The following is a 53,702-nucleotide window of genomic DNA, read 5'->3' as shown; positions in this document are numbered from 1 at the left end:
CTTGGGTTCAGGGAAATGAAACAGTACTTGCTCAAAAATGAATTAACGTTACGTAGCAAAACCCCAGAGCTAGTAAAACAAGAGTTATGGGGCGTATTGCTCGCATACAATTTAGTACGATATATGATGACTAAGATGGCTTACAGCCTGAAAGGGATATGGCCTTATCAACTCAGTTACAGCAATGCTTCTGGCTATATCATCAAGGAGTTAATGATGTTGCCTCACACCTCAGCAGGAAAAGTACCGAGCGTAATAAATAAACTTATTGCAATGGCTGAAACCTTTGTGCTGCCAGAGCGAAGAGAAAGACATTATCCAAGATGTGTGAAAAAGAGACCCAGTCGGTACCCTGAACGAAAGCCCCAAAAAATGCCTGTCAGCTCTTAACTGACAGGCATTAAGCTACTCAGCTTGCTTTTTTTCTAAATCGAACTGTTAGAATTTATAACTTACCCCAAATGTAATACGACGGTCAGTTAAACCTTGATAACAAAGTAAAGCCCCTTCATTGACACATGACTGGCTAACTTCTGACTCAGTTAAATTCACCGCTTCAACAGCTAAATTAAGTTGTTCTGTCACATCATAGCTAACACTCGCATTTAATTGTCCACGATCTTCTTGAACAACCGGGAAACCCCATGGATAGCTTGATGTACTACCAAAGTCTTCTGAACGATAACCTTCACGCCACGTGTAGCGGGCACGAGCTGAAAACCCATATTTTTCATAATATAAAGTAAAATTATACGCGTTTTCAGAAAGATCAATTAATGGCTGCTTAGCAGAAACGGTAATATCTTCAATACCCGTTGTTAATGCGAAAATGGCATTAGCTCTACTCGTAGCCGTATCTATAGCCTCTCCTCCAGAAGACTTTTGATAGGTATAGTTAGCCATGACGCCAAAGCCTGAAGCCCAACCTAAATCATTCTCAAACTCTGACAAGTCATATTGAAATGCCAGTTCTACACCTTGCTGAGTTCGCGTATCTGAATCATTAATCGTAGTTTGTGTTGGCACACAAAGCCCAACCCCTGGTTCCGGGCCAAATACATTAATATCGGCGATCGGATTAAAAGTACCACCTTCTTCACAAACAGGTCCTGTGGTATCACGGTAGCCTGTAGCTGGGTCTTCATAAGGGTCAACTTGTCGAGTTACATGTAAATCTTTTCGTTTTTTATGAAAGTAGCCAACACTCACTAATGCTGAAGGGGCAAAATACCACTCAGTAGAGATGTCAAACGAAGTTACTTCCTCTGGCTCAAGACCTGGGTTGCCAATTGACACCGCGCTGTTCGGACTTGTGCTATATGAAACTGAAGTCGATAGGTCATCGTAATCTGGACGACGAATATCCTTTGACCACCCTAAACGAACAATCACATCCTCAGAGACATTCGCGCTTAGGTTAAGACGCGGTAAAATAAAATCATAATCTGCTTCAGAAACAATTTGCGATACTACTTGGTTCCCTTCATCATCGACAGTGACAGAATTACCTACAGAGGTAATATCTGTCTGTAAATATCGAACACCGATATTACCTCTAAACATTTCATACTCAAAATTAGCTTGTGCATACAAAGCATGAGTAACTTCTTCAATATCAAAAAACGCACTTACTTGTGAAGTTGGCGAGCTGATTGGTGCGCGATCAGAACCGGTAATGGCATTATTAGCCGCAATTGCATCATTTAAAACGCTTAATACGTAGTCTGGATTTGAACCTGCTAATTCAGGGTTAATAAGTAAAAAATCTTTAATGTATAGCTTGCGACCATCTGCAGCATTAAAATTATCTGGGCCAGCAACTAAAAGTTCTGCGAATAGGTCACCCGATGGGCTGTCAGCCATTTTACGAAGACCAACATTGTTGCGAATTTGGTCTGAAGTACTTGTAGATTTGTTGTAACGATAACCAAAATCAACTGATGTAACGATACCGTCGAGGTAATAAACAAAATCAGTGCGAAATGCATCTTCTTGATTTTCAGTTGTGTCACGACCTTGGTTTACATCGCGTAAGACGACATTTGCAGGGTCAAGTAACTGTGAGCTGGTTGGCGCATTCGCTTCACTTTGGGCAATACCAAAGGATAAAGCACCACCACTTAAGTCATACTCAAAGGGGGTTCCATTTTCATTAGAGTCATTTGTAGCAACATTCGGGTTAATAAAATTCAATGTTGTATTGAAACTTGGAGTCGTTGAATCTGAACGAGATGTAGATGCTTCAACGCTAACAAATAGATCATCTCCTTGCCACTGGCCGCCTAAACGGAAAATCTGACTATCAGTTTGACGTGAGTTTGTATCACTTGAGAATCGAAGATTTGGATCTGCTCCGCCATCTTCTACTGGAATAACGCCCTTTAGAGCAGCCTCAATACTACCAAGGTCTTGACCGTCTAAGGTGCCAAAATGAATCGTTTCAAATTCCGTTGGAGCAGATACATTCCTAAGATCACTCACACCAGAGGCCTGAACACGAGAGCTTTCTTGACGGCGATCTTGATCATTTACAACAGCATCAAAGAAAAATTTTGTACTATCATTTGGCGCCCATTCGAGTGTACCTGCAAAGTTTACGGTTTCGGACTCGTAATTATCGTAATCTTGGATCAAGAACTGAATTGGTAGAAAGTCAAATGATTGAGCGCTTTGAGCTCCACTCTCGGCAGCTACAGAGTTATCTCTATCTGCACGAGGTCTAAAAGCCGTGACATCCTGCTCCGCATAACTTGCACTAAAAACAGCACCAAACTCACCACCAGAAGATAGTTCCCAATTATCGCCCCATGATGCTGAGACTCTAGGCTTCATACCATCGGTAGATAAACTACTATCTTCACCTTGAACACGAATTGCAGCAAGTGTTTCATTGAGTTGTAGAGGGCGAATTGTACGTAGATTAATTGTTCCACCTACCGAGCCTTCGATGGTCTTCGCCTCCGGTGACTTAATAACTTCAACAGCAGAAATCATTGAAGCAGACACATCTTCAAAGCTAATACCCGTGCGACCAGAACCTGAGCCAACAGTAGAGACACCATTTATCTCTGTTCTATTAGCATTAGTTCCCCTAATTTGAACACCTGTACCAACACCTGCTTGGCGAGTAATTTGAACACCAGTAACATTTTCTAGTACTTCAGCTAAGTTCTGATCTGGTAATTTACCTATGTCTACGGCTTGAATGACTTCAACTAAACTGTCCGCTGAGCGCTTTTCCGCTAGTGCGTTAGTAAGTGACTGTCTAATTCCTGAGACTTCAATCACTTCAAATTCTTCTTCCGTTTTTGTTTGACTTGGTTCTTGCTGCGCAAATGCAACATTGAGTGTACTTGCTGAGAGTATCGCTAACGTAATACTAGAGAGTGTGTGTTTCATAGTGTTTCCTGTGTATTCAAACGCATGATGTAAATAATTGTTGTTGTAAAATTGCTAACTGCCCCACAAAAGGTTAACCAAATAATTACACTCACCACAAAAAAGATCAACCTTTTGGTAATAACTTTATTTAAAAAAACACATCAGAGTTATTACCAATACACAAAAAAGAAGATTGAAAAAATAAAAAACAATAAAAACAACCAATTACAAAAATACTGCGCGTTTATAGACTCACCCGTCGACTACTTAAACATTAAATTAATGTTTAGAAACACAACAAAATTGGTCAACCAATTAATTTTAAGCAAAAAAAAGAGCGGCTATCCGCTCTTTTGACTCTCACATAATCAATTAATACTTAAATGTTACTCCTGCAAATAAGCGAGGACCATAATCATTTACTTCACCAAGATTTCCTTGAGTATAGAAATCTTGCGATTTAGGCGCACCGAATAAATTGATTGCTTCAACTTTAACTTTTACATGTTTATTCACTTTATATGAAGCACGCATCTCCCAAGTACCCACAGCATCTACGTAACGTAAACGTGTACCGTTTGATGTATATGGTTGAAAATATTCACTGCGATATTTATAAATGATAGCGGTATCTAAATCACCAATCTGGTAATACACTTGGCTACTAAATACATGCTCAGAAAACCCTGGCACAGATCCCGGCGCCACAATCCCTTGTGTTAATTGCGTTGTGTTACCTTCAACATCGGTAATAAAGGTATCACCATAGTTACTGTCTTCAAACTCAAAGTCAGTATCTGCGTAGTTGTAGCCTACTTTAATTCCTATGCCGCTGTCCCAACGATAAGTAATAGATGTTTCTAAGCCATACAAATCGCTTTTATCACTAGTTGTTACTGAGTTGGTGACTGGTAAACTAAAGCGCTCACCATCAATAATAAACTCTTCAAGAACGGTTTGCTGTTGAAAGCCTCCCTGAAATTGCTTGTAGTAAAAACCAAATGCAAATATCGCATCTTCATTTGGGTACCACTCAATTGCTGCATCATAGTTCCATGACATCAACGGTTGTAAATTAGGATTTCCCGAACCATTAACACCTATTATTAAATCTGATAATGAGGTTGGTGCGTCATCATCATCAGTTTGGAATGTACGGCTATATCCCATGTCTGAAGGATCAGCACGGGACATCCCACGGTAAATGCCACCACGAATTAAAATATCTTCGTTATAGTCAACAACTAGATTAAAGCTAGGCAGTAGTTCTGTATAACCGCCTCCTCCAGATACCTGCTCTAAGGCATCACCCGATGCAAGGGTTAAGGTACCATCTGGGTTAGTAACAATTTCAAACTCATTTCTAAATCCTAACGATGTTACGTCAGTATCAACAAACCGAACACCCACATTACCGCGAATAAACTTACCAAACATTTCAGTATCATAATTTGCCATCAGATAAACTGAGGTCGTTTTTTCGGTTACATCTTTGGTGCCTGCATTGATGTACTCAACTTCGGGGTAAGCATAGTCGTCTCCTGCAAGTGCCTGAGCAAAACACACATTATCATAGGTTGCCCAAGATGAGCCGCTAGCAATTGCATTACCGTCACTATCCAGCTGAGTAATTAAATCACCATCTGAAACACCCGATAAAAAGCCTGATTCAGGGAAAGCAATTTGACAACTTTCAAGAATATCAATTGCAGATTGCTCCGAAGAAAGCGTAAATTCACTTCTTGAACCATTACCTTGGTTACCACCAAATTGGATAAAGTTCATTTCAGAGGCTCTAACTCCCCCCTGAATACTTGTAAAAGCACTGTCATTCAGGGTGTAATCAAAGTCAAAACGTGCTGCAACCACTTCATTTTCTCGTACATTTTCACGATCCATTCGTGAGCGTAAGCTGTCTGTAAAGTTTGCGATATCAGTAACATCAAAGTCCGTTATGCTAAAATGCGGAATGTGCTCACCCATATCCCAAGAGAAAAAAGGTCGGCTTGAAGTACGGCCTCGGTTAGAGATCTGTAGCTCCTCACGTTGTGTTTGTGAGTACGACACATCAAATTTTAGGGTTAATCTATCGGTGGCATAGTGCTCTACATTAATGCCATAGCCTTGGTAGTTTTCTTCACGAGAAAATTGCTCCCCAGCAGACTCAATACGCTCCTCACCTTGCCAATGTAAAATGCCACCGACATTATTTGTGATCAACGAAGGCCCTGTAACTCCGGGCGTGGCACGTTTTTGTAAAAAAATAAGATCATGGCGAGCCTCAGCCTGAATACGATCAGATATCTGAGCATCAAAATTTATATCCCATGTTGACGATGGCTGAAATTGCAATGCTAAGAAGAACGCATCACGTTCATCTGATGTTTCGTTTTGTCTAAAACTACGACTACTTCCGGTCCAGGCATAGGGTGTTCCTGCACTTATTGCATTGCCTGTTTCTGGGTCAATCTGCGTATTATAACCTTGGTTTTTACTGCCACTAACCTGATCCTCACAATCACCGGCTTCGCCGCGATAAAAGCCTTCATTGGTATTATTAGGATCATTCAAACATGCCCATAAAGATGATCCTGTAGGACTAGAACTACGGTATTCGCCCTCGGGTTGGCTAATATCTTGACGCTGTAGCCCAAAAGACACCCCTAACGCTTGACCACCATCAAATTCAAACTGATCCACATAACTAAATGTGCCTCTAAAACCAACATCACTTTGCAGTGAATTATCAACATTACTTTCGTCAGGGTTATAGTTTACTTTTACCTCACCCTGCAGGCGCTGCTTACCAAAATCCAGAGGCTGTACTGTTTCTAGGGCAATTACACCAGCAACTCCGCCCTCAATCATTGAGGCATCTTGGGTTTTATAAATAGCCACTTTCTTGACTAATTCAGATGGAAACTGAGAAAAGTTAACCGAGCGGTCGCCACTGCCATTAGTTGCTTCTCGGCCATTGATATGCGTGGCACTTAGAAAGGGGCCAAGGCCACGAATGGTGATCTCTGTAGCTCCGCCATTTTCTCGGTGCGATGCTGCGCCAGTAATTGATTCAAGCGCTTCACCAATCGAAAGTGCTGGTAAATCGCCAATATCTTCAGCAGATAAACCATCTACAACAGTGGTTGCTTCACGTTTAATTGAAATTTGGTTTTGAATAGTTTTACGCGAGCCAGTCACGCTAATAATTTCAATCCCAGCTTCCTCTTCAGCCTGCTCTTGTTGTTGTGCTTGTTGAGCATAAGCTGAGAACGTAAAGGTACCAGCAACCCCAACTAGCAAGGTTGATTTAACCAACCGTGCCACAGGGTTTAGCAATAAATGCATGTGTTTTAAATTTTTATTGTGTTCATTATTCAACGACATGGTTATTCTCCATTAGTTTTTAGACTGCTTGTCGCTTTAAGTTTGTTGTCAATTTATTGTTGTTCTGCTTGCCACGTTGAGCCTGCGCCTACATCTTCTTCTTTAATCAGGTACAGTCCTTTTGCACCAGCAAGCGCTTGTGCTCCACTTACATCAGTTTCAAGTAAGCCATTGTCAGCAGTCACAAATTCAGGAACTTCTTTTGAGTTTGCAGCAGGGTCTTGATCAATAGCCCCATCGGCATCAAAATCTCCGTTGCCATTGAGTTTTCTTATATCCACCCAGTAATCATCTTCGGCATCACCTGAAGCGTAACTGTCACTAAAGCCAAAGCTATTAGAGAACACAGATTGGGTGTGATTAATTAAATCGCAGTCATACTCAAAGGAATGGTCACTGCTGCTAGCATCAAAAGGTAAAAATAGCCCTTGTGTTTCTTGGTTGTCATTCAGGCCATTGGCGATTAAATTGCCATCAAAAGTAATCTTGAAGAAGTTTTTCGTTAACCCATACAACACCGGGGCATTGTCGGCTGTGAGTTCGTCGCAATCACCTACGGGGGCTTTAGAGCCTATTTCAGTGCTAAATACAATCGGTTGTATCGAGTTTAAAACCGTATTATTTGATACATCTAGGGTAAAATCACCAGCGCTATCAAGCACCGCTTGGTTGCCAGCGTTAGGCACGCCACCTGAGGCCTGTGAAAACGGGTTTGCGGTAAAAACTATACCACCAGTTTCTTTACCGTCGGCACGGATACCTGCAATGTAGTTATTAGTCACTGAGTGCCCTAAAGGTGTTATAAGTACGCCACTGGGCCTATCGTTACTTTGTGCAATATCTGATTTGCGGATAATTACGTTATTACTTACTGTATTGAAGCCACCGTCTTCTAACGATATAGCACCATTTGGATTGATAATGGTATTGCCGTTGATACTAGCGCCTGAGGTTTGTACCCGCATAACACGGCGCCCTGTCACAAAGTCATCGATTCGATTATATTGAACTTTAAAGTTACTTAACTGCGCAGCATCTTCACCAGTGCTGCTGCCCACATTAATGACCATTAAGCTTGAATCTAAACTTGCGTTAGCCGCACTATTATTAAATAAGTTATATTGTATGATGTGATTTGTACTTGATGATGCCAGCTTAACAACAGCGCCTTTTTCAGCATTGTTACGGTTTGCAAAGGTGTTGCGCTCAATTAGTGCGTTGTTTCCTTTGACCACCAGCCAGTGGTAGGTTTCGTTATTTAAATCAGTCTGATCGCCATCCATAACATTATGTGAAAAAACAAAGTTATCCGCTTCTGAATAAATAACTGCTTGCTCTTGCGAATCACAGTACGACCCTGCTAGCGTGTCGAGATCTTTAAATGTCAGGCCTGATAATTGTACGCCATCAACATCACTGGCAACATGAATGCATACATCACCGCTGATCACTGGAGTTTGCTGTTCAACCGCACGAATTGTAACCTCTGAGGTTAGCAAAATTTCAGCTAAGTCAGCGTAGATACCGGAGTTTAAACCAATAACTGAGCCATCAACTGGGGCATTCAGTGCGGCACTTAACGCCGCTTTGTCACTCACCACCTGTGAATAAACAATAGAATCAAGCGCTGTTGATACTTGCCCTGCAAATCCATCATTATCAGTAAAAGTGGCAGAAACAGAAATAATAGCGCCTGCGTAGTCTGTTGGAGTGAACGTTTTTGCTGTTGCATCTGCAATGACTTCGCCATCGTGATACCAGCTATAGCTAACATTTGCCTCATCAATGCCATTATTATCAGCGATTTCGGCACTAAGCGTAACATCAGCAAGATAAGGAGCGGTGCCAATAATAGCGATACTGCCAGCTTGATCTACCGCTACTTCTGATACCGCAATGGTGGCCTCAGAAAGATTATCTTCACTAAAACCATGATCATCGGTATACATCACTTGAACAGTGAATGACTTCCCAAGGTGAGATTGGTTGACCGTAATGCTAGGTTGTGTTGCCTCAGTAATTACTTCTGAGTTTAAAAACCACTGGTAACTAATTTCACCAGAAATACCATCTGCATCTGTCACCTCAGCGCTGAGCACATTACCGACAGTTGGCGCTCCAACTATACTCACCACGCCTTGTTCATTAACACGTTGAACAGCTTGTGTCGGTGCTGATATTGCTGTTTCATCAAAACCTTGGTTATCTTCAAAGTTTGCTCTAACAGTAATCACTTTACCAAATTGTTGCTCGGTAAGTAAAAGGCTAGACAATAGCTCGTTTTCAATTACAACCCCATCAGCTTGCCATTCAAAAATAACAGTTTCAGGATCAAAACCGTTATCATCTGTAACAGTGGCCATCAGTGTCGAACCTATAAATGCATCACCGCTAATCGTGACTAATGATGGATATGCAAGCGCTGCCACGTTAGCTGTTTTATCTGTAATATGTGATTCGTTCACACCGCCATTGTCGGTATATTTAGCTTGTGCTGACAATTGCATGCCTATTTGCTGTTGTGTGATCAGCAACGACTCACCATTTTCACCTTCAATGAGTTGATCATCTGCATACCAGTAATAACTTACATTACTTGAGATACCATCAGGATCACTCACTGAAACTTGTAAAGTTTGCCCAACAACTGCTGAGCCAGACAGCACTACTGAGCCGATATTATTATTATTCTTATTCTCATCACCTGCATTACAGCCAACTAATGCGGCTGCAACCGAACAAAGTGTAAAGTGTCGTAAGTTCATGATGATATCATTCTCCTTGGGAGGAATTTGGCATCGCGTGTTCTTTATTACCAAAAACCAACATTGTTGTTACCAAAAAACTAACAAACTGCAATAATTGTTAACCATTTTTAGTATATAAACACAGCAAAAAAAATTTACCACCACATTTAGAAAGAATGACAAAATAAAACTTACCAAACACTAAAAATTGGTAATAACAAAAAACTTTTAAAACTTACCAAAACTTAAGTTTTTAACTATTTTTATAAACAAGGAGACACAGCAGTCATCTAGCAAACACGACATGTGATGACTTTGTAAAAAATTTAGAACATAGCAATAACGTAGGATCCAGCTAGTTTAGAGCCTACAATTTGTATAAGATTAAGAGTAGATAAATTAATGCAAGTTAGCTAAGTGATAAAAAGAGGCTTGTACAAAATCTTTTGAGTTTCCTGTGTTATTTTGGTTATAAACACCCGCTTTAAAATACATATATTGGTTATTTTTGTTATAACCACTGTCATTCATGTCCAAGTGTTTTGTTATTACAGGTTTACCTTCGCGGATCAAGGTAACAAATAACACGCTATTTTCGACCGTAATTTTATAGCTAAATTTCTCATTCAGCTTAATTCCACCTTCAGGATCATCAAGGGTATGTGAACGTGAGCCTATAAGATTTACCCAAACATCATCGCCACCATTAATTTCATGTGCAAAATACACCGATCCTCGCTCATTATTTGGCAACTTGCGGTAATACAAGCGGATCGGCTCATCATCAGTGGCATGGATCTGGCCGATAATAACGCGACCAACCTTTTTAATATCGCCCGTTGTTGATACACGATTAACCGCAAGCGTGGCCTCTAAGCTGCCCTCAATAGCCCCAGCTTCTCGCTTTACAGAGCCATGAGCAGAGCTAAACACCCAGTTATTTTTAGTTATTCCTTTTGTTTTTATACGGGTATTGCCTTGCCTAAGCATTTCACGAAGCTCAGTACGCGCATATTTAGTATTTTTAGAAGTTTTTGCCCCTTGGTTAGGGCAGGCAAACACCATTGCGCCATCTTGCGCGGTATAAAATAACGGAGCAAGTACAAAACCGTCACTGAGTGCTGACTCTAACACGGTGTCGGCTTTTTTATCTTTATTTAAATCTGTGGGTAAGGTTAAGTACCAATCGCGTAAGTCAAAATTATCACTGGGAGGTTTAGTCGGATCTAACTTGCTAAAATCACCTAGTAACACTCCTGAGGCTAATTGCAGATGAGATTGTGGAATATTCACCTGTGCGAACAATGTGAAACTTGCGAAACTTGCCCCTAATGCTAATCCGCGAATGAGTCCTAACATAACCTACTCTCTAAATTAGTTTATTCAAAAACAGTCTGATTAAACCCTTTTACTTGCTCAGGTGAGCCAATAATTACGGGTACTCGTTGATGTAAATTAGTTGGCATTATCGACATAATTCTCTGCCCTTGAGTAGTGGCTTGTCCCTGTGCATTTTCAATTAACATTGCCAATGGGTTTGCCTCATAAAGTAGTCGTATTTTACCATTCTCATTACCCACTCGGCGATCTGCTGGGTACATAAAAACGCCACCTCGCGTTAAAATCCGGTGTACATCTCCTACCATGGCTGCATTCCAACGCATAGCGCTTTTGTCAAATTGCTCATCAGCGTATAGAAGCTGGTCAAAGTAATGCTGTACCGTAGCATGCCAATAGCGATAATTAGCCATGTTTACAGCAAACTCATTACGTGTATTTGCAACCTGCATCTGCTGTTTTGTTAGCAAAAAGCCTCCATGGGTTAAATCCAAGGTATAGCAGCGAGTTGGTGCGCCCGTACTCATAACCAATAACGTCGATGCTCCATATAAAACATAACCTGCGCATACCTGACTTTCACCAACCTGTAAGAATTGCTCATCGCTATCAAAGGGAACATCATCACGTTTGCGATAAATAGTAAAAATAGTGCCAATTTGGCCATTAACATCAATATTTGAAGAGCCATCAAGGGGGTCAAAAGCAACGATATATTGGCCTTTAGCGTTACCAGCTACGGCATGATCTTCTTCTTCAGATGCAATAGCCGCAACCGATGCTTCTTCAAGTAACATGTCTTTAAGTAATTGGTTTGCGATTACATCGAGCTTCTTTTGCACCTCACCTTGGATATTTTCATCCAAGGTGGAGCCAAGTACCCCTGCCAACTCTCCCTGACTCACGCGAAAAGCAATTTCTTTACATGCCGCTAAAATAGTTCTGATCAGCATGATCAGCTCAGTCTCGACAGCATCTTTTTTTAATACGGGGATCAATCGTTGCATGGTAAGTACCTATTGATACAATTTAAATCACTAAAACACTGCAATAACCGCGTTGTCATTGCTTGCTCGCCTTGGTACAACCAAACTCTTGGATCATAATGTTTTTTGTTCGGTTTATCGTCGCCGTCTGGATTGCCAATTTGACCTTGCAGATAGGCACTATATTGGCGGTAATAATTTAACACCCCATCCCAACATGCCCATTGTGTATCAGTATCGATATTCATCTTTACCACACCATAGCCTAGCGACTCAGTAATTTTTGCTGGTTCTGAACCGCTACCGCCATGAAACACAAAGTTCAAACTGTTATGTGGCAAATTAAATTTCTTGGCTACAAACTGCTGAGATTGTTTTAAGATAAGCGGGGTCAATACTACATTACCCGGTTTATACACGCCGTGCACATTGCCAAACGAGGCGGCAATTATAAAATTAGGACTAATTTTACTGAGTCTTTCATAGGCATAAGCAACATCTTCTGGTTGGGTGTAAAGCGCTGAACTATCAAGGTGACTATTATCAACCCCATCTTCTTCGCCCCCAGTACAGCCCAGCTCGATTTCAAGTGTCATTCCTATTTTTGCCATACGAACTAAGTAACGTTCACATGTTTCGATATTTTCCTCTAAGGACTGTTCAGATAAATCAATCATATGAGAGCTAAACAAAGGTTTGCCCGTTTTTGCAAAGTAACGTTCTCCCTCATCTAGTAAGCCATCTATCCAAGGTAGTAATGATTTTGCGGCATGATCAGTGTGCAACATAACTGGCACACCATAATGCGCTGCAACACCATGCACATAGTGCGCGGCACTGACAGCACCTAAAATCGCAGCATGTTGCGGTTCCAAGCCACAGTCTTTACCACAGAAAAATTGTGCGCCCCCATTTGATAACTGAATAATAACCGGAGACTGCACCTTTTTTGCAGCTGCCAGTGTTGCATTGATTGATGATGTCCCCACCACATTCACTGCCGGTAAGGCATAGTGGTTCTCTCTAGCATCATAGTATAGTTTTGCAACATCCCTACCAACAACCACCCCTGCTTTAACTGCTGTATCTAACAACGACATTTCAGCCTCCGTTATGCTTTATTCGCTGCAATACATGCATCGGTAATCGCTTGCCAGTTTTGTTGCTCAACCCATTGTTGTTTAGCGACCCACGTGCCTCCTACTGCAATCACATTATCTAATGCTAAATATTCATCTTTATTATGCTCATTCACGCCACCTGTTGGGCAAAAGCGAACATCTTGGAACACACTCGACACAGCTTTTAAAAACGCCGGCCCTCCTGATAAAGAAGCTGGAAATAGCTTTTGCTCAGTAAAGCCGGCCTCTAATGCCAGTAAAATGTCTGCAGTATTAGACACACCGGGAACAACCGGTAAACCACAGTTTTTTAGCGCTTGAAGTAAGTTTGCTGACACAGCAGGTGTAACAATAAAATCTGCACCTGCTTTAATTGCTTGCTGTAGGATACCTTCGTTGATAACCGTCCCTGCACCAACCGTGAGTTGGGGCAATTGTTGTTTTATCGCTGAAATAGTCGCTAATGAAGCCTTCGTTCTAAGTACAACTTCAACCAGCCCTAGCCCTGCATCAGCCATTGCTTTGGCTATTTTTACCCCTTGTTCAGGTGTCTCAGCTTGAATAAGAGGCAGCAGTGTTTGCCCTGACATCAGTTCAGAAAAGCGGATCATGTTCGTTCTCTCTTTAAATTAATTGGTAAAGATCAAGTTGCTGCTAACGAGCAGTTAAAAGGTAGTTTTGAAATTAAGTACTCTGCATGGCCTTCACAAAGTGTTCTTTTGGTGTAATTGCTCCTGGCTGCTGGATCACCACAGCAGCGGCTTTTGCAGCAAGCTGTACAGCTTTATGTTCATCCATACCTGCCATTCTGGCACCTAGGTAAGCACCATTAAATGCATCGCCTGCTGATGTGGTGTCGACAACATGTGTAACTGGTGTAATTTGATGCTCAAACAATTGACCATTTATTTTTGTAAAGACAGAGCTTGGGCCATTTTTAACAACGACTTCTGAGATATTAAATTGCGCTAAATAGTCCATAACGGCTTGTGCGCTATGAAGCTCATAAAGTGTCGTTAAATCTTCAATACCTGGTAGACAAATATCAGCTAGTTCGAATGCAATAGTGTATTGCCCTTTAGTTTCTTGCTCACTCTGCCACAACCGGGCTCGATAATTGGGATCAAAAACGATTTTAACGCCCGCTTTTTTTATCCGCTGCACGATTTGCCAAAATAAATCTCGGCTTGCTGGTTCAATGACAGCCAATGAAATACCCGAGATAAACAGCATATCTGCACTGGCTAATTCTTCTTCAACACTTGGGTTAAAAAAATCCACCACTTTACGGGCTGCTGAGTCATGTCGCCAGTAGGTAAAACTGCGCTCCCCTTGCTCATCAGTTTCAATGTAGTAAATACCGGGTACTTTATTAGCATGTGTGAAGACAAGCTGTGTCGCTAGGCCTTCTTCGACAAATCGCTGCCGCATTTTAATACTGAGCGCATCCGTACCGATAGCACTTACGACCCCACATTCAAGTGAGCTAAAACAACGCTTTAAATACACCGCTGAATTATAAACATCGCCAGCAAATGATTGATTTAGCGTGCTATCTGAAATAGCTTTTAACTCAACCATGCATTCACCCAAAAAGAAGATTTTTTTCATTATTTTATCCTGTAATTAAAAAGGCTTTTTAGAGAATCTAAAAAGCCTTTATTTGGGTTACTTTTTACTGCTTAGTGGTTCAATTTTTGGGATCAATAGCCAAACAGCCAACATCGCAATAATCGCAAGCGATGCGCCAATCACAAATGCAGGTGTGTAATTACCGCCGGCAGTTAAGTAAGGCACCAATGACGTTAGACCTACAGCACCTAGTTTTGCAGCCATACCAGAAATACCCGATAAGGTGCCGACTGCTTTTTTCCCTAATAAGTCACTCGGTAGCGTTTGCACATTACCAATCGCTGTTTGAAAACCGAATAAAATCACAGCCATAATCAATACAGCTACTACGGGCGCGCCTGGATTTGCCATGGCAATTAAGGCTGGCAACATAATTAAGCAGCCTAATGTAATGGTGAGCTTACGTGTTTTATCCGTGCTCCATCCGGCTTTTAAACGGTTTTGCGCAAGTAAACCACCAAACCATGCACCAAACATAGCGCCTACATAAGGCACCCAACCATAAATTCCAATTGACTTAACATCCATGCCATAGACTTCATTGAGGTAAATTGGGATCCAAAAAACAAACAACCACCAAATAGGGTCAATTGCTGCTGATGCAATGATAACGCCCCAGCTTTGTTTACGACTTAAAAGCTCAGTCGTGCTTGGGTTGTATTCTTCATCATTGGTGTTATCGGCTGTAGACTGACGTTGGCCGGTTAAGATGTATTGCTTTTCTTCTTCGCTGATCCATGGATGAGAGCCTGGTGGAGCTTTCACTAGAATAAGCCAAGGCACTAGCCATAAGAAGCCCATAACACCTACCACAACAAACACCATTTGCCAGCTAAAGTAGACAGTTAAATAAGCAATAAGAGGGATTGCAATAATGCCGCCAATTGCAGCACCAGAGTTAAAAATTCCTTGTGCTAAGGCACGTTCTTTAGTTGGAAACCATTCAGCATTGCCTTTTGCAGCTCCCGGCCAATTCCCAGCTTCTGCAACGCCTAAAATAGCGCGAAAAAGACTTAAGCTCATTACTCCTTGGGCAAATGCATGAGCCACGGTTGCTAGCGACCACACACCTATTGATAAAACAAAACCAAAGCGCGTACCAACCCAATCAAAAATTTTGCCAAAAATTGCTTGCCCAAATGCATAAGCAAATACAAAAACAATCGAAATATTGGCATAAATTTGCTTTCGCTCTAAAGCTGATTCATCAGGAAACAGTTCTTCAACAATATCAGGCCATAGCACACTAAGCGCTTGTCTATCGATATAATTGATAATAGTTGCCAGTGCTATTAGAGCAATTACCCACCAGCGTAAACCTTGAAGTTTCATATTATTCATCCTCTAAAAAGTCTTCACGAGCTGGGCTAAAGGTATCAATTAAAATACCACCCGTTGGGCAAGTTGCACCGTGATCTGCATAAGGAGGAATAAAACAGCTATCACCTGCTTTTAATATTTTGGTAACACCATCAATATTAAAATGAAATTCACCTTCAACAACATAAGTAACTTGTGAATGACGGTGAGCATGGTTATAGCCAATAGCACCTTGTGCAAACCAAATTTTAACGGCCATTAGTTCTTCGTTATAACCAAGCATTTGACGTTTTAGGCCATTCCCTAGGTCTTCAACTTCAGCGTCGCTTGCAAATGTAAAATGTTCACTTTGTTTAGTCATGGCAACTATTCCTAAATGTTGGTCATCAAATAAACGCCTAAGTGGCCGTCTAATGAATATGATTGATTTTTATATTTAAATGATCTTTTACTAGCGTCTTTGTTGTTATTAATGGCAATTAAATAAGGCTTATCTGCCACAGTTAACTCAATAAGCGTAAGCTCCCCCTGTTGTGTGTGTGACAAGGCAGATAATCGGCTTTGTGCAACGAGGGTATATTCTTTGCTCGGGTTATATTCACCATGAGGCTCTAGTATTGAAATAAATTGATGCCTATTTACACCTTTCACTCGGCGGATAAAACCATGTTCATTACGTAGATTGAAATTAGGATCGTTTGCACCAACTTGCGTGAATAGAAACGACTCTTCGCCATTCACTAAGCTTGATAAAGTATAAAAGCGGCCATTTTCATTTAACCATGTGACCTTAGCTACCCCCTTTTCAGGACGAGCTTGCGCTCTTAACCAAAGATGTTGATAACCATTCTTTTTACCCAGCGCCGTCATCTGTTGACTCTGTGTATTTAAATCAAAATTACTGTCGATAAATTGCCCTTTATAATGCAAAGGCAAATCTAGTTGGTGAGGTTGTGATGCGTTGACACTGTATAAATCAATAGCAATAGTACTACCTAGTTCTTTAAGTTCGACCAAAGCAAGCGTTCTCTCAAGCTCAACCCCTTCGTAAGCTGTATTTATTTGACCACTCGATACACTGCCGTATTCCGAGGTTTCAAAGAAATTTAGCGTTGGGGCATGTTTGTTTCCTTGCTTTACATCTGAATTAAAATGACTGATTTCGTCCACAACGACTGTATTATGCGCTACGGTTTGTTTTGCATAGCTGTTATTTTCCGGTAAGTAACGACCCCCAAATTTGGCTTCAACATTTAAAAAACGCGCAGCACCATAATCAGAAACAATTTCTTGTCCCTTGTCATAAAACTGCCAGGTTAACTTATCGAAGTGGCCATGCCCTAATCCCTGAGAAGCAGGTTTAAATAGTAATGCCTGTTCGCCATTAGGTTTGCTGCGCATGATCACAAGCGCCCCTTCATCTCCTTGGCTGCCATCTCCAAATGCGACGGACCTGAACTGATAGGGTGTTGCTAATCCTTCATCTAACGCATTTGCAACCTCTAAACCATCTCCCGAAAGAATAATTTGCCCTTGTTGTTGAGCAATATCTAAGTAGCCTGTATCACCCGTTAAACCGTAAGCAACCGTCACACCATGCACAAGTTCAATGGTGTCGATCCCTTTGCTCTTAATTGCATCATTAATCGGAAAAAACAAACCGTTATAGCTTAGTTGAATTGTAGTATCTATGGCTTTTAGCAAAATGCTATCACGATAGTGTGCAATTTTTCGCTCAGGTTCGTTATGTGCAATAGCTTGGGCAAACGTAACAAAAGGGAGTAACGCAAAGCGCTGGTAATAGGGGCCTTCGTTATAATACCCCTGAGGTGAAAAAAGCATATCAAGTTGCTTTAAGAAGCCACCTTTACCAGATTTATCTAAATCATACAGCGCCTTTTCAACCCACTGTGGCTCACCTAACACGTAGCCTGCCATGCCAACTCCAGCTGTAGCCCAAGTGCCGTGATTATGTACTTTATTAAAAGTAGAAGGCTGTCCTTGTGATAAAAAGAGTGCCACAGGTCTTAATAGCTTATGCTCAATGTCATTAATGTCTTGATCTGTTAGTGTCTCAACGACCAAATCATAAGCTTGAATTGTGTATACCAACCACATAGCTTCATTTAAGCTTTGCCAAAATAATTTACCTGGGTTTTGCGACTTAACTTTACGTTTGGGGTGCACATCTAACGTTGGATAGAGTGCGGCATATTCAAGTAACATATCGCGCACAAAATCGGCATATTTTTGCTCTTTGCTTAACTGGTAAATTATGCCAGCGCCATACATAAGCTGATAATTCTTTTTATGACGCTCATGGCTATAACCACCGCCACCATCTTTAGGTAACGGCACAACAATACCAAATGCAAGTTGCTGATCTACTTGTTGCTTTAGCTCAAGATACCGATCATTAAAGCGACCCGATTGGTTAAGCGCACTGCGCATCTTCTCAACATCAGATTGGGTGATTACTAAATTTGGGTGCGTCGCAAAAGCACTGCATGTGGTAATAGCCAGAGCAGTTACCGCTATTTTTAAGCCTGTGTAAAAATTAAATATTTTCATGCTTGCTCCCTACTTCTGAATCACTTGGTTATTTTTTAAAATAGCCGTATGCGAGCCTGCAATATTTAGCTCTTCAATGTATGGTTTTGCTGTATTAGTGAACGTGTTTGAGATAATACGCGTTTGCGGTTCACCAACGGTATGTTCAACGACAATCGGCGCAGAATTGGTAAACGCGTTCTCAGCGATTTCGGTAACTTGCACACCATGTAAGTAAACACTGGCATTAGTTTTATTTCGCTTACCTAAACCCACTGAGTTCAGTGTATTATTCTTTAACAAAAAGTGTGGACCAAACGTACTTTCATCAGTGCCGCCACGATAAAGCTTAACTAGCGCACCACTAACATTATCAAAATGATTATTTGTTAAGGTGACGTACTCAGCGTTATACACACCTAAGTTTTCAATCTCGCTGTCAAGGCGCAAGATATCGCCAGTAACCTGACTAAACTGGTTATTAATTAAAGTGATTTCATCCGCTAGTGCACCTTTACCCGTTTTAAAAAAATCAAAGGTATGATTAATGTCTAAATCAATTAATTGGCAACGCTCCATAATCAAGCGGTAGTTTTCAACCATGCCCCATTTTTTAGTACGAATAACCGAATTACCCGCTGAGTCTGGGCTGTTTTTACCAGATATAACTAACCCTTCTAGCTTTAAACTACCGCCATCATGAATTTCGAACAAACTAGAGCGCTCAAAAGTCAAATTCACAGCGCCATCTTGAGCCGCCTTAAAAGAAAGGGTTTTATCAATCACGACCAGTTTTGCAAGGTCATAGTCTCCTGCTGATAGTTCAAGTACATCACCAGAGTGCGCTTGTTCAATTTTAAGCAGGAGATCCTTCGCAGAATTTTCCACTCGATGGGTTTTTCCCGAATCAAAAGCCACAATTGCAGGGCTTTTAGGGTACCAGCTCACTCCTGTGTCTGCTTTTTTCAGTACAGTTAAATCAGCCTTAGCACCCGCAAAAACTGACTCTGAAACAGGGTAAAGTAAGCCCGCTTTATTACGCTTTAACTTAACTTGCTGTTGCTTTACTCCCTTGCTAAGCGATGGTAATACAGCTGTATTGGCAATGTTGTTACTAAACTTAATGCCACTAATATCATCAAAAGCGGTGAACGATTGCTGCGAGTCGTTAATGATCAGGTTATTGTTCATCACACTATCAATTGGTACAGCACTGCGCTCAGCATCACTGCCAGCAGCAAGCTGAATATGTTCAACATTTATAAAGGTATTGTTTTCAATTTGCGCATTTTCAACTTGGTGATAGCGGTTAATGGGCGAATTAGGCACACCATTCATCACCGTAAAGCCACTGCCAAAACGAAATCCCGTTAATCCCTCGAGATAATTATTACGAATAATGTGATCTTTGTTGATAACGCGAATGCCGCCAGTATGCTCTACACCATTACCGAAAAAAATATTTTCTTCGATGATGTTTCCATTCCCATGACGCAGTGTAAGTGTGCCGCGAGCTTCATAAAAAACGTTATTTCGAATATGGTTCTTACCTGATTTAATCGAAATGATTTCGACCTCACCATTGGTTTGTTCAAAATAGTTGTTCTCAACTAATGTGTGCGAATCGGACAACGAGTAATGGCTCGTCCCAATACGTAACGTTTCTCCACCGTTAGAACCAAATACAGGACGATAGCCAAAATAGTTATGGTCAATTTGATGGTAATTCTGCTGACTTTGTTCAGAGTTCAACCGAACCGCAACTGTTACTCCTTTATTTCGTTTACCTTCCAAGTGGTTGTGATCAAAACGGTTATGCTGACCATAAAGCGCTACCCAATAATCAGATTCGCGCTTATCTGGGTTGTTATAATTATCGATTACCATTTCAGAGACACGCGAATTAAATGCGAGTTCTTTACCATTACGAAACTCAATAACCGCGGATGTCGGGGTATAACCATTTTTAAATACAAGGCCGCTGGCATGCAAATACTGCCCTGCTAAACGAAGGTTTGACTGCCCAGATAAAATAACCTTACCTTTAGTTTGCGGCTTTAATCTAATCGGTAATTGTTTAGAGCCTTGACCAGATAAAACAATTTCGAAGTCATGCCACACCCCATTTTGTAAAATTACGGTATCACCTGCTTGTAACGTATTGGCTATTTTTGCGTAAGCTTGTTTGTTGTCTATTAAGTAGTCTTTGGCTGCAATCGTTGTCGAAAAACAACCAAGAATAACTAGGCTAAGCTTTATTATATTTAGTTTAATCAATCGCATAGTTAACTCATTTTTACTGATATTTCGACGAAAAACGCCATCAGCTTTATTATGTGTGTTCAGACGCTTCACGATGTGAAGCGCTTTGGCAAATGGCTTTACTTAACTAAGCTTTTGAAATAATCAAAAATCTCAGGCACATTGCCTTGACCCATTCCCGCATCAAATGCAGCTTGCAAGTTCGCCGATGAGCCTTCGGCAATTTTTGACACAGTGCCAAGATCCTCTACCATCTGTAAAAAGTAACCTAAGTCCTTGTTTGCATTTGCAATTGAAAACCCAAGATCACTCACTCCATCCACCGCATAGTTTTTACAAAAATGCATAAAAGGTGAATTTGATGGTCCTGTAGACATAATGTCGAAAAGTTGTTGGCGATTTACGCCGGCACGATCAGCAACAGCAAATGCTTGAGACATCGCACATACCGTTGTCATACCCATAAAGTTATTAATTAACTTTGTTGTATGACCTGCGCCAAGCTCCCCTAAATGGAACACATTTTCACCTTGATCATCTAATACAGGCTTCACTTTATTAAACGTCTCTAAGTCACCTGCAGCCATAATATTCAATAAGCCATCTTTTGCATGCGCTGGAGTACGCCCTAAAGGTGCATCAATCATACCTACGCCTTTTGCAGCAAGGTCTTTACCAATTTTCTTAGTTGAGGCAGGAATTGATGTACCAAAATCGATTAAAACAGACCCTTCTTTTAGTCCATCCAATAAACCTTCATCTGAATAAACTACTTTTTCCACGATATCTGATGTTGTTAAGCAAAGCATAACAATGTCTGAAGCAGCGGCTAACTCTTTACCTGTCGATACTGTTTGAGCACCTCGCTCTACACATTTTGTAACGGCTTCTTTATTAAGATCCATCACAATCAACTGATAGCCTTTGTTTTGTAGATTCTCGACCATATTGCCACCCATTAGGCCAAGGCCGATAAAACCGATCGTTGGTTTTGACATGTAGAACTCCTAAATAAATTGACACTTTTGAATGAAGTTAACCATTTCGAAAAGTGCGCCTAGTTAAATTTTTTAAATCTCACAGCACTACATCTTAATAGCAGCACTTACACAAACTGGCACAACAAGGTTACCAATAACAACATAAGTTATTACCAATAAATTACATTGTCAACCAATTGGCGTTACAAAAAAAGAAAAGAATATTGACCAATATTCAAAAAAGTCTGTCGCGATAAAAATAAAAGCTATCAAGTAAAATTATTTACTAACTTAATTAGTTAATTTTATTAGATTATTTGATTATTTACGGGAATTGATAAGTTTGAGAAAATTTTGAGATGAGGGTGCAACATAAAAACATAAAATTGGTAAGAACACTAAAATCATCTTTATGACCAATCATGCCAACCAGCTTAAATTAGTAAACAAATTTGAAGCATTTAAATATTGTTGAAAACAGCAAAAAGCGTCGTGACTAGTTGTTTCAACAATTCCACTGGTAACCCTGTAATCATTTTTAACGTAGGCGGTAATGGTTTAAATATAAGAGTAACTAAAGCTATGTCGCCCGCATGGGCGACACACATTTATTAATTAGGGCAATTACCTAATTCATAATACCCAGCACTAGTTTGCGCTAAGGTACTGGTATAAAAGGTGTTATAAAGACCTAGGTTATCACCTGAGCCCACTGCATAGGCGTAAGAGCCATTCGTAGTTGCGCGATTTGCTTGCACATGTGCATAGTTGCTTGAGGTGGTTTCAGTGCATTGGTAATCACCATTCGGTGTTGAGTCACACGCATCACCCACACCATCTGCATCACTATCCAGTTGATCACTATTGGCCACCAGCGGGCAGTTATCTAGGCTATCACTAACACCATCGCTGTCAGAGTCACTCGTTTCACCATCAGGAGTGCTGTCACACACATTACCAATCCCGTCATTATCGTTATCAGCTTGATCAGCATTCGCTACATTCGGGCAATTATCTGCGCCGTCGAGCACACCGTCGTTGTCTGCGTCATTAGTCGGTTCAGTGGTGGTTTTGCATGCCTGTAATGGCCCTGCACAACTTGAATCATCATCAGCGATCCACTGACATTGATTGGTACCCGCTGAATACTCGCGCATAGTAAAGGCAGCGGTTCCAAACGCTAAATAACAGGCAGAGTAACCTTCGCCCCAGCTAATATGGCCTTCGTTGATATGAAGATTGTAATCGCCTGTCACGCCAGCATCGATGACAAAACTAATGCTATCTGTTGATGTAAGCGCAGTATCATCTGTTGCGGTGATCACTACGGTATTATTACCACCAGCCAAATTGCATTGTTCAGCAAAGTACTCAAGCCCATTCACCGTAGCCGTCACATCACCATTGCTAAAACTGACCACGACAGTACTTAAGTTTTGATTATCATCAATCACCGTGCCAGTTACTGAAGCGCACTGCCCGTTTACACTAGCCGCAGTATCACTCAGTAGTGGTGCTGTAGCCGCAGGCTCTGGACCAATACGTACCGTAAGATTAGCTTCATCACCTTGTTTCGCTTCATTATCTGTGGCACTGACACGCACTTCATAAAGTCCATCGCTGAGTACGCTTGTCACCCCGCTAAATGTATTATTCGCATCGACTTGCACGTTCAGTGACTCAATTAAGCTTGCCGCGCCACCGGCTAGGCTATACACGTTAATATCAACATTGGTTACATTGCCTTCTGGGTCGACTGCACTGCCTGTAATGGTGAGCTGATTATTACTGACTGTGGCAGTTAAATTACTAATTTCAGGGCCTGCATTACGATCAACTCGTTTATTATTAGCCGCAAAGTACTCACCGAGATAGGTTGCAAAATTAATACTGTTTGCCGCCACATAATCGCCAGACGCACCTTGTCCGCCCGACCACGAGTGATCCAAATTATTAAACCACAGCATAGCAACTCGATTGCCTTGCCAAAGTGACTGCTCAGCGGTACGCGTTGCATCATCACTTATTGTCGTCGTGCCTGAAAGTTGATTAACCCCATAAAGGGCAGCAAAGCCATCTGCGTTTTGCTGGTTATAACAAGTATTCACTGTGGTATCGGCAGTGCCGTGACCAATCACCGCTATTTGTGTAGAGAAATGATCTTTATAACTGCCAGCATAGCTTTCACAGCGGGATACAAAGGTGTTTTCAGACACTGTTTCACAGGTCGAAATCGCCCCACTTGAACTTGTGCCAATGGTTGGCCCGGCACTGGGTGCAACTCCGGCAAATACATCAGGCGCCACACAAGCCGTTTGTGCAGCCATTGCAGCCCCAGATGATAAACCTGCAATATACACTTGTTTAGGGTCAATATTACGCGTTGCATCAGCGCTCAATGTATTGGCTAAATTAATCAGATTTTTATAATCGCCAGAGCTGCGATTGATTGCTCCTTGCCAATATGACCAGCAGCTATAGCCTGCTTTATTCATAGCATCAGGAACGGCTATTACCATGCCATGGGCTTCGGCTGCATCTTCAAGATTCGCAGTTAAGTAGTTATTAATGGGTTGCACGCAGCCATGCAGTACTAGCATCAAAGAATGGCCATTGCCTATGCTTGATTGCGTATCAGGAGTGTAAATGTGAACATTATTAAAACCGCCAATGCTGACATTTTGCTGCCAACTCCCTGCAAAACTTGGCTGCGAGAAAATAGCAGCACAGAGCACTGCGAGCGGAGTAAACGACGCTGATTTTCGTTTACATAATTGTGTTACTTTTTGCATATATCGCCTTTATAGTCGTTATCATTGTTGTCTGTCAGTTGATGACTAACTCAATGTAGTAGAACTATTCAAAAAGCGACCTATAACTATAGTGCTATACATCTATTGCAAAACAAACCAAAAGCACCATAACCTGATTTATTGTCATTTACGAAACTTAAGCCAGTTTCATTAACAAAGCCAACGTAACTCGTTGGCTTTGCTTTTGCTAAGGAGTAGGCTTAAAAATTAAACCCGACTGATAGCCAATAACGGCGACCATCTTCAACATATCCGTATTCAGCTTCGGTGATTTCTTTATCAAATAAATTATAAACACCAAACCCTAACTTAATGCTGCGGCTTAGATCATAGTTACCACCGATATCAGCCAAGGTGTAATCTGGCGCAATTAAGCTGTCTTGTGACGGACCTGTTGTCGGCTGACTTTCTTCACCACGGTAATGTACACGCAGCCACGTACCTAGCTTATCAACCGGGCGCCAATTAACTGAAGTTTGTAAAATATGCTTTGGTAATTGGTTAAGTGGGCTGCCTTTGTATTCACCGGTTTTTTGCTCAGAATCGGTGTAGGTGTAGTTGGCACTTACATCAAGCTCACTGGTAATGTCGTAAGATACTGATAACTCAAAGCCTTGTGTAACGGCTTCATCCACATTGACATAGGTCGTTGGCATCGAACCAAACTGGTTTGGTCCATCAGTACACTGGGTGAGTGGGCACGAAATACGGGTAATTTTGTCTTCAAATTCGTTGTAAAATACGGTGCTTGAAAGCGATAAATCACGGTTTGCATCGTAATAGATACCCATTTCGTAGTTTACAGATTTTTCAGGGCTTAAATCTGGGTTACCGTAAATATTACCACCTCGGCTCACTTGCCCCCAAGCTGCGGTAGATTGACGAATATTCGGCGCTCTAAAGCCTGTAGAGATACCGCCTTTTACCGTCAACGATTTAGTTGCTGTATACACACCATACAAACGTGGGCTGAAATGGCCTGAAAAATTGCCATCATGGTCATAACGAAGACCTGTTGTGAGTTTAAACTGCTTGGTTGCTGCCCACTCATCTTCGGCAAACACCGACCACTGCTCGTTTTCAACATGGGTTAAGTCACTTATGCGGTTACTGGTGTAATCGTCCAGCTCTTCTTTTAAATATGACGCTCCAAATGCAGCATTATGATTGGTAAAAGGTAAAGTCCAGCTAGTTTGCGCATCGGTATTTTCGACATACATTTCGCGAGAGGTATTATCGAATTTATCGTACTTTAGGTAACTGCGTGATGAGCCAAAATCATAAAAACCATTATGGCTTAGTGAATAGCTCTCTTGGTCATACTCTGTGGTTGATGACTCTGGGCAACCATTACGGCCACAACTTTCACCTTCAGCTAAAGGAGCAACTGTTTTACCTAATGTTTCGTCGAGTTTTTGTTTTGCAGAGCCTACTTCAAGCATAATCTCATGGCTATCAGAGGGTGTTAAGATAAACTTTGCTTTGATATTGCTTTGCTCTTTACCACGAAAACCGGCTTCAAAATCGTCTTCGTCACGCTTTGAGAATTGACCAGATAACTGCATACCTAATAACTCAGGAATTAAGCCACCCGCTGTGAAAAAGCTACCTTGATTGATATTGCCCGATTCACTTGATTCTTGAATGGTGCTATCTAGGCGCAATTCGCCATACCATTTTTCTGGTGTTTTACGGGTAATAATATTGATAACCCCACCGATTGCATCTGAGCCATATAATGACGACATAGGACCACGGATAACCTCGATGCGTTCAATCGCTGAGATAGGCGGAGTCCATGCTCCTTCGACACCAGGGCCATCACTATTTGGGCGGGTTTCACGAGAGGTTTGACGCTGGCCATCAATTAAAATCAAAGTATATTGACTTGCCATACCACGAAGACTGATATCTTTTCTGTCGCCACCACCTGTGACAACCACACCAGGAACATCTGTCATTGCATCGGTTAGATCACGATAAAAACGCTTTTCGAGTTGCTCACGATCAATAACACTGATGCTGGCTGGTGCCTCTTTAAGCATCTGCTCATAACCTGAAGCAGAAACTACAATCACTTCCATGTCTTGCTTTTTATCATCTGCATTTGCAGAATAAGACAAACTAGCCAGTATAGCTGCCGTTAATGGTAAAATGTTCGTAACAACCCTCGTCATAATAATACTCCGTGACATTTTGTTTATTAATGATAATAATTAGCGTTTGCATACTAATGAGAAGTCCCGATTTTCACAATTTACGATTTCTTAAAACTGAATTAAGAAGGCCTGAACTATGAATTCCAAGCTGATAAAAACACTACGCGTTTTTTCTCGTACTGTAGAGACAGGCAATATGAGCGGTGCAGCTGCAGAGTTATCGATGACCACATCGGCTGTGAGTCAACACATTAAGCAATTAGAACAAGAAATCGGATTAAGCCTATTTAACCGCAGCCCACGCGAACTTACCTTAACCGAAGCCGGCCATCTGTATTATCAAAGCTGTTTAAAAATGCTGGCACTTGCTGATCAAGCCAGTACGCAATTACAACATTTGCAAAATAAGCCCAGTGGCGAGCTTAAATTAGTGGCGCCAGTGGGTTTTGGTGGAGGATTATTAAGCGAGCCGTTGGAGCGCTTAATTAACGAATTTGATGATTTACGTATTCAGTTAATTTTGACTGACGAGCCAATTGATATGATTAAATGCGGCGCTGACTTAGCAATCGCTATTGGCCCATTAACAGATTCCAACCTAGTAGCAAGGCAATTAGCAACGTGGCCACTAAAGTTATGCGCCCATAAAGATCATCCAATTAGTCAAATAAAACAGGCTCGCTGGCAAGATCTCAACCAGTTTGCCAGAATTGGACACAGTAATGCTGACAGCAACGCATTTAATCCTTCTACATTAGAAAGCAAGCCACTGCCAAAGGCTAAAATTACAGTGAACAACATGCAAAGTTTAATCAAACTTGTGATTGATGGTGTTGGCTATGGCGTGTTACCCGAACCAGAAGTTAGGCATTTACTAAAATCGAAAGAACTGGTTGAAATAGCACCTGAATGGGCAATGCCAAACTATACTGTTTATGCTGTAACACCAGCCCGAGACAGTTTAGCGGCAAAAACAAGGACTGCCATTGATACTTTAAAACTATGCTTTAACCATGTGTCTAAGCAAGTTGAATTAGTTGATTAAGACTCATAAAGGATAATAGCCATTTGCAATATGCAGATGGCTATTATCCAACTTAGCGTTAACCTAGCGCCAGCCAAACGCCTACACCCATCATAAGCGCGCCAGCAATACGGTTTAACCACTTCACATTATCGCCTTTATCTAAAAACAGCCTTAAGCTTTTACCGCCTGTTGCGTAAATCAACATACAGATAAATTCGCTCAGCATAATAATGCTCACTAATACCGCAAGCTGAGGAGCAACCGCTAAATCAACATTAATAAACGGAGGGAGTAAAGAAATCATAAATGCCCACCCTTTTGGGTTTGCAATGGCAGTGATATAACCCTGCGAAAATAATTGCCCACGACCAATTTGTTGCTGTGTAGCATCGTTAGGTTTAAAGCTGGTTTTAGCGCGCCACATATTAACACCTAAGTATATTAAGTACGCGCCACCTAGGTATTTTAAAAAGGCAAATAAGTCAGGGTAATTAAGCATAATACTGGCAACCCCAATCACCGCAGCAATGGCTACCGTGGCAACCCCTAACACCTCACCGACCATCATCCACAGCGTACGTCTAACGCCTACACTCATGCCTAACGTCATGGCGAGCGTCATACACATACCAGGTGTAATAGAAACAAAGAAAAAGGTCGGAATAAAAACCGCGAGTACTGCTAAATCGAGCATAAATGCAATCACATGTTTATTGCTTAAAAAGAGAAAGCGATTAAATCACATCCACTTAAATAAGCAAACATACACGCGATTGCTAACAGGCTTATAAAAACATACCGCCCGATGCTTCTATTCGTTGCCCGGTTACCCAACGGTTTTCATCACCGAGTAGCTGCGCAATCATAGGACCAATATCATCAGCTTGGCCAACGCGTCCCATGGCTGTAAATGAACTCACTAATTGCGCAACATGCTCATTATCACGGACAGCACCGCCACCAAAATCAGTGGCAATTGCGCCAGGCGCGACGACATTCACGGCAATATTGCGACCAGCAAGTTCCTTTGCCATGTATTTGGTTAATACTTCAACGGCCCCTTTCATGGTGGCGTAGGCCGCTTTTCCTGGTAATGCAAAACGTGTCAGCCCAGAAGATAAGTTAATAATACGCCCGCCATCATTGATCATCTCATGCAGTGTTTGTGTTAAGAAAAACACACCTTTAACATGTACATTCATCAAATTATCAAACATAGCTTCACTGGTATCAGCAAATGCACTATCACTGCCATGACCTGCGTTATTGATTAAATAATCAAATCGAGACGTTTGCCATTGTGTTGCCAAAGTACTTTCAAGTGTTTGTTTAAATTCAGCAAAACCTAAAATATCGCTCACATCAAGTTGAATGGCGACGGCTTTTGCCCCTAGCGCTGCAACTTCTTCTACAACTTGCTGCGCTTCATCTTTATGGCTTCTGTAAGTAAATACACAATCAATGTTCTTACGTGCCAAACTTAAAACTGTATTTTTACCTAAACCGCGATTACCACCTGTGATCACTGCAATTTTGTTGCTCATCGTGCTTACCCTTTTGCTTTGAAGTAATTGTGAGCAACCAGTATATTTACACTGCAAAACCAGATAAACCATGTAAAATTGAATTAACTGTTCGCAAATAACAAACAATCATGAATGAACTAAATGCCATGAAAACCTTTGTTCAGGTTGCAGAGCTAAAAAGCTTTTCGGCTGCAGCACTTGCACTGAGCATGCCTAAATCATCCGTCTCGCAGTTGGTCAAACAACTCGAAGATACGCTAGGTGCTCGGCTTCTAAACCGCACAACAAGGCGAGTTACGCTGACCAATGAAGGCACTGTGTTTTATCAGCGCTGCAAAGATATGCTTGCTGATATAGACGAACTACAAACCCTATTTCATAAAAAAGACGAAGCGTTATCAGGGCGTCTTAGAGTAGATATGCCACAGCCAATTAGTCGGCGCTTAGTGCTACCGAATCTAGACAGCTTTTTATCTGCACACCCGCAATTAGAGATTGAACTGAGTAGTTCTGACAGACGAGTTAACCTAATTGAAGAAGGCTTTGATTGTGTAGTGCGAGTCGGTAATTTAGAAGACTCATCGCTGATTGCGAAAAAAATTGGCCACTGCCCTATGATTAACTGTGTCAGCCCAGGTTATATTAAAAACTATGGCAACATCACTGAACTTAGCGATTTAGCCGAGCATTACATTGTTCGTTATAGCCAAACGCTCGGCCAACTTGACCCCGGCTTTGAATACCAAGATACGCAAGGCGATTGGCAAACCCTGACCATGAAATCACAGCTCACAGTCAACAATACTGATGCCTATAAAGCAGCGTGTTTAGCTGGGCTTGGCCTTATTCAAGTGCCTCGTCATGGAGTTCTTGACGAGCTTAGTTGTGGTGAACTTATCCAAGTTTTGCCTGACTATAATTTGCCGCCCATGCCTATGAATATCGTCTACCCAAATCGACGCCATTTACCAAGGCGTACCCGAGTGTTTATTGATTGGTTAAGCGAGCAATTAAAACCGATTACCCATAGCTAAGATACTTGCTATGTGCGCTTCAGTTTAACTACCTTTAATTACAGACAGCAGGAGTTGATCAATTTCATTATTCACTCCACCAACGCTACTATTGTTTAATATTACATAACCAATATTTTTATCTGTCACAGAGCGAGTTAAGGATGTCCAGCCTCTATTAAACCCTGCAAAACCTAGACTGTTATTCTCAGAGTCTACGACATAACTCATACTCCATCGCCCTCCTGTGTGAGGCTGAGCTTGAATCATATTTGCAATAAGCTGATTTGATAAAATATTTGAACCAATGTAATTACCTTGCTCATTTTTTAGCACTGCCTGATTAAACTTAGCTAAATCATCTGCCGTTGTTATAAAGCCAGCGGCAGCTGTTTCTGTAAAGTACACCATAGCTGTTTTGTTGCCATTCTCATCGTAAGGACTAGCCAGCTTTGCTGGAGAAATACGGTTGATATCAAACGAAGAATTTGTCATTCCGAGGGGTAAAAGAACGTTTTCAGTCATAAAATTACTGAAAGATTGATTAGTCAGGTCTTCAATTAACAGCTGAACTATCGTGTAACCACCACCTGAGTATGACCATTTAGTGTCAGGTTCATGAATAATTTTAACGGCTCCATCACCCGTATTATTGCCTTCTAATGACTCTACAAGAGTAGGTAATGGATCTTCAGCACTCCATCCATTGTAGCCACTTAATGAAAGCCCTGCAGTATGAGAGAGAATATTACGTAAAGTTACTTTGTTAGCATCAAACTGAGAATTCGGTATTTTCCAGCTTTTTAAGTAATCATTAATTGGTTTATCAAGTTCAAGTTCAACTTTACCTTGTTCAACTAGTATCATTGCGCCCCAAGCTGTAATCACTTTAGAAATGGAGCCAACATTGAATAAAGTTTTGTGTGTGATTGGGGTTCTATTTTCAGCGTCAGCATGGCCATAAGAATATGAACCAAGCACCTCATTCCCTTGAACAATCGATATAGCAATACCACGCGCTTTGCTTTTTTCAAGAATTAACGGGATCTCCTTATCTAGCACTTTAGAAAATTCTAAACTTTTGGTTTGTTTTGCATGTAATGAGCAAGACGATATTAAAAATAATATAAGAATTATAAACTTATTCATGAGCATCCTTGTTTTATAACGACCGCATCAAAGGCCTAATTTAATTGACTAAAATAGCATTCAAAGCAGAAACCAAGCACTTAGGACCTTCCCTTAAGCTATTGCCTGCTAAACTTTTAGAGCTGATAGTAACTTCTCAGCTTCATCAGATAGCTTAACGCGTTCATCCATTTCTGAAACATGCTTTAAGCGCGTGTAGATTTCAATATAACGTGTTCTTGCTTTTACAAAAGCCTCTGAATGATAGCAGCTGTAAATCCACTCCAGCTCTTGCTCTGATATGCTTTCGAGAACTCTGTGTGGTACTTCCTCACAATACTCTAACAGTGAGAAGTTTGTTAGATGGCGCATATCAATAGGTTCTACTTTTTCATCAAGTAGCCATGGCAATAAATATACATTCGAAAACATAGTTTCAGCTAGTTCGTAAGACGCCTTATTAATATCACCAATACGAAACGTTAGTATCGAACGACACAACATTTGCACTGGCTCACCCATATCATCAGGAAAGTGTGAATCATGCCACTGTATATGTTGCTCAGCTTTTTTCATATCATTGAGTACGAGCAACAAAGGAAATATTAAATATCGCTTACCATAACCATCTGAGATACAGCCATAATCTCTAATCTCTCGGTTAAAAGCAGATTTATAGCTAGATATCTTTGCGCGAATTTTCTTGTCGGTATCTGGAATTATAAACATGAACAACATTTCCTCTTATTTGCTAACCGCTTATCTACGAATAAGAATATGCAAATAGGCAATACAAAAATCCCCGCTTTATGGGCGGGGATTCCTAATATAACCATTTAACTAACTACTGAATGACACCGTCAGCGGCAACTGGCTCTGCGGGTTTTTCGTCACTTAATAAGTATTTTTCTAACCACTGCTCTTGCTCCCAAAGTACATGCAGCAAGCTCTTACGAGCGCGATAGCCATGCGCCTCATAAGGTAACATCACTAAGCGGGCTTCTTTACCTAGGCCTTTTAATGCAGCGTACATACGCTCACTTTGCATTGGGAAGGTACCCGAGTTTGGATCTTCTTGACCGTGGATCATCAGCATAGGCTCATTGATTTTCTCAGCATGGAAAAACGGTGACATCGCCGCGTACACATCTTGCGCTTGCCAAAAGTCACGCTCTTCACCTTGGAAACCAAATGGCGTTAGGGTGCGGTTGTAAGCACCACTGCGGGCAATACCGGTTTTAAATAAATCGCTGTGCGCTAATAAATTCGCCACCATAAAGGCACCATAAGAGTGACCAGCAACGGCAATGTTATCTTTATCTGCCACACCTTTTTCAACAAGTACATCTACCGCAGCCTTAGCACTTGCCACCAGCTGCTTACGGAATAAGTCGTTTGGCTCTTTACCATCAACACCCACAATTGGCATTTTCGGGTCGTCAAATACGGCAATACCTTTTGCAAGATAAGGCATTGGCCCCCAATAACCGATATAAGTAAACTCATAAGGCGACTCGCGCATTTGTGACGCAACGGCTTTATCTTTATATTCAAGCGGATAAGCCCACATTAGAACCGGTAACGGGCCTTGAGTTGAATCATAACCAGGCGGTAAATAAAGCGTACCACTAAGCTCAACGCCATCATCACGCTTGTATCGAATTAGCTCTTTAGTCACCCCTTTAAATTCTGGGTAAGGGTGCTCAAAAGTCGTAAGTTGAGTCAGGGTTTTATCGTCTAGGTCGCGAATAAAAAAGTTAGGTTGCTCAGTTTTAGATTCGCGAATCGTAATTAAACGCTCGCCTTCATCATCAAGCATTGCACGCACACGCTCATAGTATGGTGCTTCTGATTGCCAAACACGTGTTGTGGTATTGGTTTTTACATCATATCGGTCTAAAAACGGAATATTACCTTGTTCAGAGGCACCGTTACCGCGTAAGAAAAGATAACGCCCTCCAACGACTTTTAATACGTCAGCACCTAAATCATTTTTTTCATAAATTGGGTAACCTGGGTTTTTGTAGGCATCGTTATAGCTGCGCTCAGAAAAAAGCACGCGGTTTTTATCTGCATTACGCGGTTGAATAACAAATGTGCGAACTTGTCGGTCGCTAAAGCGCCATTCAGATAACAGAGCAACATTACCGTTGCCCCAAGTTATTGAATCAAAACGGCGTTCAACTTTCGCAAATAACTTCGCATCACGTTTAAAAGGTGCTCTTAGGCTATAAAGGTGATCGTGATAAGGCACGTCGGTTTTCATATCACCGCCGTCTTGTGCTTCTGCCCAAATTACTTCAGCGCCTTGATCTGCTCGCCATTGAAATTCGCGGCGACCAGTACGCACACTGTCATAACCTTGTGGAATGTTATCTGCTAAAGGCTGCTTCGCAAGCTCTGCTAACGTATAGCCACGCATGCCCCAAATTTGCCAAGTCGCAGCAAATCGGCTGTAAGGTACTTGATACGAAAAAGGCTCATCAATCATGCCAACCAAAATATTGGTTGAATCAGGCGAGACCGAAAACGATTTAATTAAGCCCGGTTGACCAATCGGTTGGCCTTGACCACTGAGCGGAATATAAGTCAGCTGGCTTTGGGCAAAGAACTTAAATTGTGCTTCATCGTATGGGCTAGTTAGCAGGTTTTGATAAGTACGCGCAGGCGCTTTTTCACCACTACTTTGCTGAATAACAGGCACAACCTGCGAGCTGTCATTGCTGATACGTGCTTTACCAATATTGACCGCTGCATTTGCGACAATAGCGCTGCTATCTGGCAACCACGTATAAGGCGTGCGCGTTAGCACAGAATTAAGAGGCGTATCACTTAACTGGCGGGCTTGCTTAGTACTTACATTATAGACCCATAGGTTAGCACTCGATGCTTGCTCTACCACAAATGCCAAATATTGACTGTCGCTTGACCAACTTGGTGAGCGTAAAATGCCATTTGGCAAACCAGATACAACAATTTCAGAGCCTGTTTCAACATGCTTAAGCACTAAAGATGTAAATTTATTACGCACTCGTGAGCGCGAAAAATTAGCAGGATTAAGCTTAATACCCGCAAGTTTCAACTCTTCTTTGGCTAAGTCTTGTAAGGTATCGATGCGTTTTCTATCAAATAACGCCAGCCACTGGCCATCATTCGATAAATAACTACTCGGTGCAAGCTTAGCGTCAACCACAGCAGCCAGTGCGGGCGATGGAGTTTGATAACCTTGATTAGCAAAACTGGGTGTGCAAACAGCTGCGCCAATGACTAGCGCAAAAAGCAGTTTAAATGCTTTCATGTTCGTTCCTTTTTCGTTTTTATTTTCGATTCTGTAAACAAGTAGAACATGTTTGTAGCATTTCATAAAGAGTTTCGACCCTTTTGGCAGCCAATCAGTGACTTAAACAGCTAAATTACGCTAAAATAAGAGCACTCTATTCGCCACTTTTTGCTAATAAAAATGAAAAAATCGACAGGCAAAGTCACAATTTGGGATGTGGCTGAACAAGCACAGGTTTCAAAGTCAACCGTGTCTTTGGTCCTTACCAACAGTGATAAGGTCAGTAAAAAAAGTAAAGAAAAAGTACTGGCTGCCATTGATAAGCTTGGCTATGTGTATAACCGCGATGCTGCAGCCCTACGCAGCAAGCGATCAAACCTAGTCGCGTTGGTTATAAATGACTTAACCAACCCGTATTCAGCTCAGCTTGCTGTTGGTCTCGAAAAACACATCTTTGAGCTTGGCATGCTGCCAATGCTGGTGAATATTGCAGAGTGTGTCGAAAGGCAAACTCAAGTGGTGAAAACCCTAAAAGAATACAACGTATCGGCGTTTATTATGTGTCCAGCACCGGGGACAGAGCAGCAGTGGCAAGATGATTTAATAAATAGTGGTTTTCCGGTTATTAATATCATGCGTGAAATTCCGTTTTCAGCTGCGCCGTGTATTTTGCCTGATAACAAAAAAGGCACACATATTTCGACTAGCCATATTTTATCGCAAGGCATAGAAGAAGTTGCATTTTTAGGCGGCACGGCAGAAATATCTGACTACCATGAACGTTTAAGTGGTTTTTTAGCTGCGCTTGAGCAATTTAATATCACTGACGAAAAACCCGTTATTCAAGCGCCGACAAACCGCCAAGGTGGCCGAGAAGCCTTTAATACCCTTATAAAACAAGCGCCAAATACCAAGGCCATTGTCTGTTTTAATGATGTGATTGCTTACGGCGCGATTGAAGCTATGCGCCAACACGGCCTTGAGCCGGGTAAAGACATTAAAGTTATTGGCTTTGATGACCTAGAAGATTCACGCTTAATGCTGCCCTCTCTTTCAACCATCGCCATTAATGCCGATGAAATCGGTAAACGCACCTGCCAGGTGTTAAAAGAACTATTAGATAAATCAACGCCACCCGTTCGCACCTTGGTGGATGTTAACTTAAAAATACGAGATTCAAGTCAATGAAAAAAGTGTTAGTGATCGGTTATGTATGGCCTGAGCCTAATTCGTCGGCAGCCGGCACCCACATGATGTCACTCTTGCGCGCCTTTCGTGCAGAAAACTGGCAAGTTGAATTTGCAAGCCCAGCGCAAAAAACCGAACACATGGTGGATCTCAGCGAAGATGGCATTACCACACAGGTCATTGCATTAAACTGCTCAAGCTTTGATGAGTACGTGCAAGCGTATAACCCTGATATTGTGATGTTTGATCGCTTTATGATGGAAGAACAGTTCGGTTGGCGAGTCGATAAATACTGCCCTAACGCACTTAAAATTCTTGATACCGAAGATTTACAGTGCCTAAGAAATGCCCGTCACGAAGCTCATAAAGCAGGCCGAGAATTCAGCCATAGTGATTTACACAGCGATATTGCAAAGCGAGAAATCGCGGCAATTTTACGCTCAGATATCAGCTTAATTATCTCGCATTACGAGATGCAGCTACTCAATGACGTTTTCAAAGTTGATAGCGCCCTACTTCACCATTTACCATTTTTGGTTGATTTACAGCATATTCCTACCAGCACCAAAGCATTTGCTGAGCGTAAGCACTTTATGACCATAGGTAATTTTCGTCATGCGCCAAACTGGGATGCAGTGTTGTACTTGCAACAGATTTGGCCGCTGATCCGCAAACAATTACCCGATGCTGAACTCCATATTTATGGCTCTTACCCACCGCCTAAGGCGACAGCGCTTAACAATCCAAAAACCGGCTTCTTAATCAAAGGCTGGGCAGATGATGCTTATCAAGTTATGGAAGATGCCCGAGTATGTTTATCGCCACTGCGTTTTGGGGCTGGTATTAAGGGTAAGTTACTCGAAGCGATGATCATGCAAACGCCGAGCGTAACAACCCCTATTGGTAGTGAAGGCATGCATCAAGATGAGCCATGGTCAGGCGCAATCTGTGAAGATGCACAGCAATTTGCAGGTGCTGCAGTAGCACTTTATCAAGATGAAGCGTTATTTAATGAGGCACAGCAAAATGGCCAGCAGTTATTGCAAAAATATTATGATAAATCAAAACTTCAGTCGCAGTTAATCGCTAAAATCACCACCATTAGTGAGTCATTAGCACAGCATAGAGAGCTAAATTTTACCGGCCAAATGCTTAAACATCACACCATGCGTTCGACCCAGTACATGGCGCAGTGGATTGAAGCAAAAAATAAGTAATTTTGCCGTAAATAACACTAGACATAGCGGCTTTTGTCGCTAAAATCGCGCTGGTCAATTTAAGCGATATAGTCTAGCTATTAGACTATATCTTATTGAATTTTGGTCTATCCTTAACTGAACAATTTAACCTTTGGTTCAAAACGCCTTTGAAAACCGCAACGTTTACTGAAAAACGAAAATTTATCGTGAAGCTTGGCAAAATGCTTCATAAATACGGTACACCTGCATACCGACTAGAAGCGCACTTAATGGAAGTTGCGACTTACCTCGGTTTAAAATCATCTTTTGTTATGTCGCCAACATCCGTGACTTTTGTGATCTGGACAGATGGTCACGAAGAAGAGTATACCCATGTGGCGCGTGTTGATCCGGGCGATCATGACTTAGGCTCGCTGGCAGATACCGATGACTTAGTAAACAAAATGCTTAATGGCGAGCTGACGCTACAAGAAGTCGATAAACAGCTCGATATTATTTACACCATGCCAAACCCATATAATAAATTTATGACTGGCGTTGCATTTGCGACCTCAGGTGGGGCATTTGCCATGTTGATGGGGACTAGCTGGAATGATGTATTTTGGTCAGCACTGATCACCTTAGTGGTGTATTTATTTGTACTTTGGTCAACACGCTCTAAGCGTGTTGCGCATATGCTTGAACCATTAGTTGCCATTGTTTCTGCGATGATTGCCTGCGCTGTAAGCGTATACCTTGATGCCCAAATAAACATACGACTGGTGGTACTTTCAGCCATCATTGTATTTATACCCGGCTTAGCATTAGCCCTCGGTTTAGCAGAGTTAGCGGCAAGGCATTTAGTATCTGGTACAGCTCGGGTGATGGACTCATTCATGCTGCTGTTTAAACTGTATTTTGGTGCTTTTATTGGTATCGGTATTGGTTTTGCTATTTTTGGACAAAGTGATTTTGTGCAACCGGAACCATTACCAAAGTGGACAGCCTGGCTTGCTATCTTCATGTTATGTAGCAGCCTAATCGTTATTTTTAGAACAAAATTAAAGCATGCAGTTTGGTCAATCGCTTCTGGCTTTATCGCGTATGGCACAAGTATTGGTTCCGCTATGTACCTAGACTACACATTAGGTACATTTGTTGGTGCTTTATCTGTCGGGGTATTCAGTAACTTGTTTAACCGTGTTGCAAATGCACCCGCCTCTATTGTAGCCATGCAAGGTTTAATTGTTTTAGTACCTGGAAGTAAAACCTATATCGGTTTGAATTCATTAATTGAAGGTCAAGATTTCGTTTATGCGGAGCATATAGGCCAACAAACCTTCTTGATATTTATGTCATTAGTGGCGGGGCTTATCTTCGCTAACGTTGCGCTGCCACCGAAGAAAAGTCTATAACTTACTAAGCCCGAGCTTCTCGGGCTTTTTTATATCCTCGTTTTAACAAGCCGACTTTGCTTATCAGTAACAAACTGATATAACTCATAAGTGCATGTGGTAAAAATAAAAAGGATTTATTCTGTGATGAGATTGGCTTGGCTGTTATGTAGCTTTTTCGCATTTAGTGTGTTTGCAGAGTCCCAGTGTGCTAACTGTCATCAAAGCCAAGTTGCAGACTGGCAAACATCCCATCATTTTCATGCTATGGAAAAAGCCACTCCCGCTTCAGTGCTTGGCAATTTCAACGAACAAACCCTCGACTATCAAGGCCAGCAAGCGCGCTTTTTTCAAAAAGACCAACAACTTTTTATAAGCATGCCAAACCTTGATGGCAAGTTGACTGACTACCCTGTTTTATACACATTTGGCTATGAGCCATTGCAGCAATACATGTTTGATATGGGCAAAGGCCACATACAACTGTTTCCATTTGCGTGGGACTCACGCAGTAAAACAGAAGGCGGTCAGCGCTGGTTTGTACTGCATCCTGAGCAGAAACAACACGAACTTTTTCATTGGTCGCAAAAAGGCCAAAACTGGAATCATATGTGTGCCGATTGCCACTCAACTGATTTCAAAAAGCAATTTGACCTTAAAACGAATAGCTTTGATTCAACTTATTCAAGCATTAACGTGAGCTGTAAAGCGTGTCATGGCGACACACAAGCGCATTTAAAATGGGCTGATGGCGATAGTAGTATTGCTGATAAGGGCTTTACGCATAATATTAAAAAGCAAACCCCGCTGTTTACCCAAGAAATCGATGGCAGTATGCAAAGCGTGCAGCCTCTGGTAAAAAGCGAGCAAGTGCAAGTGTGTGCAACATGCCATGCTCGCCGCTCACAGCTTGATGACCGCAAAGACCCACATAGCTTTTTACAACACTTTCAAGGCTCATTACTCACTCCAGAGCTTTATCACGTTGATGGTCAAGTGTGGGACGAAGACTATGTTTGGGGTTCATTTTTACAAAGTAAAATGTTCAATGCCGGGGTAACATGTAGTAACTGCCATAACCCTCATTCGGGTAAATTAAAGCTACCGGGTAATCAAACCTGTACGCAATGTCATAGCCAAGAGGTGTTCGACACGCCAAAACATCACGGTCATAAAGTGGCAAGTACTGGTAGCCAATGTGTTGATTGTCATATGCCTGCGACCACCTATATGCAAGTGGATGCAAGGCGCGACCACAGCTTTCGGGTACCTCGTCCAGACTTAACATTAAAAACCAATGCCCCAAATGCCTGTAATAGCTGCCATGAAGACAAGACGCCACAATGGGCGGTTGCTAAAATAAAAGGCTGGCATCCACATTCAAAGCACCTTGGCACTGCGCATTTTTCTGAGGCGTTTTATGCCGCCGATAACCGTTTGCCTAATGCATCAACCATGCTGACCAAAATCGTGCAAGATAAAGGCTTTCCTGAGATTATCCGTGCATCAGCATTAAGCCGCTTAGCCGCAAGCCCAGATAACAATGCTGTCGTCGCGATTGCTCGCTCAGTAAAAGACAGCGAACCATTAAAACGCCAAGCAGCCATTGAGGCGGCGATGCCGTTTGATATCAACCAGCGCTGGCGCCTGTTGAACCCGCTTTTAGATGATGAAAATTTGCCTATCAGAGCCGAAGCTGCACGAGCACTTGCAGGTATGTTAATTCAGCCCTTCCCTACGGGGCTCAATGAGCAAGACAGCAAACGTTTAAATGCAGCCCTTGATGAATACAAATGCATTCAAGAGTACCAAGCAGAGCGTGGCTATTCACACACCAATTTAGGCAATTTGGCGCTCACATTACAAAAGCCTGAGCAAGCCAAAGCACATTACCTGCAAGCAATCAGTGTTGAGCCTATTTTTGCTCCCGCTTATGTCAATTTAGCAGATTTATACCGTAATCAAGGCGATGAAAAAGCAGCGCAAGCCATCTTAAAACAAGGCTTAGACGTTAACCTAGAAAGCGCCGACATACATTATGCCCTGGCAATGAGCCTTATTCGCGCAAAACAAAAAAACACCGCTCTTAACCATTTACAAAAAGCAGCGCAGTTTGCACAAGAAAATGCAAACTATCAGTTTACCTACGCCCTGCTATTACAAGATTTAGGCAACATGCCCGCAGCCATATCGGCCCTTGAGCGCGCATTTAATTTAACACCGAATAACCCAGATATCAGCTACAGTTTGGCACAGTGGTATGTGGCAGAAGAGAACTACAGCCAAGCGCTGTTTTATGCCAGAAACCTAGCCCGCTTGGTACCGGGTAACCAGCAAGTTGAGCAGTTTGTGAAACAGCTCGAAATGATGAATAGCATTAATCATTAAAAAAGGGCCTAATCGGCCCTTTTCAACTTATGGTTAATAATTAATGCCCATAGTTTAGTGATTTTGCTTTTTCGATTGCTTCATTCACGTTAAGTGACGCCGCTTCTTGACGTGGAGGGAATTCAACAAAGGTTTGAACATGTTCATTTAACTTAGCAATAATCGGCTGCATCAACCAACTCTTACGCATGATTTGATGAAAACCAGTTACCCCATCATAGTGTTCTAATGGATCTTTACGTAAATTAAATAATTTAGGCATACTGTGAGTTACCATATCTTCGTAATATAAGCCATTTGGTTTGGTCGCGAAGTGCATTTTCCATGGACCAAAACGTACCGCCGTAAGTTGTGACTCATAGTAATAAAAGAAATAGTTACGTGCAGATTTATCAGCTTTACCAGTCCAATAAGCTAGGTTGTTTTCACCATCAATATACACTTTGTCTGACTTTTTAAGCTTTTCACGTAAGTTCTTTTCACCTAATGCAGCAGCAACTGTAGGGAAAACATCTTCATGTGATGAAATGCCATTGAGCTTTAAGCCTTTTGGTATTTCATCAGGCCAGCGTACCAAGAAAGGCACGCGCACGCCCCCTTCCCAGGTTGTCATTTTTTCACCACGGAACTCAGTAGTTCCTGCATCAGGCCAGCTTGATTGCTCAGGACCATTATCGCTGGTGTAAATAACAATGGTGTTATCGGCAATTTTTAGCTCATCAAGTTTATCTAGTAGCTTGCCAACATGACCATCATGCTCCATCAAGCCACTACCAAAAATATCTTCTTCAGAACTAATGCCTGTCGCTAAATTTCGGCTTTCAGGTTTTAGGTGAGTGTAAACATGCATACGACTTGTAGCATGCCAAATAAAGAATGGTTTTTTCGCTTTTACTGCGCGTTCCATAAAGTTTAGTGAGCGCTCTAACACTTCTTCATCAAACGTTTCCATACGTTTGCGAGTAAGTGGGCCAGTATCAGTGATTTTGCCATTGGCGTAAGATTCAATCACACCACGCGGGCCAAACTTTTTAACAAACTTAGGATCTTTAGGGTAATCAGCCTGCTCGGGTTCTTCAGACACATTTAAGTGGTACAAATTTCCGTAAAATTCATCAAAGCCATGCTTTGTTGGTAAGTGCTCATCTAAATCACCTAAATGATTTTTACCATATTGAGCCGTCATATAACCACGAGCTTTTAAAAATTCGGCTAAGGTAGGATCGGCTTCTTTTATACCAAGAGGGTTACCAGGTTGACCTACCGTGGTTAAGCCTGTCCGCACAGGCAACTGCCCCATTAAAAATGCTGCACGGCCCGCAGTACAGCTAGGTTGTGCATAATGATCAGTAAACAATGCACCTTCGTTAGCAATGCGATCAATATTAGGGGTTGGGTAGGTCATACCGTGCGAGTATGCACTGAGTGAAATTGGCGCAACGTCATCAACCATTATGGCCAATACGTTTGGCTTATCAGCTGCAAGGCTTACCGTTGAAACCAAACCGCAAATCGCTGCCGCTATTAGTTTTTTCATAAATCATCCTTTATTAGTTAAAGCAATACCTTTCACTCACAATGAGCTTTCATCAGTATAGATGAAAAAACGGTCGATTCTAGCACTTACCTTTATATACATTGGCCTCTATCAATAAAACCACCTATTTTCTATAAACCGCTTTTGAAATTAATAATTAATACCTAACAACAAATACTTAGTGAACTTTTTAGCTATACTAAAAAACTAATACCCCATAAATTTTAACTACTGGATCCCCATATTTTCGCCCTCAATTAGGATTGAACAAGAACAAAAAATAGACTATAACTAACTAATGAAACAGCCTTTTTATCTCTGTGTAAGGACAACACATGACTTCATATCACCTCATCACACTAATTAGTATTGGGGTTTCATTTTCCAGTTATGCGGATAATCAAAAAGAAGTACAAGACATGTCAGATCCTCTGGCTGTTTATACTCAAATAGGCTTTGGTACCACTAACAAAGGGCTAAACTTAAAAGTAGGCCAAGCATACGACACAGGTATCGCAACAACTGCCGGAATGAATGTTATTGAAGTAAAAGGCATATATGGCGATGCACTAGGCTGGGAAAGCGACAGCAAAACAACAGATTCTATCGACTCGTTTCGCTTTCGAAACTTCTCTGTTGATTTGAGCTCTATGAGTGCAACGCAAATTGATGCTAACTATAACCTTAATGCCAATCTTGTTGCTGACGAAAGTATGGATGTTTCGTACAGCTTTATTAAAGCTTTAAAACCTATGGGACGTTTCACGTTCTATCCGTTAGCTGGTGTGGGTGCATCGCTTGGTGAAAATACCCTAGAAGATGACGGCAGTCGTGACAGTGGTTATTCCATTATGGGTGCTTATGGTTTAGTGGGTATGTACGCTAAAGTGACAATTAACGATAAAATATGGCTTAACTACAATCCATTTTGGCTAACCACTATCGGCGGTAGTGATAACTACAAAGACCATTACTATGGGTTGAACCAAAGCCATATTTTAACTCATGAATTTGCCGCAAGTTACCAAATAAACCCGCGAATGAATCTCCGCTATTTTGCAAATTGGAATGAAAACGTTGACTTTGTGGATGGCGACCACCGTCTCGAGTTTAATTATCAACTATAAATTGAGATTTGAAGAAAAATAAACTACAGGGTAAGGGATTAAGTGAAAAAAGTAGTACTAATAAATATGTTGGCGGTAAGTTTACTAAGCACTGAAAGCTTTGCATCAAGTTACGATGAATATGCAATAAAACCTGCCGAGCAACAATTAAGCAATCAACAACAAAAAGTTGATGAACCTATTTCATTTTTGCCCATCCCGACGTTTATTACAGAGCCAGCTGTAGGGCCTGGCCTTGGTGTTGTAGGCCTTTTTTTTCATGACAACGAGAAGAAGGCTAAAAAGAAGAAAAAAGAGGGCTCTACCCTGCCACAAAGTATCAGTTTAGTGGGCCTTATGGGCACTAAAAATGGCACCAAAGGCGGCGCTGTTGGCCACATTACGTTTTGGGATGAAGACCGAATTCGCTATCAAGGGATTGTTGGCTGGGCGAGTATCAATCTTGATTTTTATACCTTCGATGAAATAAAGCTTCTCACGCCATTATCGTTAAATATTGAAGGTCCTGCTGTGTTCCAAAATCTTAAGTTACGCTATGAAGATAGTAACTTCTTTTACGGTTTTAAACAGATTTATCGCCAAGTTGATATTAGCTTAGCCGATAACCCTATCGAAGATTTTTTACTTGAAAACGACATTATCAAGGAGCACCTTTCACTTGATGTAAATACGTCAGGTATCGGTCCGCTACTGGAATACGATAGCCGAGATAACCCGCTTAACCCTGAACGTGGCTTTAATTACAAGGCCGAATATTTATATTTTGATGAGGCTATTGGCAGTAAGGTTGATTACACCAGTCTAAAGCTAACCGCCTTAAACTATTGGCGTTACACCGATAAGTTTAATTTTGCTTTACGCATGCAGTATGACTCGGTTAATAATCGAGGTGAGAAACGCTTACCGGTTTACATTCCGCCAAGTATTAGCTTGCGTGGGGTGTCAGCAACGCGTTATCAAGGCCTAGATGTATTTGTTACTGAAGCTGAAGCAAGCTATAAAGTCACACATAAAATAAAACTCAATGTGTTTACTGGTATGGGCTGGGCAGCCGATAGCTTTTCTGACTTATCAAAGGCTGAAACCATTGATACTGTGGGTGCAGGGTTTCGCTATTTGATTGATGAACATTACGGTATCAGCATTGGTTTAGATGTAGCCCATGGTCCTGAACAAAATGCTATATACATTCAAGCAGGTTCTACCTGGTAGCAAAACCAGTGCTTTTTCACTAGTTTTCAATAAAATCCAAACCAAAAGATTGAATTCGTTGATTTCACTGCTATTATCAAAAGCTCAATAAATATTCAGGGATTGAACGGATGCATAAAAAAGTATCAACAAACCATTATCCATTCAAAAACTTTAAACCTCACGGCCTTGTTGAGTTTTATCAACGTGAAAATACACTTTTAACAACCGCAACAGGTCCTTTCAATGAAGAGATTATTGACGCGCACTCTTTTATGCAAAAGGATTACATCAATAAGCTCAACGCTGATTACGGCCAGTGGTTTGAATTAGTTGAATTTAAAAATTCGTGTATGGCAACCCCTGATGCACTTGAAAAGTTAATGGTGTATTTTGTTGAACTCAAGCGTAAGGGCATTGCACCAGCCAAAACAGCCTTAGTCATAAAAGATGGGCTTGAAGGCGGTAGCTTGCTGAGTGATACCTACTGCAATTTGTATAAACGAGCAGGCTTGATAATGAATGTATTTAAGTCAAAAACAGCGGCCCTTAACTGGTTAGCAGAAGAGCCCGTTGCTGAATTAGCCTGTTAACACACTATTTAATTTAAAAAGTGTTGCTCTTCTTCGCGTAAGGTCAACACTTCAACTCCCTCAGCCGTTACTGCTAAAGTGTGCTCCCATTGCGCAGAAAGCTTTTTATCTCTTGTAACCACAGTCCAACCATCAGGCTTGGTTTTTACTTTAGCAGCCCCTTGATTGATCATTGGCTCAATTGTAAAGGTCATCCCCTCTTTTAATACCAGCCCGGTATTTTTCTTGCCATAATGTAATACCTGTGGCTCTTCGTGCATTTGCTGGCCGATACCATGACCACAGTATTCTTTAACCACACTATAACCATGTTGATGAGCAAAGTTTGCAATCGCATTACCAATATCCCCCAGCCTCACGCCTGGTTTTACCATTTTAATCGCGTGCCACAGGGCTTGCTGGGTACTATCTACCAAACGCTTTGCTAAAGGCGATACATCTCCAATTAAGTACATTTTGCTCGAGTCAGCTAAATAGCCATTTTTCTCAAGAGTGATATCAATATTCACAATATCGCCTGCTTTTAAAATACCCTTCTCGCTTGGAAAACCATGACATACCACCTCGTTCACAGAGGCATTTAGTACATAAGGGTAGCCGTACTGCCCTTTACTTGATGGCCTTGCTTGTAACTGCTCAACAATGTAGCGCTCAACGAGATCGTTTATTTCCATTGTAGTCACTCCCTCTTTTACAAAAGGGTCGAGATAAGCAAATACATCAGCAAGTAATCGACCAGACTCTCGCATCAAAGCAATTTCGTCTGCATTTTTAATTACAACTTTACTCATCACTCACATCCTTAGCCTTCACATCAGCTTGACGAAGTTGCTCTTTGATAATATCGCTGTAAGTCATGGTGGGGTTAAGCTCTGCAAGCATCCCTATTTTAATCCAATACTCAGATTGTGAGTTGATTGAGCGTACCATCGCTGTGCTTGCTTTACGGATTTCTTCGTGTAGCTCATCGCTTATTTTAACAATACCCATCATGCGACCTATATATGAAACGTATATAGATCGTATTCATATAATATAAAAAAGCAAGAAGAACTTGCTTAATTACAACTCAGCAATCATTTTAACAAGCGCTTGCGTTGTCCATTCAAGTTCATTGAATTGAATATCAGGTTGATAATAAAAGCCTTTTTCTCGGGGTCTGTTCACATAGACCTTTATCGGCAAAATGACTTTAGCAAAACCTGAAGGTAGGGTTTCGAGCCTCACTTCCATATAGGTAGAATCGGTACTACTTGGTGCGCCAACTAACTGTGTGTTTGCAAATAATTTAAAACTATCAAGTGCGTCTAAACAGGCGCTGGCACATTGCCCTGGCACAATCACATAAACCGGTGTAGTAAACTTGCTGGCGTTTTTTGGCAATGCTGGCTGCTCTGCTGCAGGTATCTCAACATAAAAATGTTCACCTTTTTCATAAGCCGCCTGCATACTTTCGTGAGTCGTCTTTAACCATTGATACCAAGGGCTAGCTTTATCATAGCTTGCGACTACATCGCCAAAATAGTCAGTATTGCCTTTAGAAGCACGCCACCACACTTGGGTATTTTTGTCTAACTCATAGCGGCCATATTTAAACTGTTCACTACCCCAAAGTGCTGAGGCTATTTGCTCACTCCACATCGATGAGCCACCTTGATTATGGCGAAGATCAAGCACCACAGCTTTAGCTTGCATTAACTTATCATGTTGCTGTTCAATGGCGCTCAGCATCGTTTGGTAATCTGCTTGCTGCTGCTCATTGGGTGCATACGTTGGCATACTGATCCACGCAATATCCTTTAAAGGCCAATTAAGCGCAATTGGTAACTTGTCGCCGTTGTAAGCATGTTTAAGTTTACCACTGACATCATCAGGCCTAATGCGCCAATTTAACTTTAAGCTGTAAACAGAGCCGTTGGCTTTTTCAAATGTGCAGCTTTCAAGTGGCGATAAAAACGGGTTTCCGTCATCAATAGTTAGTCGCCAGCCATGATTCCACCAACTACCAGGTTGCTCAACTTCGCCGTAATAGCGAAAAACACGTTCAACGAGCAAAGTATTAATTGCTGTATTATCACAGCTTACGAGCTTATCGCCCTTGGCAACTGTATCTAATTCGCTGTAATACACTTTTAACGCATTACCGCGCCATACAGTTGAAAAGCCCGGCCAACTTCTTTGTGGTTTTAATTCACTTGGTAAGGTATCAATCGCTCCCGCATGACCATCTTGTAGTACAGTTCTAAAACGTGCAATAGCCGCAGCAAAACCTTGTGAACTATGCGCTTTTACAGCCAGCTTTAAGCCTTCTTGCTTTGCTTTTTCAAGCTGTTTAGCAAAACCAGGGTTACGTGCATCATGCATCCCTGGGTGATTGATAACCGATAATTGATAAGCCGCTTCAACATCTTTTATAGCAAGTTCAGACCAATTAATTTCAGAGTGAGTGACTGTACGCCCCTCATCGGCGCGACATAGATTAACACCAAAAGGGCTAAAGTTTAGAGCTGTAAAGATGAGTGATAAGTAAAGCGTCAAACGTTTCATAAAAATCCATTTTAAATAATTATTATGTTTAAAAAACACCCTATTTAATCACTAAGGCATTGTTGTGGCAATAAAAAGTACTTCACATGCTAATAGATTAAAAAAATTCATCTATCAGGTTTATTTTAATCGTTTGTCGAATTAGAAGGATTACTCTAAAGTTAACTCATCAGCGCTTTTAAGCTAAACAGCTTCACACCATTGAGCGTGTTTGCGCTAACCGAATTGTTGTCACAAAAAGTCTAGCTTGTGTGTTCTCTGGGCTTTTTTATATACCGAGTCACTGCATACGTGGTGACTCAACCAAATTGTTGTCAAAAGCTTAGTTTGTGTGTTCTCTAAGCTTTTTTATTCCGAGTCATTGCACACGCGGTGACTCAACCAAATTGTTGTCAAAAGCTTAGTTTGTGTGTTCTCTAAGCTTTTTTATTCCGAGTCATTGCACACGCGGTGACTCACCAAATTGTTGTCAAAAGCTTAGTTTGTGTGTTCTCTAAGCTTTTTTATTCCGAGTCACTGCACACGCGGTGACTCCACCAAATTGTTGTCGAAAAGCCTGGCTTGTGTGTTCGCCGGGCTTTTTTATGCCCGTTATAAAATAAAAACGCCACTAGATGTGGCGTTTGGGTAGTTTCGACAACAATAAGAAATTGCTTTTAAAAGAAACCCAGTGGATTCTCACTGTAACTGACTAATAGGTTTTTAGTTTGTTGGTAATGATCAAGGGCAAGTTTATGTGTTTCGCGGCCTATGCCTGACTTTTTATAACCACCAAACGCAGCGTGTGCTGGGTACATGTGATAGCAGTTGGTCCAAACACGGCCCGCTTCAATCTTACGACCAAAGTGATAAGCACGGTTCATGTTTCGACTCCATACACCAGCACCTAAGCCAAACTCAGAGCTATTAGCAAGGGCTAACGCTTCTTCTTCATCTTTAAAAGTCGACATTGAAATAACCGGGCCAAAAATCTCTTCTTGGAACACGCGCATGTCGTTAGTGCCTTTTAATAGCGTTGGTTGAATGTAGTAACCGCCATTAAACTCATCAGACAGTTGCTCGACTTCGCCGCCAGCGAGAACTTCGGCCCCTTCTTGTTTACCAATTTCGATGTAGCTTAGGATCTTATCAAACTGAGCTTGTGATGCTTGAGCACCCACCATAGTTTCGGTATCAAGTGGATTACCCCGTTTAATTTGTAGAGTTCGGGCAAGAACACGCTCAATAAATTGCTCATAAATATCTTCTTGAATAAATAAACGCGATGGACACGTACACACTTCACCTTGGTTAAAGTACGCAAGTACAGCCCCTTCAATCGCTTTACTCAAAAACTCATCGTCTTTTTCCATGACATCGTTAAAGAAGATATTTGGTGATTTACCACCTAGCTCAACCGTCGAAGGAATAATATTATCAGCAGCGCATTTTAAAATATGTGAACCCACTGGCGTTGAGCCTGTAAAGGCAATCTTCGCAATTCGAGTACTGGTTGCCAGCGCTTCGCCTGCTTCTTTACCATAGCCGTTAACCACATTTAGAACACCTGCAGGCAATAAATCACCAATCACTTCAAGCAGCACTAATATAGATGTAGGCGTTTGTTCAGCTGGTTTTAAAACAATACAGTTACCGGCAGCAAGGGCTGGTGCAAGTTTCCACGCCGCCATTAACAATGGGAAGTTCCAAGGAATAATTTGCCCGACTACACCCAGTGGCTCATGAAAATGATAGGCAACCGTGGTTTCATCTATCTCACCGATTGAACCTTCTTGCGCACGCACACAACCTGCGAAATAGCGAAAGTGATCAGCCGCGAGTGGCACGTCTGCCGCAAGTGTTTCACGGATTGCTTTACCGTTATCCCAGGTTTCGGCCACTGCCAGCATTTCTAGGTTTTGTTCAATACGATCGGCAATTTTTAATAAGATATTGCTACGCTCGGTGACCGACGTTGTTCCCCATGCCCCTTTTGCATCGTGGGCTTTATCAAGTGCCAGCTCGATATCTTCTTTTGATGAACGAGGTACTTTACAAAACACTTTACCGTTTACTGGGCTAATGTTTTCAAAGTATTCTCCTTTTACAGGGGCAACCCACTGGCCACCAATATAATTCTCATACTGCGCTTTAAAGTTAACTTTTGCGCCTTCACTGCCTGGATTTGCATAAATCATAATGTGTTCTCTCTTCAAATTGTTGTGTTTTATTTAGCATTGACTAAATTATGCGGTAGGTTATTGTTTAATGAACCGCTAACAATTGAAGTTAGCTCAGTTACTGAAAACACACTTGATTCCTAGTCCAGACTTTTTGACTATTTGTCCAGAATTTAGGACGACAGCGAGGCAACAATGAACACATCAGTTAGTAGCAGAAGTTTAGATAAAAAACGACAACGCATTGATGTGCTTATTGAAAATAAAGTCAGTTTTGCGGGCGAACATGCCGAATTAAGTATTTACGACACCTATTTAGATGCCCAAAAAGTGGCGTTACATTCCACTGAACTATTATTTTGTGGCATGATCAGCGGTAAAAAAATCATGCATGTTGCCGACAGTGATTATCATGAAGAGTTTTTACCAAACCAATCATTTGTACTTGCCCCAGAGCAAGGGGTGCTAATAGACTTTCCCAATGCATCTCTCAATCAGCCAACAACCTGTTTAGCGATTGAAATCAGTACCGATAAAATAAGCCAAGTAGTTGATGCTCTTAATTTTAACCAGCAAATTACCCAGGATGACTTTTTTCAATATCAAGCCAAGTTAGTGCACGCCCAGCATAATCCGCAAACTCAACAACTGCTGGAGCGCATGATCACCCTGTTTAGTGAAAATGAACAACACCGCGATTACTTAATTGATTTATCACTTAATGAACTCATAACCCGCCTGTTACAGCAGCAAAGCCGAGATTTAATGATTGCAAGTTGTAAGCAAGGCAAGCTCGCAACCCCGTTAAGTCATGTAATTAGTTATATAGAACAGCACCTTGCTGAGAATATTGATATTGATGTGTTATGTAAAATAGCCTGTATGAGCCGCAGTAAATTTTATCAGCAATTTAAACTAGCCTTTGGTGTTACGCCCGCTCTTTGGCAACAACAATTACGCTTACAAAAAGCGTATAAATTGCTTGAGAAAGGCGAGGCGATTAGCCAAGTTTGTTACCAATTAGGTTTTAATAACCCAAGCCATTTTAGCCGTGTATTTAAACAGGCCTTTGGCGCAACCCCAAAAAGTATCGCTAATCATTAAGTTCTGGATTGCGATGAGAATAAACGCGATAGGTTAAGGCGAGTAAAATACAAATGGCACTTGGTACATAAAGCGCCGCAAAGGTCATTTTTGCAAATAACCACGCCCCTGCTAAGCCACCAAATATAAAGCCAATAATGATTAGGCCGAACAGTTTAGCCTTACGTTTATCAAGCGCCTCGCCACGTAAAACCCGACCAAACATAATACCTAAATCAGTAAAAATACCCGTTACATGGGTTGTACGCACAATTGCACCACTGTAAGTTGTTGCCAAGGCGTTTTGTAAGCCACATGCCGCAGACGCTAAAAAGTGCCCGTAGCCCGAGCCATTAAATAATAACCAAAGTGCGCCCAGTAAAAGCCCTGCTTCGATCAGCAATGCCGTGTCGTAATGACGACCTAGTTTAAGTGCTGAACTATGCAGCAAGAACCCGGCAATACCAGACCCAACTAAAAATGACAGTAATACACCTAATAAATGTAAAGCATCAAGGCTATTGCCATGCATGAGATCTGCGCCAAGCAAGGTTGCGGTTCCCGATAAATGCGATACCGCTTGATGCTCAAAGCTAAGTAAACCAACTGCATTCACACACCCAGCCACCAGCGCCAAAATAAATGCACCAACCTCAACCCATTTTGGTAACTTAGAAATCACTCGCTACTCGCCTTTTTCTCACCCTCGTACTCATTCTTTTATGGTACGCCTATTTTTATGACTAAAAACACTTTTTTTCGACTCTTTATATGGTAATTTACAATTAAGTAAATCGATTAAGAACCTACAATGACAAAGCCAAAAAGTTGGACGCTGAAAAGTATTGCCCAAGAGTTAGGTGTTTCAAATGCCACTGTATCAAATGCGTTTAACCGCCCTGATCAATTATCGAAAGCACGCCGCGAAGAGATTTTGGCTGCCTGTAAAAAGCTTGGCTATTTTGGCCCTAACAAGGCGGCACAATCGTTGCGCCGAGGCACCTTTAATATTGTTGCGTTAGTATTACCAGACAGCGTTGAATATATGATATCTGACCCGGTTGCTAGCAGCTTTATGCGCGGTGTGTCAGCAGTGCTCGAAAAAAATGGTATTAACCTTTTATTATTTTCAGGCAACAGCGATAACCTAAATAGCGTTGTCGACTTTGTAGATGGTTTTATTTGCTACGGCCGCCCACGTAATAAGCAACTTGTTGAGCAATTAAAACAGGTTGCCAAACATGTGGTAACGGTTGATTTTAATATCGGTCGCGATGCCTCCGTAAACGTAAACAACCAACAAGCCAGCTTTGATATTGCAAAACACGCACTTCACAAAAATGATGATCGGGTTGCTATTTTAGGCCTGCGTTTACTCGATAACGACGTATTATGCCGAGTATACGAACATCATGAGTTTGAAGCAGGTCAGTCGATTGCTCATCAACGACTGCGCGGTTATCACCAAGCAATCAGCGATGCTGGCATCACCCTGGGTGATGATAGAACATGGAATATTCCTGAAAGCAGCGAGCGCTTTGCCAGCATTGCCGCCAAAGAAGCACTTAACAGTACACCAAGGCCAAACGTATTGTTATGTATGAGTGATTTGATCGCCCTTGCCGCCATGCGCGAAGCATTAAAAATGGGCTTATCGGTTCCTGAAGATGTCAGAATTGTTGGCTTTGATGGCATCGATGAAGGCCAACGATTTGTGCCAAAACTCACCACTGTTCATCAAAATAGCGAAGAAAAAGGCCGTATTGCTGCGACCTTGTTTCTATCGAAAGAGCAGCAAACAGCCGAAATCGACTATCAACTGCAATTGGGTCAAAGTAGTTAAGCTAAAAAGTCAGCCAAATCAACAATACTTTGTTCGCCTTCACGGTGATCAACAATGATCACTTCACGGCTAGCAAAGTCAACTTTTAACTCGATTGAGCTGGTATCATCATGCCAGCTTAAACGGCACACACTGCCTTCACCTTTAGCAATAAACTCACCGTTAAAAGCTGGATGCTCATTACGTAATTGAATCAGCTTGATTAAACCTTTCACCACAGGTTTAGCAAGCGCAGCATCAATGTCTTGCGCATTTAAGTAAGGGCGATTGATATCACGACCAACATTGGTACGAGCCAATAATTCCATATCGTTCTCACAAGCGAACAGGCCACCATAATAAACTTGTGGAATACCTGGTGCGAAGAACTGAATTGCACGCGCTAATAAGTAATCAAAGTCATCTGCGCCCAAGGCATTGTAATATGTGCAGTTTACTTGATATAAATCGACATTACTTGCTGCTGCACCAGTCGCTAGGCGGCTTTGCCCTTCACTCTTTTCATGAATAGTTTCAACCAAGTTATCAATTTGCGCAGCGTCTAATAAGCCCGGTTTATCACCCATCGGGCCTGCGTCAATGATGCCAATGCCATCATGAGTATCAAGTACTGTTAAACAGTTACGCGGCGAAATAGTTAGCCAATTCAGTAATGCTTGCGCATCATTGCTAAACAAACTGTGTAAAATAAGGGGTGGTAAAGCAAAGTCATAAACCATATTTACACGCTTTGCGACTTCAACCTGAGTTTGGAAATGGCTATGGATCTCGGCAATGGTTTCCATACCCGCTTCATTAGCTTGCGCCGAAAGCTTATTTAAATATTC

38 protein-coding genes and 1 pseudogene (1 of these 39 running past the window's edge) are annotated in these 53,702 nt (G+C 41.6%); 12 read left to right on the top strand and 27 right to left on the bottom strand.

Annotated features, from left to right (window positions below; translation table 11 throughout):
• A pseudogene (locus IMPJCBKJ_RS02600) lies at positions 1-390 on the top strand (IS4 family transposase); the annotation flags it as partial.
• 48 nt (positions 391-438) lie between these two features.
• Here IMPJCBKJ_RS02600 and IMPJCBKJ_RS02595 read toward each other — a convergent pair.
• The 15 genes from IMPJCBKJ_RS02595 to IMPJCBKJ_RS02525 all read right to left on the bottom strand — a co-directional run bounded on the left by IMPJCBKJ_RS02595 (position 439) and on the right by IMPJCBKJ_RS02525 (position 26,691).
• Positions 439-3,399 carry a TonB-dependent receptor gene (locus IMPJCBKJ_RS02595; RefSeq protein ID WP_166338630.1) on the bottom strand — a complete coding sequence of 987 codons (2,961 nt, stop codon included), beginning with the start codon at positions 3,397-3,399 and terminating at the stop codon, positions 439-441.
• A gap of 354 nt (positions 3,400-3,753) precedes the next feature.
• Entirely contained in the window at positions 3,754-6,765 is a 3,012-nt protein-coding gene (locus IMPJCBKJ_RS02590; protein WP_166338628.1) for a TonB-dependent receptor, read from the bottom strand.
• Between the two features lie 53 nt (positions 6,766-6,818).
• Positions 6,819-9,530: a poly(beta-D-mannuronate) lyase gene (locus IMPJCBKJ_RS02585; RefSeq protein ID WP_166338626.1), complete on the bottom strand. Its 2,712-nt coding sequence runs from the start codon at positions 9,528-9,530 to the stop codon at positions 6,819-6,821.
• Between the two features lie 381 nt (positions 9,531-9,911).
• Positions 9,912-10,871: a polysaccharide lyase family 7 protein gene (locus IMPJCBKJ_RS02580; protein WP_166338624.1), complete on the bottom strand. Its 960-nt coding sequence runs from the start codon at positions 10,869-10,871 to the stop codon at positions 9,912-9,914.
• Between the two features lie 20 nt (positions 10,872-10,891).
• Positions 10,892-11,857 (bottom strand): class 1 fructose-bisphosphatase, encoded by a 966-nt coding sequence (locus tag IMPJCBKJ_RS02575; RefSeq protein ID WP_166338622.1) that lies wholly within the window; start codon positions 11,855-11,857, stop codon positions 10,892-10,894.
• The gene (gene fbaA, locus IMPJCBKJ_RS02570; protein ID WP_166338620.1) at positions 11,845-12,936 is read right to left on the bottom strand and encodes a class II fructose-bisphosphate aldolase; all 1,092 of its coding nucleotides are present in this window, start codon (positions 12,934-12,936) and stop codon (positions 11,845-11,847) included. The genes IMPJCBKJ_RS02575 and fbaA overlap by 13 nt, the downstream gene beginning before the upstream one ends.
• Before the next feature lie 11 nt (positions 12,937-12,947).
• Complete coding sequence (gene eda / locus IMPJCBKJ_RS02565; RefSeq protein WP_138618290.1) at positions 12,948-13,568, bottom strand: bifunctional 4-hydroxy-2-oxoglutarate aldolase/2-dehydro-3-deoxy-phosphogluconate aldolase; 621 nt, start codon at positions 13,566-13,568, stop codon at positions 12,948-12,950.
• Positions 13,569-13,641: 73 nt separating this feature from the next.
• Positions 13,642-14,568 carry a sugar kinase gene (locus IMPJCBKJ_RS02560; RefSeq protein ID WP_166338618.1) on the bottom strand — a complete coding sequence of 309 codons (927 nt, stop codon included), beginning with the start codon at positions 14,566-14,568 and terminating at the stop codon, positions 13,642-13,644.
• A gap of 57 nt (positions 14,569-14,625) precedes the next feature.
• Complete coding sequence (locus tag IMPJCBKJ_RS02555; protein WP_138618286.1) at positions 14,626-15,921, bottom strand: MFS transporter; 1,296 nt, start codon at positions 15,919-15,921, stop codon at positions 14,626-14,628.
• Between the two features lies 1 nt (position 15,922).
• A complete protein-coding gene (locus IMPJCBKJ_RS02550) occupies positions 15,923-16,270 on the bottom strand; it encodes a cupin domain-containing protein (RefSeq protein WP_166338616.1) in 348 nt (115 codons plus the stop codon).
• Positions 16,271-16,281: 11 nt separating this feature from the next.
• Positions 16,282-18,480: a heparinase II/III family protein gene (locus IMPJCBKJ_RS02545; protein WP_166338614.1), complete on the bottom strand. Its 2,199-nt coding sequence runs from the start codon at positions 18,478-18,480 to the stop codon at positions 16,282-16,284.
• 9 nt (positions 18,481-18,489) lie between these two features.
• On the bottom strand, positions 18,490-20,742 hold the full coding sequence (locus IMPJCBKJ_RS02540; RefSeq protein ID WP_166338612.1) for a polysaccharide lyase 6 family protein: 2,253 nt from the start codon (positions 20,740-20,742) through the stop codon (positions 18,490-18,492).
• A gap of 98 nt (positions 20,743-20,840) precedes the next feature.
• Complete coding sequence (locus tag IMPJCBKJ_RS02535; RefSeq protein WP_138618280.1) at positions 20,841-21,719, bottom strand: NAD(P)-dependent oxidoreductase; 879 nt, start codon at positions 21,717-21,719, stop codon at positions 20,841-20,843.
• Between the two features lie 593 nt (positions 21,720-22,312).
• Positions 22,313-24,493: a PHB depolymerase family esterase gene (locus tag IMPJCBKJ_RS02530; RefSeq protein ID WP_206004052.1), complete on the bottom strand. Its 2,181-nt coding sequence runs from the start codon at positions 24,491-24,493 to the stop codon at positions 22,313-22,315.
• A 221-nt stretch (positions 24,494-24,714) separates the two neighbouring features.
• Entirely contained in the window at positions 24,715-26,691 is a 1,977-nt protein-coding gene (locus tag IMPJCBKJ_RS02525; RefSeq protein ID WP_240920980.1) for a ligand-gated channel protein, read from the bottom strand.
• 118 nt (positions 26,692-26,809) lie between these two features.
• Here IMPJCBKJ_RS02525 and IMPJCBKJ_RS02520 point away from each other — a divergent pair, with 118 nt between their 5' ends.
• Positions 26,810-27,718 carry a LysR family transcriptional regulator gene (locus IMPJCBKJ_RS02520; protein WP_138599394.1) on the top strand — a complete coding sequence of 303 codons (909 nt, stop codon included), beginning with the start codon at positions 26,810-26,812 and terminating at the stop codon, positions 27,716-27,718.
• 58 nt (positions 27,719-27,776) lie between these two features.
• On the opposite strand, the gene IMPJCBKJ_RS02515 is transcribed toward IMPJCBKJ_RS02520, so the two are convergent.
• On the bottom strand, positions 27,777-28,394 hold the full coding sequence (locus IMPJCBKJ_RS02515) for a LysE family translocator (RefSeq protein WP_166338682.1): 618 nt from the start codon (positions 28,392-28,394) through the stop codon (positions 27,777-27,779).
• A gap of 91 nt (positions 28,395-28,485) precedes the next feature.
• Positions 28,486-29,244, bottom strand: a complete 759-nt coding sequence (locus IMPJCBKJ_RS02510) for an SDR family oxidoreductase (protein WP_138599393.1) — start codon at positions 29,242-29,244, stop codon at positions 28,486-28,488.
• A gap of 110 nt (positions 29,245-29,354) precedes the next feature.
• Between IMPJCBKJ_RS02510 and IMPJCBKJ_RS02505 the strand changes: the two genes are divergently transcribed.
• Complete coding sequence (locus IMPJCBKJ_RS02505; protein ID WP_166338608.1) at positions 29,355-30,260, top strand: LysR family transcriptional regulator; 906 nt, start codon at positions 29,355-29,357, stop codon at positions 30,258-30,260.
• Between the two features lie 24 nt (positions 30,261-30,284).
• Here IMPJCBKJ_RS02505 and IMPJCBKJ_RS02500 read toward each other — a convergent pair whose 3' ends face one another.
• The 3 genes from IMPJCBKJ_RS02500 to IMPJCBKJ_RS02490 all read right to left on the bottom strand — a co-directional run bounded on the left by IMPJCBKJ_RS02500 (position 30,285) and on the right by IMPJCBKJ_RS02490 (position 34,665).
• A complete protein-coding gene (locus IMPJCBKJ_RS02500; protein ID WP_240920979.1) occupies positions 30,285-31,388 on the bottom strand; it encodes a beta-lactamase family protein in 1,104 nt (367 codons plus the stop codon).
• A 108-nt stretch (positions 31,389-31,496) separates the two neighbouring features.
• Positions 31,497-32,096: a hypothetical protein gene (locus tag IMPJCBKJ_RS02495; protein ID WP_054553991.1), complete on the bottom strand. Its 600-nt coding sequence runs from the start codon at positions 32,094-32,096 to the stop codon at positions 31,497-31,499.
• Positions 32,097-32,211: 115 nt separating this feature from the next.
• Positions 32,212-34,665 carry a prolyl oligopeptidase family serine peptidase gene (locus IMPJCBKJ_RS02490; protein WP_166338604.1) on the bottom strand — a complete coding sequence of 818 codons (2,454 nt, stop codon included), beginning with the start codon at positions 34,663-34,665 and terminating at the stop codon, positions 32,212-32,214.
• Positions 34,666-34,827: 162 nt separating this feature from the next.
• On the opposite strand from IMPJCBKJ_RS02490, the gene IMPJCBKJ_RS02485 reads away from it, so the two are divergent.
• The 4 genes from IMPJCBKJ_RS02485 (at position 34,828) to IMPJCBKJ_RS02470 (ending at position 40,795) form a co-directional block, all read left to right on the top strand.
• On the top strand, positions 34,828-35,835 hold the full coding sequence (locus IMPJCBKJ_RS02485) for a LacI family DNA-binding transcriptional regulator (protein ID WP_054553993.1): 1,008 nt from the start codon (positions 34,828-34,830) through the stop codon (positions 35,833-35,835).
• Positions 35,832-37,052, top strand: a complete 1,221-nt coding sequence (locus tag IMPJCBKJ_RS02480) for a glycosyltransferase (protein WP_166338602.1) — start codon at positions 35,832-35,834, stop codon at positions 37,050-37,052. The genes IMPJCBKJ_RS02485 and IMPJCBKJ_RS02480 overlap by 4 nt, the downstream gene beginning before the upstream one ends.
• 149 nt (positions 37,053-37,201) lie before the next feature.
• Complete coding sequence (locus tag IMPJCBKJ_RS02475; protein ID WP_082389304.1) at positions 37,202-38,428, top strand: threonine/serine exporter family protein; 1,227 nt, start codon at positions 37,202-37,204, stop codon at positions 38,426-38,428.
• 126 nt (positions 38,429-38,554) lie between these two features.
• Positions 38,555-40,795, top strand: coding sequence for a tetratricopeptide repeat protein (locus tag IMPJCBKJ_RS02470; RefSeq protein ID WP_166338680.1), 2,241 nt, complete (start codon positions 38,555-38,557; stop codon positions 40,793-40,795).
• A gap of 40 nt (positions 40,796-40,835) precedes the next feature.
• On the opposite strand, the gene IMPJCBKJ_RS02465 is transcribed toward IMPJCBKJ_RS02470, so the two are convergent.
• Positions 40,836-42,332: an arylsulfatase gene (locus IMPJCBKJ_RS02465; RefSeq protein ID WP_054553996.1), complete on the bottom strand. Its 1,497-nt coding sequence runs from the start codon at positions 42,330-42,332 to the stop codon at positions 40,836-40,838.
• A 335-nt stretch (positions 42,333-42,667) separates the two neighbouring features.
• Here IMPJCBKJ_RS02465 and IMPJCBKJ_RS02460 point away from each other — a divergent pair, with 335 nt between their 5' ends.
• From IMPJCBKJ_RS02460 to IMPJCBKJ_RS02450, 3 genes are all read left to right on the top strand, one after another.
• Entirely contained in the window at positions 42,668-43,459 is a 792-nt protein-coding gene (locus tag IMPJCBKJ_RS02460) for a hypothetical protein (RefSeq protein ID WP_138599386.1), read from the top strand.
• Between the two features lie 42 nt (positions 43,460-43,501).
• Positions 43,502-44,671, top strand: coding sequence for a BamA/TamA family outer membrane protein (locus tag IMPJCBKJ_RS02455; RefSeq protein ID WP_235373687.1), 1,170 nt, complete (start codon positions 43,502-43,504; stop codon positions 44,669-44,671).
• 110 nt (positions 44,672-44,781) lie between these two features.
• Complete coding sequence (locus tag IMPJCBKJ_RS02450; protein WP_054553999.1) at positions 44,782-45,243, top strand: hypothetical protein; 462 nt, start codon at positions 44,782-44,784, stop codon at positions 45,241-45,243.
• A gap of 8 nt (positions 45,244-45,251) precedes the next feature.
• On the opposite strand, the gene map is transcribed toward IMPJCBKJ_RS02450, so the two are convergent.
• The 4 genes from map to IMPJCBKJ_RS02430 all read right to left on the bottom strand — a co-directional run bounded on the left by map (position 45,252) and on the right by IMPJCBKJ_RS02430 (position 49,967).
• Positions 45,252-46,034 (bottom strand): type I methionyl aminopeptidase, encoded by a 783-nt coding sequence (map, locus tag IMPJCBKJ_RS02445; RefSeq protein ID WP_138599384.1) that lies wholly within the window; start codon positions 46,032-46,034, stop codon positions 45,252-45,254.
• On the bottom strand, positions 46,027-46,233 hold the full coding sequence (locus IMPJCBKJ_RS02440; protein WP_119853080.1) for a ParD-like family protein: 207 nt from the start codon (positions 46,231-46,233) through the stop codon (positions 46,027-46,029). Before IMPJCBKJ_RS02440 ends, map begins: the two co-directional genes overlap by 8 nt.
• A gap of 72 nt (positions 46,234-46,305) precedes the next feature.
• Complete coding sequence (locus tag IMPJCBKJ_RS02435) at positions 46,306-47,790, bottom strand: S41 family peptidase (protein WP_166338600.1); 1,485 nt, start codon at positions 47,788-47,790, stop codon at positions 46,306-46,308.
• Between the two features lie 656 nt (positions 47,791-48,446).
• Positions 48,447-49,967: an aldehyde dehydrogenase family protein gene (locus tag IMPJCBKJ_RS02430; protein WP_166338598.1), complete on the bottom strand. Its 1,521-nt coding sequence runs from the start codon at positions 49,965-49,967 to the stop codon at positions 48,447-48,449.
• Positions 49,968-50,144: 177 nt separating this feature from the next.
• Here IMPJCBKJ_RS02430 and IMPJCBKJ_RS02425 point away from each other — a divergent pair, with 177 nt between their 5' ends.
• Positions 50,145-51,053 (top strand): AraC family transcriptional regulator, encoded by a 909-nt coding sequence (locus IMPJCBKJ_RS02425; protein ID WP_166338596.1) that lies wholly within the window; start codon positions 50,145-50,147, stop codon positions 51,051-51,053.
• Here IMPJCBKJ_RS02425 and IMPJCBKJ_RS02420 read toward each other — a convergent pair.
• A complete protein-coding gene (locus IMPJCBKJ_RS02420) occupies positions 51,043-51,714 on the bottom strand; it encodes a YoaK family protein (RefSeq protein ID WP_166338594.1) in 672 nt (223 codons plus the stop codon). The genes IMPJCBKJ_RS02425 and IMPJCBKJ_RS02420 overlap by 11 nt on opposite strands.
• A 129-nt stretch (positions 51,715-51,843) precedes the next feature.
• On the opposite strand from IMPJCBKJ_RS02420, the gene IMPJCBKJ_RS02415 reads away from it, so the two are divergent.
• Positions 51,844-52,875: a LacI family DNA-binding transcriptional regulator gene (locus tag IMPJCBKJ_RS02415; protein ID WP_054554006.1), complete on the top strand. Its 1,032-nt coding sequence runs from the start codon at positions 51,844-51,846 to the stop codon at positions 52,873-52,875.
• Here IMPJCBKJ_RS02415 and gtfA read toward each other — a convergent pair.
• Positions 52,872-53,702, bottom strand: the 3' portion of a protein-coding gene (gene gtfA / locus IMPJCBKJ_RS02410; protein ID WP_166338592.1) for a sucrose phosphorylase. 642 nt of this gene lie beyond the right edge of the window; only the last 831 of its 1,473 coding nucleotides appear in the window; the start codon falls outside the window, past its right edge — the gene reads right to left on this strand; it ends in the stop codon at positions 52,872-52,874. The two genes, IMPJCBKJ_RS02415 and gtfA, sit on opposite strands and share 4 nt — an antisense overlap.

Origin of the sequence: Pseudoalteromonas sp. MB47, assembly GCF_011319765.1 — a bacterium.
GTDB lineage: Bacteria > Pseudomonadota > Gammaproteobacteria > Enterobacterales > Alteromonadaceae > Pseudoalteromonas > Pseudoalteromonas simplex.
The sequence above is the reverse complement of the archived record's forward strand: the minus strand, read 5'-3'. Positions and strand labels throughout refer to the sequence as shown.

What these genes read in the sequence shown, in the direction of transcription:
- IMPJCBKJ_RS02595 (WP_166338630.1), bottom strand. Translation starts at nt 3,399, where the DNA reads ATGAAACACACACTCTCTAGTATTACGTTAGCGATACTCTCAGCAAGT.
- IMPJCBKJ_RS02590 (WP_166338628.1), bottom strand. Translation starts at nt 6,765, where the DNA reads ATGTCGTTGAATAATGAACACAATAAAAATTTAAAACACATGCATTTA.
- IMPJCBKJ_RS02585 (WP_166338626.1), bottom strand. Translation starts at nt 9,530, where the DNA reads ATGAACTTACGACACTTTACACTTTGTTCGGTTGCAGCCGCATTAGTT.
- IMPJCBKJ_RS02580 (WP_166338624.1), bottom strand. Translation starts at nt 10,871, where the DNA reads ATGTTAGGACTCATTCGCGGATTAGCATTAGGGGCAAGTTTCGCAAGT.
- IMPJCBKJ_RS02575 (WP_166338622.1), bottom strand. Translation starts at nt 11,857, where the DNA reads ATGCAACGATTGATCCCCGTATTAAAAAAAGATGCTGTCGAGACTGAG.
- fbaA (WP_166338620.1), bottom strand. Translation starts at nt 12,936, where the DNA reads ATGTCGTTGTTAGATACAGCAGTTAAAGCAGGGGTGGTTGTTGGTAGG.
- eda (WP_138618290.1), bottom strand. Translation starts at nt 13,568, where the DNA reads ATGATCCGCTTTTCTGAACTGATGTCAGGGCAAACACTGCTGCCTCTT.
- IMPJCBKJ_RS02560 (WP_166338618.1), bottom strand. Translation starts at nt 14,568, where the DNA reads ATGAAAAAAATCTTCTTTTTGGGTGAATGCATGGTTGAGTTAAAAGCT.
- IMPJCBKJ_RS02555 (WP_138618286.1), bottom strand. Translation starts at nt 15,921, where the DNA reads ATGAAACTTCAAGGTTTACGCTGGTGGGTAATTGCTCTAATAGCACTG.
- IMPJCBKJ_RS02550 (WP_166338616.1), bottom strand. Translation starts at nt 16,270, where the DNA reads ATGACTAAACAAAGTGAACATTTTACATTTGCAAGCGACGCTGAAGTT.
- IMPJCBKJ_RS02545 (WP_166338614.1), bottom strand. Translation starts at nt 18,480, where the DNA reads ATGAAAATATTTAATTTTTACACAGGCTTAAAAATAGCGGTAACTGCT.
- IMPJCBKJ_RS02540 (WP_166338612.1), bottom strand. Translation starts at nt 20,742, where the DNA reads ATGCGATTGATTAAACTAAATATAATAAAGCTTAGCCTAGTTATTCTT.
- IMPJCBKJ_RS02535 (WP_138618280.1), bottom strand. Translation starts at nt 21,719, where the DNA reads ATGTCAAAACCAACGATCGGTTTTATCGGCCTTGGCCTAATGGGTGGC.
- IMPJCBKJ_RS02530 (WP_206004052.1), bottom strand. Translation starts at nt 24,493, where the DNA reads ATGCAAAAAGTAACACAATTATGTAAACGAAAATCAGCGTCGTTTACT.
- IMPJCBKJ_RS02525 (WP_240920980.1), bottom strand. Translation starts at nt 26,691, where the DNA reads ATGACGAGGGTTGTTACGAACATTTTACCATTAACGGCAGCTATACTG.
- IMPJCBKJ_RS02520 (WP_138599394.1), top strand. Translation starts at nt 26,810, where the DNA reads ATGAATTCCAAGCTGATAAAAACACTACGCGTTTTTTCTCGTACTGTA.
- IMPJCBKJ_RS02515 (WP_166338682.1), bottom strand. Translation starts at nt 28,394, where the DNA reads ATGCTCGATTTAGCAGTACTCGCGGTTTTTATTCCGACCTTTTTCTTT.
- IMPJCBKJ_RS02510 (WP_138599393.1), bottom strand. Translation starts at nt 29,244, where the DNA reads ATGAGCAACAAAATTGCAGTGATCACAGGTGGTAATCGCGGTTTAGGT.
- IMPJCBKJ_RS02505 (WP_166338608.1), top strand. Translation starts at nt 29,355, where the DNA reads ATGAATGAACTAAATGCCATGAAAACCTTTGTTCAGGTTGCAGAGCTA.
- IMPJCBKJ_RS02500 (WP_240920979.1), bottom strand. Translation starts at nt 31,388, where the DNA reads ATGAATAAGTTTATAATTCTTATATTATTTTTAATATCGTCTTGCTCA.
- IMPJCBKJ_RS02495 (WP_054553991.1), bottom strand. Translation starts at nt 32,096, where the DNA reads ATGTTTATAATTCCAGATACCGACAAGAAAATTCGCGCAAAGATATCT.
- IMPJCBKJ_RS02490 (WP_166338604.1), bottom strand. Translation starts at nt 34,665, where the DNA reads ATGAAAGCATTTAAACTGCTTTTTGCGCTAGTCATTGGCGCAGCTGTT.
- IMPJCBKJ_RS02485 (WP_054553993.1), top strand. Translation starts at nt 34,828, where the DNA reads ATGAAAAAATCGACAGGCAAAGTCACAATTTGGGATGTGGCTGAACAA.
- IMPJCBKJ_RS02480 (WP_166338602.1), top strand. Translation starts at nt 35,832, where the DNA reads ATGAAAAAAGTGTTAGTGATCGGTTATGTATGGCCTGAGCCTAATTCG.
- IMPJCBKJ_RS02470 (WP_166338680.1), top strand. Translation starts at nt 38,555, where the DNA reads ATGAGATTGGCTTGGCTGTTATGTAGCTTTTTCGCATTTAGTGTGTTT.
- IMPJCBKJ_RS02465 (WP_054553996.1), bottom strand. Translation starts at nt 42,332, where the DNA reads ATGAAAAAACTAATAGCGGCAGCGATTTGCGGTTTGGTTTCAACGGTA.
- IMPJCBKJ_RS02460 (WP_138599386.1), top strand. Translation starts at nt 42,668, where the DNA reads ATGACTTCATATCACCTCATCACACTAATTAGTATTGGGGTTTCATTT.
- IMPJCBKJ_RS02450 (WP_054553999.1), top strand. Translation starts at nt 44,782, where the DNA reads ATGCATAAAAAAGTATCAACAAACCATTATCCATTCAAAAACTTTAAA.
- map (WP_138599384.1), bottom strand. Translation starts at nt 46,034, where the DNA reads ATGAGTAAAGTTGTAATTAAAAATGCAGACGAAATTGCTTTGATGCGA.
- IMPJCBKJ_RS02440 (WP_119853080.1), bottom strand. Translation starts at nt 46,233, where the DNA reads ATGGGTATTGTTAAAATAAGCGATGAGCTACACGAAGAAATCCGTAAA.
- IMPJCBKJ_RS02435 (WP_166338600.1), bottom strand. Translation starts at nt 47,790, where the DNA reads ATGAAACGTTTGACGCTTTACTTATCACTCATCTTTACAGCTCTAAAC.
- IMPJCBKJ_RS02430 (WP_166338598.1), bottom strand. Translation starts at nt 49,967, where the DNA reads ATGATTTATGCAAATCCAGGCAGTGAAGGCGCAAAAGTTAACTTTAAA.
- IMPJCBKJ_RS02425 (WP_166338596.1), top strand. Translation starts at nt 50,145, where the DNA reads ATGAACACATCAGTTAGTAGCAGAAGTTTAGATAAAAAACGACAACGC.
- IMPJCBKJ_RS02415 (WP_054554006.1), top strand. Translation starts at nt 51,844, where the DNA reads ATGACAAAGCCAAAAAGTTGGACGCTGAAAAGTATTGCCCAAGAGTTA.